This is a genomic window from Streptomyces cyslabdanicus (assembly GCF_052663305.1).
In genome coordinates this window covers 113,565-167,521 of the sequence record NZ_JBQRUW010000003.1, presented here as the reverse complement: position 1 = coordinate 167,521, position 53,957 = coordinate 113,565, and the positions used below count along the sequence as shown (strand labels likewise).

Genomic DNA, 53,957 nt, shown 5'->3' with positions numbered 1-53,957 from the left:
ATCGGCCGGTACGGAATCTGGAGCATCGGACTCCGCTCGGAGGACGCGGCCCGTAAAGGCGAACTCGCCGAGGCAGCGGCCGAGTTGGAGGAACTCGGATACGGAGCCGTCTGGCTGGGCGGCAACAGCACCGCCCGCAACGCCGCCCCGCTGATCGAAGCGACCCGTCGGATCGTCGTCGCCACCAGCATCCAGAGCGTCTGGCAGCAGGACGCCGCCGACAGCGCGGCGGAGTTCACCGCGCTGGAGGCCGCCCACCCCGGCCGCTTCGTGCTCGGCCTCGGCGTGAGTCACGGCCCGCGCGTGCAGCAGTACCGAAGGCCGTACTCGACGATGGTCGACTACCTGGACCGGCTCGACGAGCTCGGCCGGTCGGGCAAGGGTGGCGTACCCGCCGGGCGCCGCGTGCTCGCCGCCCTGGGCCCGAAAATGCTGGAGCTGGCCCGCGACCGGGCGGCCGGCGCGATCCCGTACCTGGTCACGCCGGACCACACCGCGCGGGCCCGCGAGATCCTGGGCGGGGCGACGCTGCTGGCACCGGAGTTCAAGGTCGTCCTGGAGACCGACCCCGCCCGCGCCCGCGCGGTGGCCCGCGACTGTCTCGCCCCCTATCTGGAGCTGCCGAACTACACCGACAACTTCCTGCGCCTCGGCTTCACCGACTCCGACGTCACCGGCGGCGGCAGCGACCGCCTGATCGACGCGGTGGTCGCCTGGGGCGAGGACTCCCGGATCCGTGAGCGGATCGAGGCGTTCCACACGGCGGGCGCCGACCACGTGGCGCTCCAGGTGATCACCGACGGCCCGCGCGACGCCCTGCCGCGGGAGCAGTGGCGCAGACTGGCCTCCCTGCTGGCGTGAGCGGGCCGGGCCAAGCGGACGGGCCGCGCCAACTGGACGGGCCGGGCCAAGCAAACGGGCCCGGTCGGGGAGCGCAGGCCGGGCCGAGGAGCGCGGGCCCGACCGAAGGGCGCGGGGATCCACGCAGGCGACGAGTCACGCGGGCACCCGCGGTGCCCGCATCTCACGGCCCGCCGACCCCCACGGCCCAACCCGCGGAGCGCTACGCGTCCTCGAGTTCCTGCCTCTGCCGTCCCAGCCCCTCGATCTCCAGCTCGACCACGTCCCCCGCCCGCAGGTACGGCTTGGGCTCGGGCTGCCCCATCGCCACACCGGCCGGCGTCCCGGTGTTGATGACGTCACCGGGATACAGCGTCATGAACTGGCTGACGTAGCGCACGACTTCGGCGACGGGGAAGATCTGGTCGGCGGTCGTCCCGTCCTGCTTCAGCTCGCCGTTGACCCACAGGCGCAGCGGCAGCGCCTGCGGGTCGGGGACCTCGTCCGCGGTGACCAGCCAGGGCCCGAACGGGTTGAACGTCTCGCAGTTCTTCCCCTTGTCCCAGGTCCCGCAGCGCTCGATCTGGAACTCCCGCTCGGAGACGTCGTGCGCCACCGCGTACCCGGCGACGTGCGCGAGCGCCTCCTCGTGCGACTCCAGGTAGCGGGCCGTGCGCCCGATGACGACCGCCAGCTCCACCTCCCAGTCGGTCTTCACCGCGCCGCGCGGCACGAGCACGGTGTCGTTCGGCCCGACCACGGTGTCCGGCGCCTTGAAGAAGATCACCGGCTCGGCGGGCGGCTCGGCGCCGGTCTCGCGGGCGTGGTCGTGGTAGTTCAGCCCGATGCACACGATCTTGCCGATCCGGGCGAGCGGCGGCCCGATCCGGCACGCGGCCGCGTCCGGCCCGGCCTCGTGCAGCGCGGGCAGGTCCCCCGTCGCGGCGGCGGCACGGATCCGGCCGAGTGCCGCGTCGTCGGCGAGCAGGGCGCCGTCGATGTCCGGGACGACGCCCGACAGGTCCCGCAGGACGCCGGTCGCGTCCAGCAGCGCGGGCCGCTCCGCACCCGCCGTACCGACTCGCAGCAGCTTCATGTGTCCAACTCCCTCGCTCGCGGGCGCCCGGCCGACGAGGGCGATCTGGGTGCGGCAGACGCGGTCATCGGAGGGCTGGTCGATCGTCCAAGGTCGACCAGCCCTCCGCAAGAGCGCGTTCAGGTACTGGACCGTAGCCCCGGCCGGGAGTGCGGCCGTGCGCTCGCGCTCACCGGTACAGCAGGAACCGCTCGACCGTGCTCCACGCGGTACTGGTCACCACGTAGAGCGCGGCGGCCAGCGGCACCACCGCCACGGTGACCAGCGTGAAGAAGGACATGTACGGCACGACCTTGCCGACCGCGCCCGCGGCGCCGCCGCTCACGCCCGCCGTCGCGGTCGTGTCCAGGGAGTTCCTCGCCCGGAGGAAGTTGAACGCGGCGACGAAGGCCACCACCGCGAACAGCCCCAGGTACACCGCCCCGGCCGCCCCGAACACCCCGTCCCCGGCCAGCGCGTCGGCCCACCGCCCGCCGAGCGGCGCGGCCAGCAGCCGGTGGCCTAGCAGCCCGTCGCCGTCCGCGGCCGGGGTCGAGAACAGGTGGTAGAGCAGGAAGAAGGCGGGCAGTTGCAGCAGGCTGGGCAGGCAGCCCGACAGCGGGGACACCTTCTCCTCGGCGTGCAGGTCCAGGACGGCCTTCTGCAGCCTCGCGGGGTCCTTCCGGTACTTCCTGCGCAGCTCGTCGATCCGCGGCTGCAACGCGGCCTTCGCCTTCTGCCCGCGCGCGGCGGCCCGGGAGAGGGGGTGCAGGAGGAGTCGTACGAGCGCGGTGAACAGGACGATCGCGGCGGCGGCCGCGGAGGCGTGGAACAGCGGCTGGAGCAGGTCGGCGAGCCGCTCGACCAGGGTGGCGAAAACGGACATGGGTGAGCCCTCCGGGGGTCTCGTCGTGCCGGGCGTACGCGAGGGGCGCGTGGGATGGCGGCATGACGACCCGCGCAGGGTCACGAGGTGATGTGTGCGTGCCCTACACGGTGGTCGCCGGAAGGGCGCACCCGGGCGCCCGGGGCCGCGGCCGGCCCGCGGCGTCGGGGTCGCGCTGCGGCAGGAAGGCCGTACGGCGGTCCCGGTCCCGGATGGCGGTGCGCACCCGGGTGGGCGGCACGGCGGGCGCGCAGCGGGAGGCGAGCACCGCGCAGACGACGAGCGCGGAACCGGCGGCGGCGGTCGCGGCGAGCGCGACGGCCACGGTCCCGGACAGACCGCCGGCGTCGAACAGGACGACCGGCAGCAGCAGGAGGGGCAGGAGGAGGGACAGGAGCAGCGGCACGGCGGCGGGACGCGGGGCGAGGCGACTGCGGATCACGTCGACTCCCTCCCCGTGGGCGTGCGGTGCGGTGCTCCGGCGCCGACTGCCGGCGGGCGGCGGGCGGCTTCGGTTCACCGAATCGGTGTACAGCTCGTTATACAGGATCGGTCTCGAGCGGTTGCAGCAGCCGCCGCGGCTCGAGCAGCGCCCGGCTGACCGGATCCGCCGGGTCCGGGTCGAGTCCGGGTCCCGGTTCCATGATGACGTCCTCGACCGGTACGACGGTCGCGCAGGCGGGGCACTCGCCGTACGACCCGAGTTCGGTGCCGCACTCCGCGTGCCGGAAGCAGCGCAGCTGGGCGCCGGTGAAGTGCTCGCGCCCCCACAGGCCGAGCGCCCGCAGGGTGGGCCACAGCGCGATCCCGCGTTCGGTGACGACGTACTCGTCCCGGGGCGGCGCGTCCTGGTACCGCCGCTTCTCCAGGATCCCCTCCGCCGTCAGCGTCTGGAGGCGGGCGGCGAGGACCGCGCGAGGGATGCCGAGGTGGACCAGGAAGTCGTTGTACCTCCGGACGCCGTACAGCGCGTCGCGCACGACGAGCAGCGTCCAGCGCTCCCCGACGACCTCCAGCGCGCGGGCGATCGAGCACTCCTGCGTCGCGTAGTCCTTGCCCAGTGCCATGCCGTCCACTGTAGCCACTTTCCCCGTTGTTGGTTCAATGAACGAACTTAGGGTGTTACGGTTCCGGAAGAGGTCGGTTCAATGACCGAACTTGCATGACGCCTTTGCTCCGCCCAGCCCCGGAAGGACGGGTTCATGACCGGGCTGAACTCTCCCGCGGCCTCCACCCCGGCGGCCACCACCCCGGCAGTCACCACGCACACCGCCGCCCCACGGCTCAGGCGTCGGGACGGGCCCCCGCGCCCCCGGGCCACCCTGGCCGTGACCAGCGCGGCCACCGCCGTGGCCCTGATGACGTACACGGCGCCGATGGTCACCCTGCCCGGCACCGCGGCCGCCCTGCACACTCCCCTCTCCGCCCAGGCGTGGCTGCTCAACGGCACCCCGCTGGGCCTGGCCGCCCTCCTCCTGATCGCCGGCAGCCTGGCCGACGACCACGGGCGCCGCCGCGTCTTCCTCGCCGGCACCCTGGCCCTGGGCCTGACCACGGTGCTGGGCGCCCTGGCGACGTCGACCTGGCAGTTCACGCTGGCCCGCATCGCCCAGGGCGCGGCCAGCGCGGCCCTGCTGGCCAGCAGCCTGGGCCTGCTCGTGCACGCCTTCCCCACCCCGCGCGGCCGCCTCCGCGCGACCGGCGTCTGGGGCGCCTTCGTGAGCGGCGGCATAGCGGTCGGCCCACTGGTCACGGGCGCCCTGCCGAACTGGCGGGCGGCCTACGCCGTCCTGGGCGCCGCCACCCTGGTCACGGCCGCGCTCGGCACCCGCGCACTGTCGGAGTCCCGCGCGCCCAGGGGCGGCCGCCCGGACGTCCTCGGCGCACTGGCCTTCGGACTGGCCCTGGTGACCCTGGTGGCCGCCCTGACCCTGGGCCGGGACGGCTGGCTGCGGGCGCCGGTGGGTCTGCTGCTCGCGGCGGCCGTGGCGCTGCTCGGCGTGTTCGCACTGCTGGAACGCCGCACCGGCACGCCGATGATCGACCTGTCCCTGCTGCGCCGCCCCCGTTTCCTGGCCTCCTCGGCGGGCGGGCTGTTCACCGGCCTGGCGGTGATCGGCCTCTTCAGCTACCTGCCGGCCCTGGTGCAGCAGACGCTGGGCCTGTCGCCGATGACCACCGCGTGGCTGTTGCTGCTGTGGTCCGGCACGAGCTTCGCGGTCGCCCTCCAGGCCAGGCACCTGGCGGGACGGGTACCGCCGCGCGGGCAACTGGTCCTGGGCTTCGTCCTCCACGCGGCCGGCGTCCTGACGATGCTCGGCGCGATCGGCTCCGGCTCCTGGCTCCGCCTGCTGCCGGGCCTGCTGGTGGGCGGCGCGGGCAGCGGCCTGCTGAACGCCGCGCTGCCCCTGCTGTCGGTGGAGTCGGTCCCGCCGGACCGCGCGGCGATGGGCTCCGGCGCCCAGCAGACCCTCCGCTACATCGGTTCCTGCGCCGGAGTCGCCCTGACCATCGCCCTCGTCACCTCGACGGGCAGCCCGGCACGGGGTGCCGACGTGGCGATGGTGGTGTCGGCGGGGCTGGCGGTGGTGGGCGCGGTGAGCGTGGGGGTGTCGCGGGAGCGGGGGGTCTCGCGGGAGCGGGGGTGAAGACGCGGGGTGAAGACGCGGGGTGAGGGCGCAGGGTGAGGGCGCAGGGTGAGGGCGGACGGGGTCGGGGGGCTGGGATGAGGGCGCGCGGGGCGTGCACACGGGACGGGGCGGAGGCGTACGCGGAAGGGGGTGGGCGGCGCATGTACGGGGGGTGAAGCTCTGGTCTGTGGATACCTCACGTTTGTCGCTGTCCGGCAGTACGGTGTCCCCCATGCGCCCCGCCACGCCCGCTGAAGACGCCGACCACGCCACCGAAGCGGCCCGCCTCGAGCGGACCGCCGATCTGTACCCCGAGGACGCCGAGGCCCTCCTCCTCCAGGCCGCGGCCCACCGGGAACTGTCCGGCGACCGCCCCGCCGCGACGGCCCTCTACGACCGTCTGCTGTCCTCCCCCGCCGGCCTGGAGAACCCGCATCTGGTCCGGGCCCTCAAAGCCGCCAACCTCTGGGAGTACGGCCACGAGGCGGAGGCGAGAGCGATCATCGAGGGCGTCCGTGCCGCGGCGCCCCGCGACCCGGCCCCCTGGGTGATCGTCGCCGAGTCCCTGGAGGCACACGACGAACTCGAGGCAGCGCAGGAGACGTTCACGCAGGGCGCGGAGCTGCTCCTCGCGAACGCCCAGCAACCCCCGCACGCCACCCGTCCCCTCCTCTTCGGCCGCCACCGCGTCCGCCGCATGCTGGGCGCGGCCCACGACGACTGGGACATGCTGGCCGACACGCTGCACACCTCCCCGGTCTCCCTGGACGAACTCCACGACCCCAAACGCGTCTGGTCCCTCGGCTCGGAGAACCCGGCCGAGCTGAAGGCGGAGATCACCCGCCTGCGCGCCGAACTCGGCGCCTACCGCGCGGCCCTCTCCCGCCCCTTCCCGGTGGCGGTCCTGCACTGGCCGGCCGAGGAACTGTCCGAACTCCTCACGGCCTATGCCGGCCTCACGTCCGAATACCCCTCCCACGAGACCCACTTGGCGACGATAGAGGCGTCCCTGCGCGAGCTGGCCTCCTCGGGCACCCCCAACCTGGGCATCGTCACGGGCACGGTCCCCTCCTACGAGGCCTTCGCCGCCTCGGAGGCCGCCTCCCCGTCCGACCCCGCCCTGCTGCCGCAGTACGCGACGACCCTGGCGGCCCGGGGCCGGGCGGTCGCCTGGCCACCGCAACGGGGGGCGGGGTGCTGGTGCGGATCGGGGCAGGCGTACGGGGAGTGCCACGGGATGACCGAACCCGCCGAACCCGCCGGGACCGTGTGAGCGTGCCGGAGACGAGCGGATTCAGTCCCGTTCGTGGGCGTCCGTCTCGTCCGACTCAGCCGACCGGTGTGCGGCGCCGGCGGGACGACTCGCACCGAGGGCTGTCACGAGCCGGTCGAGCAGGGGCGCCGCGCAGGGGTGCGGGTCGCGGCGTGGAGTGATCGTGTAGATGCCGCGGGTCGGGGGATCCACGAGGGCCAGGGCGGTGACGTCGGTCCGCAGCGCACCCGCCAGCACCCCGGGTATCAGCGCGATGGCGTGGCCGGTCGCGACCAGGGCCAGCTTGCCGGGCAGATCGGCCGCGGCGAGGTCGATGCGGGCGGTCACTCCGGCGCGGGCGGCGTGCTGGCGCAGCATCGCCGCCGAACCCTCGTTGTCCTCCACCCAGGTCTGGTCGGCCAGAGCCCGCATACGCACCGGGCCGCACCCGGCCCGGGGGTGGCCGACCGGCAGCACGACGACCATCTCGTCCATCCCGAGGAACCGCCTTTCGAGACGTGGGTCGTTGGGCAGTCCCGGGGGCGCATCGGTGACGACGGCGACGTCCAGGTCGCCCGAGACCACACGGTCGTGCAGTTCCAGGCTCAGTCCGGACGACAGGCTCCACGGTACGGGTCCGGCCGTGTCCAGCAGGCGGCGTACGGCTGCGGGCACGATCCCTGCGGCCAGGGACGGCGTCGCACCGACCGCCAGTGGCCGGGCCGGCGCACCGTCACGCAGGTCCCGCACGGCACGGACCGCCCGGTCGGCCTCGGTGAGCGCGGCCGTCGCATGCGGGCGGAACACCTCTCCGGCAGGCGTCGGACGCACTCCACGCGCATGCCGTTCCACCAGCGGTACCCCGAGTTCGCGCTCCAGCCCGGCGATCTGCCGGGAGACGGCCGACTGCGTGTAGCCGAGCTCGACGGCCGCCGCCGACAGCGACCCGAGTCGGCACACCGTCACGAAGGTCCGCCATGAAGTGAGCGCCATGGCCCGCAAGTATGCCCCGCCAACATGCGGATCCCGCAGGGCAGCCCTTCCAGATCTGCGCTTGTCGCACCTCTTCCGATGCCCCACGCTCGGACGCATGACCACATCGCACACCGTCGCGGTCCTCGGCCTGGGCCGCATGGGCGCCGCAATCGCAACCCGACTCGCCGACCAGGGCCGGGACGTCATCGGCTGGACACGGTCCGGTCGTCACGTCGCAGGCGCCGTCGAGACGACCCGCGACCCGAACGACGCCGTGGCGAAGGCGGACGTCACGCTCCTGGCGCTGTTCGACGGACCGGCGTGCCGGCAGGTCGTCGATCGCATCCGCCCCTCACTGCGGCCGGACACGATCGTGCTGAACACCAGCACCATCGCGCCCACCGAGGCGTCGGCGCTCGCCCGGCGGCTCGGCCCGTCCTACGTCCACGCGCCCGTACTCGGCTCCGTGCCGGCCGTCGCCGCGGGCACCCTGCGGATTCTCGCCGCAGGCGGCCAGGACGCTCTCGACAGGGCCCGACCCGTGCTGCGGGCACTCGGCACCGTGCGGCCCGTCGACGACGCGGCCACCGCGGCGGCACTCAAGCTGGTCGCCAACAGCAGCCTCGCCGGCGCCGTCCTCGCGCTGCGCGACGCACTGCGGCAGGCCGACGCCCTGAACCTGCCCCGTGCCGAAGCACTGGACGTCCTCGAACTCGGCCAGCTCGGCAGGCTCGTCAGCCGCAAGCGGCCCCTCCTCGCCGACGGGTCGGTCACGACCACGACGACGGCCCCGGCCGAGTTCACGATCGGTGCGCTGGCCAAGGACATGGCGCTGCTGGCCGCGGCGTCGAACAGCCCCCTGCGCTGCGCGGCCGACCTGGCCGGCACGCCTGCCGATCCGGAGGCCGACATCGCCGTCGCCGCCACGGTCCCCGCCGTGGACGACGCCGTGCTCGAACCGCTGCGCCGCTACGTCCGCGGCCACGCCACCGGCGACCCCGCCCACTTCCGCGACGCGTTCCTGCCCACCGCCCACGTCGAGGGCGTCCGGGACGACGCCTTCGTGTCATGGCGCCTGGACGAGTACTGTGCGCTCTTCGACGGCCGCCCGGCCGTGGACGAACCGACCCGCACCCGCCGCATCGACGCCCTCGACGTCCACGGCACCGTCGCCACCGCGTCCATGACACTCCGGCACGGCCCGGACACCTTCACCGACGTCTTCCTGCTGGTCCAGGTCAGGGGTGAGTGGCGCATCGCCAACAAGGCGTACCACCGAAGGTGATCGTCCACGCGGGGCGTCCGCACCGAGTACGCCCCGCGGACACGCCGGCCCCGCCCCACCTCGACCCGCTCCCCCAAGGCCCTGACGACCGCCCTGATCACAGCCTCGGCAGCACGCTTTAGGGTGCTGCTTGTTGGTCGACTCGTCGGATCAGAGGACCAACGAGTCCGGGGATTTGGGTATGTGGGGATCAGGGGGATGAGGGCCGATGAGCAACGCCCGTGCGACTGAGGTGTTCCAGCCTCTCCAGCCGGACGATCCACCCCTGGTGGCCGGTTACCGCCTCGCCGCCCGGCTCGGCGCCGGGGGCATGGGCCGGGTCTACCTGTCGCACACGCAGGGCGGCAGGCCGGTGGCGCTCAAGGTGATCCGGCCGGAACTGGCCGACGACCCGGCCTTCCGGCGCCGTTTCCGCCGGGAGATCACCGCGGCCCGGCGGGTCCGGGGCGCGTACACCGCCGAGTTGATCGACGCCGACGCGGACGGCGTACCGCCCTGGCTGGCCACGCTGTACGTGCCGGGGCCCTCCCTGACCGAGGCCGTCGCCCGGCGCGGACCGCTCCCGGTTCCGGCGGTGCTGTGGCTGATGGCGGGCGTGGCCGAGGCGTTGCAGGCCATCCACGACGCGGGCATCGTGCACCGGGACCTGAAGCCGTCGAACGTGCTGCTGGCCGCCGACGGACCGCGCGTGATCGACTTCGGCATCGCGCTGGCCTCCGACGCCACCTCGCACACCACCACGGGCGCCGCCATCGGCACGCCGTCGTTCATGGCCCCCGAGCAGGCGTCCGCGGGCGAGGTCACGGCGGCGACCGATGTCTTCGCGCTCGGCCAGACGGCGGCGTTCGCGGCCCTGGGCGAGCCGTTGTACGGGGACGGCCCCGCGGTCAGCGTGCTGTACCGGATCGTGAACGACGAACCCGACCTCTCCCTTCTGCCCGAGCAGCTCCGTCCGCTGATCGCCCGGTGCCTGGCCGCGGATCCGGAGGATCGTCCCGCCCCGGCGGAGATCGTCGAGTGGTGCCGGCAACGGCTGGGCGGGGACGCCGACGCGGGCGGCGGACCGGCCGTCTGGCAGGAGATCGCGGGACCGGAGGTGACGGTCCCGCCCCCGGTCCCCAACCCCACCCAGGGCTACACCCTGCCTTCGGCCGGCTGGCCGTACCCGGCGGGCACGGTCCCACAGGCCGCGTACCCGGCGAGCCCGGTCCCACAGGCCGCGTGGACGCGACCGCCGATGCCTCCCGACCCAAACGAGCGACGCGCCCGCAGACTCCGCAACGCGCTGATCGCGACCGCCTCCGTGACGGCGGGAGCGCTGCTGGTGACAGGCTTGGCGTGGACGGTCATGGACGCGGCGAACCGGCTCCGCCACTCAGGCGCGGGCCGGGGTACGACCGCCTCCTCGACGCCCCTCCCGGGGGCATCCGCAGGGTCCTCGGCGTCCTCGTCCTCGTCATCGGCGGCCACACCGGCCTCGGAGGCCGACGAGCGGGCGCCAGGGCCGTCGCAGCCCTCTTCCTCCGCGCCCAGGCCGCCGAAGGCCTTCCCGTACGTCGGCGTATGGCTGGACCGGAAGAACTCACTGGACATCAAGAGTGGGGTCGCGCGCAAGGATCGCAAGGGGGACATCCGTTTCGACTGCAAGCAAGCCGGCTGCGAGCTGGAAAGCGACACCAGCTTGATGGTCATGTGGTACGGCGATCCCGGGGCCACCTTCGAGGGCTGCCGTATCCTCCTCGCCGGCGCCAATGGCCCCCGCGGCACCTATGGCCACATCCCGCTGACTGCGGCGGCGGCCGGCAGCGAGATCTGCGTCAAACACCGCTCCGGAGACATCGCGCTGTTCTTGATCGATGTGAAGTCGACCGCGATGCCGGAGAGCGGCTTCGTGATGGCGGACCTGACGGTCTGGCGGGCGGCCTAGGCGAACGGATTGCCATGCCCGGGAAGCCGCCCGTCCGGCGGCACATACCGCAGCCGTCCGCTCGGGTCGGTCACCGTGGTGTACCCGGCAGCCTCCAGGCGCGCGGCGTACTTGGCCCGGTAGCGCCGGTTGACGGCGAGCCCAAGGGGCACGAGCGCCATCACCGCTGCCCAGACGGCGCCGGCAAGGACAACGGCATTGACGCCCGCGCCGATCTCGAAGCCGACGAGCAGGGCCAACGGAACGGCGCCGGCAGCCGCGATCAGCGCTCGTTGCCTGTCGGTGAACTTGGCGGTGATGTCGAACGTGATGCGGGCCTTGAGAAGCTCGACCTCGTCGGGCACGAGGGGCGGCAACGCGCCCCCGTCGGCCGCGTCCGGGTACTGCGCCCAGTTCCGCGCGGCCCGCGCACGGGCCTGTGGGCTGGGGTCGGACACGATCAGCATCACGAACGCGTTGCCACCCGGCCCGCCGCCCTGCCATACGTCCGCGTACTCGTACCCGAACTGCTGGGCGATGAAGGCGAGTCGGGTGAGCCTCTTCATCGTCGTCATCGTGGGAGCGACCTGAACGGGCTCCCCGCCCGCCATCTGCCGCAACATCTTCCGCACATGCCGATCACTCACCGGTACCCCCGTCCCCCGCGCGGCCTTGCCAGTGGCCGACCGCCCGTCATGCCCTCACCAACATCGACAAGCTTGTCGATCAGCGACTGCCACCGCAACCGGTGGGCGCCGGATCGAACAGGATCCGGGGCCAAGCCGCCCCTCCGACATCCAGGTTCCTTGCTTGTCAGTGGTCCCTGTTACAACAGAGCCACTGATGAGTGACCGAGGGGGGCTTGGTGACGAAAGAACAGAATGCGGGACATCCGGTCGCCGGGGTGTACGAAAAGCTGATCACCCAGGACGTGCGCGATGAGCTGGGACAGCTCGAGGCCGTGGGGTGGAAGGCCATCGACGTCGAGGTCAGCAAGGAGTCCTCACCTCACGTTCTGGCCCGGCATGTCGGTGAGGTGGTCGCCCGCACGCTCAACCAGCTCCCCTCCGATCAGCGGGTCCCCTTCGTCAACAAGGTCCTGGAGTCTCTGGCCACTGGAGCCTCCGGCCAAACCGACACCGAGCCCATCAGCACGGTCGTCGAGGGCCCCCGACAGTTGCTCGCGCTCGCCGAGCAGGAGGCGCCGGGGGCCTACGCGATCCGCCCCCTCACTCCTCTGTCCGAGACCTCGCTGCTCACGAACTCGCCGGAGGACCTCAGCCTGGGCGCCGAGTTGCGGGCCGAACTCGCGACGGCGGACCGTATCGACCTGCTCTGCGCGTTCGTGAAGTGGTACGGCATCCGGGTCCTGGAGGACGCTCTACGCGCCGCCAAGGAGCGCGGCGTACCGATTCGGGTCATCACGACCACGTACATGGGCGCCACCGACCGCCACGCGCTCGACCGGCTGGTGCGGGACTTCGGCGCGACCGTCAAGGTCAACTACGAGATCCGCTCCACGCGCCTGCACGCCAAAGCCTGGCTGTTCCGGCGCAACACGGGCTTCGACACCGCCTACGTTGGCAGCTCGAACCTGTCCAAGGCCGCGCTGCTCGACGGCTTGGAGTGGAACGTACGGCTGTCGTCCGTCGCCACACCCGCCGTACTGGACAAGTTCGAGGCGACCTTCGACGCGTACTGGAACGACACCGCCTTCGAGACCTACGACCCGGACCTGCACGGTGAGCGCCTCGACGGAGCGCTGGCCCAGGCGAGTGGCACCAGCTCCCCTTCCGACCTGAAGATCAACCTCTCCGGCCTGGAGGTCCGCGCCTTCCCGCACCAGCGGGACATGCTGGAGCGGCTCACCGTCGAGCGGGAGCTCCGTGGACGGCGCCGGAACCTACTGGTCGCGGCCACCGGTACCGGGAAGACGGTGATGGCCGCCCTGGATTACCGCGCCTTGTGCAGGAAGTCGAACGGCAGTCGGCCGAAGCTGCTGTTTGTGGCCCACCGCAAGGAAATCCTCAAACAGTCCCTACGCACCTACCGGGAGGTGCTGAACGACGCGTCGTTCGGGGAGCTGCTGCACGCGGGGCAAGATCCGCGCGAGTGGAGCCACGTCTTCGCCAGCGTCCAATCGCTCAATGTCCAACGCCTCGAGCAACTGGCTCCCGATCACTTCGACGTCATCGTCATCGACGAGTTCCACCACGCCACCGCGCCCACGTATCGGCGGGTCATCGACCACTTCACGCCGAAGGAACTCCTCGGCCTGACGGCAACACCCGAGCGGATGGACGGACTCAACGTCCAGGACGAGTTCTTCGAGGGCCGGATCGCCGCCGAGATGCGGCTATGGGAAGCCCTGGAAAACGACCTTCTGTGCCCCTTTCATTACTTCGGCATCCCCGACGGCACCGATCTGACGAACCTGGGCTGGCAGAAGGGTTCGTACGCCGACCAGGAGCTCGGCAACCTCTACACGGGCAACCACGCCCGCGCCCGGATCGTGGTGAAGCAGATCCAGGACAAGGTTTCTAACCCGGGAGCCATGCGCGCGCTCGGCTTCTGCGTGACCAAGGCACACGCCCACTTCATGGCCGACTTCTTCCGCAAGGCCGGCTTCCAGGCCGTGGCGCTCGACAGTGACTCACCGGCTGACGTGCGCACCCAGGCCCTGTCTGACCTGCGCGACGGAAACCTGCAGGTGATCTTCTCCATCGATCTATTCAACGAGGGACTCGACATCCCCGACGTCGACACGCTGCTCCTTCTCCGCCCCACCAACAGCGCCACCGTCTTCCTCCAGCAACTGGGCCGGGGGCTGCGGCGCACCGAGACGAAACCCGTGCTCACCGTCCTTGACTTCATCGGGCAGCACAGGGCGGAGTTCCGCTTCGAGGAGCAGTTCCGGGCACTGACCAACCTCTCGCGGAACCGGCTCGTCGAGCACATCGAGCACGACTTCCCGCAGCTGCCGTCCGGCTGCCAGATCATCCTGGAGGGCAAGTCCAAGGACCTCATCCTCGACAACATCCGGGCCCAAGTGAACGCCACGGTGAAGACATTGGTGAAGGAGGTCCAGGCCTACAGCACGCCGCGCCTTGCCGACTACCTCCGGGAGAGCCGTCGGGAGATCAAGGAGCTCTACAAGAACGGAAACTCCTGGACGACCATCCTTCGCCGGGCCGGTCTGATCGAGGAACCCGCGCCATCAGAGGAAGCGGCGCTGCTCAAGCGGGCCCACGCCTTCCTCCACGTGGACGACCCGGAGCGCGCGGACGCCTACCTCCGCCTCCTCCAGGATGACGCTGCCAGATACGAGGACCTGACCCCCGCCGATCAGTCGTACGCCCGCATGCTCTTCTTCAACATCTGGGACAACGCGGGAGGCTTCACCGGCTTCCAGGAGGGTCTTGAATCCCTTCGCTCTCAGCGGGCGTTCCGTGACGAGCTCAGTCAACTGCTGTCCTACGTCATCGAGCGGGCCGACCACTTCCCCGTCCCGCTGTCCGGTGGTCTCAGCCACGTCCCTCTGAAGGTCCACAGCGCGTACAACCGCTCCGAAATCCTCGCCGCGCTCGGCGTGGCACGCTTCGGCGGCCAGATGCCCCTCTTCTGGAGCCAGGGCGTGCAGTGGGTCGAGGAGCTTCAGACGGACGCCCTGTTCATCACGTCGGAAAAGGACGAAAAGGACTTCTCCCCGACCGTCCGCTACAAGGACTACGCGCTGAGCCCAACGCTCTTCCACTGGGAGTCCCAGAACAACACCGCGCCCAACTCCCGCACAGGCATGCGCTACCAGCAACATGAACAGCGCGGAAGTCAAGTCCTTCTGTTCATACGACGCTACAAGAACACCGACATAGGGAAATCCCAGCCGTGGATGCTCCTCGGCCCTGCGACCTACCAGTCCCATACGGGAAGCAAGCCGATGGCGATCACCTGGCGCTTGACCCACGACCTCCCGGCCGACGTGTGGACGTACTCGGCCATCACGGCGAGCTGATCCACAGCATCGGTTGACAATCAGCGGGGCGGCCTCTGCCTGGAAGTGGGCCTGGGCTCGCTCCAGCACCTCGTCCGGGTCCCGGCCATGGGCGCGGAGCCAGTAAGCCACTGCCGCCGCTGCATCACGCCTGGTCTGGGCGACGGGGCGGCGCCGGTCGATTGCTGGTACGACGTTCGCCTGCCCGCCGATCGGCGAACCTGCGGGTGGCTGGAGGCTCTGGTAAATGTTCAGGCCACGCGGTGCTCCCACCGCAGTGACGGCTGGCCTGCCACCCAGTAGGTGTGCGCGCGGTCGGTAATGCTGAGGCGTACGGCGGAGATGTCCGGTCGTCCGGCGTCCTGCCAGGCGGTGAGGGCCTGTTCCACGTCGTCCCAGAGGGCCACTGGGCCGCCCTGGCGGACCGTCCAGCCGGTGGTCTCCTCCGTGAAGGCGGCGAAGGATTCCCGCGCGGGGTCGAAGAGGTACAGCAGCCGTGCGCCCTCGTTGTCCGTGGCGCGGACGATCTGAGCGCCTGGCGCGGTGAGTTGGGTGAGGAAGGCAGGCATCCACTCGTCCAGCAGGGTGGGCGGGACCCTGGTGAGGCGCTCCGTGTCCGCGTAGGCAGTACGGGCCGACAGATCGCCCGCCAGAGGCGGCGGGGCCTGGGAGCGGGCCTGCATGAAGGAGGAGCGGCCGGTGATGCGGCCCTCGGCGGTTCCGTCCTCGTTTACCGTCACCTTGGCGAGCCCGGTTCCGTACGGCCAGGAGCCAACTGTCGCCAGAACAATGCCACCGGGCTTCGTCTGGCGAATCCACGTATAGGGAATTCGGCGTACGGCGCAGGTGGCGATCACTCGGTCGTAGGGGGCGCGGGCCGGGTGGCCCAGGAGGCCGTCGCCTGTCACCGTCCAGGTGGAGAAACCGGCCTCCTCCAAGGCCGCATCCGCGCGAGCGGCGACCTGGGGGTCCACTTCGACCGTGGTGACCTTGTCCTCGCCGAGGCGATGGCACAGGAGCGCGGTGGAGTAGCCCGTGCCGGTGCCGATCTCCAGCACCGTGTGCCCGGCGGTCACCTCCAAGTCCTCGATCATCGAGACGACGGTTGTGGGAGTGGTGGAGGACGAGGTGGGCACGCCGCTGACGAGGCCCACGGCCTCGTCAGCGGTCAGGTGGCCGTCGAGTTGGGTTGCGAGCGACCCGTCGCTGTAGGCGATCTCCCGCCATTCCTCCGGATCCGTACCGAGCGCGGTGACCGGGCGCCAGCGGGCGGTCTCGGCGGGCAGGAAGACGCCCGGGTTCAGGAACAGTTCACGCGGCACGGTCTCGACCGCCGCCCTCCACTCCCGGGTCCTGAGGACACCGTCCGCCTCAAGCCGGTCGGCGAGCGCTCGTCGCTGGGGGGCGCTGTCAGACATCAGCATCGGCTTCTCCTCGGGCGAGCAGGTCGGCGAACGCGGCGGCCATCTTCAGGCCGGTCTTCTCCTCCAGCCACCCCCACTGGCCGTTGGGGTTCAGCTCCAGCCAGTGCGGCTCGCCGTCGCGGTCCACGGCGAGGTCGAAGGAGCCGGTGACGAGGCCAAAGTGGTCCAGGTAGGCGAGCAGGGTCCTCTCCAGGCCAGTCGGCAGGTCTACCACGCTGTACTTGAGCACGCTGTAGTCCTTGCGCCAATCCAAGAGGCCGGAGTCGATTCGCACGGCGAACGCCTGACGCCCGACGATCAGTACCCGCAGGTCGGCGACCTTGTCGACGCGGGCCTGAAACAGGTGGGGAGTGACACGAACGGTGTCGGTCAGTTCGTCGGCGTGGACCGGCTCCGCCCATGAGGTGAGGCCGACGCCGCCTCGCTCGTACGGGGTCCAGCGCAGGGTCTTGTGGATAACGCGCCTGTGAGCGCGGATGAAGCGGCGGGCCTCGTCGGGGTCGTTCGTCACGAGCGTCGGTGGCACGGTCAGGCCCAGGCGGTGGGCGACCGCGAGCTGTGCGGGCTTGTAGTCGGCCGCTGCGTTCCTGAGCGGGTTGTTGACCCACAGGCAGTTCTGTACTGCGTACAGGCTGCCCCCGAGCCCGTACCGCACCTGGGCGGCGGCAAAGCGGGCGTCGGCGTCCTCGAGATGTTCGAACGCGGGCCAGACGGGTCGGCGCCAGTACACCGCTCGTACGTGCTCCAGATTGACGGTCCTTGACGGGGTACGGAGCTGCCCGGCCACCGGAGCCGGGCAGCTGCCGAACCGGGCCGAGACCGTCAGGGCCACGCCCACGTCCGTGGGGTTGAAGCGGGCCACCGGCACTCCGAGCCGGTTGAGGTGTGTGATCACCATGTCGGCGGTGACGTCGTTCGGCTCGGTGACCACCAGGACGGGCTTCTCCTCGGTCACGGCGATCAGTCCTGCTGGCTGTCCTGGTCATGGCCCTGGTCGGGCTGCGAGTCGAGGTTCGTGGAGGTGGACGTCTCGGTGCCGGAGCTGGTGCCGTGCTTGCCCATCTCGACGGTCTCACCCGCCTGGTCGCGGAAGACGCCGGTCTGGGTTGCCGGATCGATGGTGACGCTGGTGAACGGCAACCGCACCGTCGTGGGGTAGGCGGACAGTCGGCCAACACCCCACGGGAGCGCGGAACGGACTGCGGTGGTGCCTACGGTCATCGTTTTCTCCTTCCATCGTGGGTCCTGCGGCTCAACGAGCCGAGTCCGGACCTGTTTGGGATGCGCCGCCCCCTCGTGAAGCGCGACGCGTGTGAGCAGGTCGCCGAGGTCTCCACGTCCGGTGCGGAGCATCTCTGCGCGTTCTTGACGAAACTCCATGCAGTCAGGGCAGTCGCGCCTCACCGGACCTGCCCGGAGACATCGATCAGGGCCTCTGTCACCCGGGCGAGGTTGAGCACGTACTGCCAGACGGTGAACGCGCTGTCCGAATCATCGGGAGGTTCAGCGAGAAGTTGGGTGGCCAAGCGCCGGAGGACTCGTACCGCCTCGCGATCCGCGTCGGCCGTCTCGTCTACGAGCGTCCTCGTTCCGCAGATCAGACGCGCCATGCGCTCCGCTGTCTCAGCGAGTGGAGGAACATCGAGACGGAGCAGCCTGGCCTGCCGCGCCTCAGCACGCAAGGCAACCGGGTCCAGCTCGCTCGCTCTGCTGTCCACGCCCATCGACGTGCCTCTCTCATCATTCGTGGTGACGGTCCCGGAAGCGCATTCGGAACACTGCGCGGGTCCTGTCCGGCGCCTTCGGGTCATTACGCGATCCAGTCAACTCCGTGCCGCCGCCTCTACGTGACTCCGCGAGGTGACTCCACGATGGAGTCACTGGGGATAGCCTCGAATCCGACTCGGAGGAGACGCAGTTGTCCCAGGACCCACGCGAGGTCGTTGCCGGCTTGCTCGCCCATGAGAGGTTCCTGTCCGCCTGCTCTGAGCGGGACATGGGGACCGTGTTCCGGATGCTCAACCACCGTGGAGTGAGCACTCGGAAGATCGCCGCGTCTGTCGGGATCGCACAGGGCCGCCTGTACGACTACATGAACGGCAAGAGTCGCGTGGAGAGGCTGGTGCTCTTCGAGCAGATCGCGGACGCCTTCCACATTCCCGGACACCTTCTCGGCCTGGCTCGTCGCCGCTGGGAACCACGGGGCCTGTCCTCGACCACAGCCGCGGTTTCCCTTGCCGCACCGGCCGGCGGCACCGAAGAAAACGCCGATCTGGCAGCCGTCCGCGCCTTCCGGAACGCGGACCGGGCAACAGGTGGAGGTCGGCTCTACTCCGCCGTGCTGACGCATCTCCGCGAGCGCGTCGCGCCGAGGCTCGTGGACCTCGGTGACGGCCAGGTGTTTGCTTCTGCTGCCGCTATGACGGAGATGGCCGGCTGGATGGCGCACGACTCGGGGCGCGACCAGGTGGCCCAGGCCCACTTCGCCCGCGCGCTGTCCCTGGCTCACGCTTCGGGTGACACCGCACTGACCGCCAATATCGCCGCGTCCAGTTCGCACTTGGCACTTCAAAGCGGCGACCCGGCAGCAGCCGTGCACTGGGCCCGAACAGGGCTCCACACCGCCGATAAAGGTCCCTGTGTGCCGAGTCTCATCGCCCGGCTCCACGCCATGCAAGCTCGGGCCCTGGCCGTCACGAGACAACCAGCAGAGGCCGAACAGGAACTTGAGCTGGCACGTGCCCTCCTTCAAGACGCGCCCGTCGGAGTCACTCACCCATGGGTGAGCCCGTTCGATGCCGCCGCACTTGCAAGCGAAACCGCCGAGGCGTTACGCGACACGGGCCGCTTACGGCAGGCAGTCGAGTACGCCCAGGAAGCCGTGGGTCTTCGTGGTGCCGAACGTGCTCGCTCGCTCGCCCTTTCCAGGATCACTCTCATCGGCCTCCAAGTGCAGTGCGGAGACCTGGACGCGGCTCTCGCCGTCGGGGAGGAGTTACTCGCAACGACGGCGCCTACCCTGAGTTCCATCAGGGTCGTGCAACAACTCAACTCCTTGAGTCAGCAGTTGGGGCATCGCGAGTCGTATCCCCCTGTGCGCAAGTTCTTGAGACGGCTCACATCGGAGCGCAAGTCCCGGATGGTGCTGCTATCGGACATCCTTACCACCCCTCAGGGAGGTCACGTCGTATGAGGCCCGTTCCTGCCGATCCGGATGCCTACAGGGCATGGCTGGCCGAGGGCAACGCGAGCCAGGCACGTAAGCGAGTCTCCGCGGACGTTCTGATTCGAGACCCGGCCGGACGGATCCTGCTGGTGAACCCGAATTACAAGCCCGGCTGGGACCTTCCCGGCGGAATGGCCGAGTCGAACGAGCCCCCACATGAGGCTGCGTCGCGAGAACTGCGTGAGGAACTGGGCTTGGACATCGTGCCGCGTGAGCTCCTGGTGGTCGACTGGGTTCCGCCACATGGGCCATGGGACGACCAGATCGCATTCGTTTTTGATGGCGGCCAGATCAACAGCGCCCTCGCTTCCTCCGTCAAACCCCGGGACGATGAGCTCTCAGCTGTGGACTTCGCGCCTGCGGATGAGGCGGCGGTCATGCTCCGGGAGCGTATGGCGCGGCGTTTTCGAGCCGCGCTAAAGGCCCTGTCCACCGGGCAGGCCCTGTATCTGCACGACGGATATCAGGTCTCTTGACGGGTCATTCGTCGCCCAGCCGTACCAAATCGCTCGCTGCATCCGTGGTCCTACAGGCGGCAATCCTTGCTCAGATGTCCTTCGTGGACGGCGCGTCCGCGAAGCCTTCGGGCGCCCGTGATCCCGACGAGTGCGGCGCAGCGCCCACTCCGGGCACGTTGAGACGGACCTGACGTCACAGCGGACGTGACATAGATACGCCTGCCGGGCCCGTACCGGCAAGCATTCCCCGCGCGCTCGCGACCTTCCCCGCTGCCCGGCTACAAGGCAGAGAGCTTCCTCCGAGTCGGACCTCCGGTGCACGCGCGGCGTACAAGGCGCGGACCCACTGCCGAGTTTGGTATCAATCGGGTGACTTTCACCGTTTCAAGGCAACTGCACACGTCCTTCACCAGTCACACGAGGGCAACACGTAACAACCTGCCCCAGGGGAACCAATGAGCCAGCACTACCCGCAACAGCCCCAGCAGCCCGGTTGGGGTGGCCCGCAGCAGCCAGGGGTGCCCATGCCCCAGCCGCCGAAGAGACGCAGCGCGGGCAAGATCGTCGGGTTTGGCTGTCTCGGCGTCTTCGCTCTGTTCGTCGTGATCGGCATCATCGGCTCGGTCGTCGGCGACGGAGACAGCAAGAACGGCGACCACACCAGCTCCGCCAAGGGCAGCGCCCCGACCGACACCGCGTCACCGAAGTCGGCTGCCCGGAAGGGCGATGCCCCGAGCAAAGACGTCAAGGGCAGCGATCTCGACGAGACCAGTACCTCTGCTCTCGGCGGAGACATCGCCCCCTGGGTCGCCAAGATGACCAGCCACGGCGTCACCTGGGAGAAGCAGGGTGCCAAGGAGAGCATCGCCGGCCTGCCGCCCACCCGCGACTGGTTCGGCGAAGCCAAGGGCACCCCCTCCTTCGTCGCACACGCCATCACCGACACCGACCGGGGGATCCTCAGCCTGTCCTGCAACAGCGTCGGATTCCCCAAGGGCAGTTCCTCCGAGCAGGTCGCCATCTTCACCGACTGCGTCACGGCCGCCGACCTCGACGGCATCGACAACGCCAGGGTCCGCACCTGGATCCAGACCAAGCTGCCCGCCATGCTCGACAAGGGCGGCATGCAGGTCGAAAACCTCGCATTCGGCAAGGTCGCGCTCAGCATGGACACCGCCGGGAACACCGCCGCCATCAGCATCGAGCAGCAGTAAAGACTCGGCGCCTGGGGGATCTTGCCGCGAGCCGTCCGGTCGATCATGTGCGGAGCCGCAGGGCCGGCGCGGCGGCGGCCCGCCGTACCGAGGTGGACGTAACGCGCTCCGGGGTGCCCTGGTGCCGCTGCTGGGCTGGACCGGCCGGTTCAGGCTACGAGCAGGCGCAGGCCGAGTTCTGCCGTGTCGAGAGCGACGAGGTCGCGGTTGCGCTCGGCCCACCGGCCTGAGGAGAGGTCGTCGCGGAGCCTGTTGACCGCCCGCTGCTCGGCCTCCGGCCCGACTCTGGTCCATACGGACACCGCGCGGCGCACATGGTCGTCCAGGTATGCCTCGGGCCGGCGCCAGTAGGCCTCGAAGAAGCCGTCAGCGCAGTCCCACGGGATGAGCAACGGCTCCGCGCGGCCCCCGATCGCGCGGGTCAGGTCGGCCAGTGAAGGCCAGTCGGCGAGCAGGTCGGCGAATTCGGGCAGGTAGTCGCGAGTCAGCCAGAACCGCTCACCCCAGCCGGTGGCACTCGCGTCGTACGTGAACACCACCACCCGGCGGGCCACGCGCCGCATCTCGCACAGCCCCGCGACAGGGTCCGCCCAGTGATGAACGGTGCTGACCGCCATCGCGGCGTCGAAGGACTGGTCCTCGAACGGAAGGCTTTCCGCGCTGGCGGCCACGCACGGCGCCGCGCCCGCGGGACGCTGCGCCCGCATGACCGCCGACGGTTCCACCGCGATCACGTCACGGTCGGGGGGCTCGTAGGAGCCGGTGCCGGCCCCGACGTTCAGTACCGTCCGCGCGTCCCCGAGCGCGTCCCAGATCCTCGCGGCGATCCGCGGCTCGGTACGCCGCGTCGCCGGGTACGCGGACCCGATGACTTCGTACAACTGCGCGCCGAACACTTTCAGTTGTTCCTCCGGTGGCGTCCTGATCCCCATGGCCCGTGCCTCCAGTTCCGTGTCGATGGCCGCCACCATGGCGGCAGCGTGGTCGCGCTGTTCCAGCAGCAGGCCGCGCAGCCGGTGCAGGTGCGCGACCGCGTCGGTGGCCGGGTCGTCGACCAGATCCGCGATCTCGCGCAGTCCGAAGCCCAGCCGCCGGTAGGCGAGCACCCCCCGCAGTCGCTCCACGTCGCCCGCCGAGTAGGCCCGGTACCCGGCCGAGGTCCGCGCGGACGGCTGCACGAGGCCGATCTCGTCGTAGTGATGCAGCGTGCGGACGGTCACGTCGGCCAACTCGGCCACACGTCCCACGGTCAGGTGCTCTTCCACGCCACCGACCATGCGGCCTGACGCCACGTGAGGGTCAAGCGCTTCGCTGCCGGTACCGCGCGCTGCGCATGGCGGTGCTCCCTACGGGACACTCTCGCGGCTGCGCCACCAGCGGCTTGGTAGCGTATGACTGCCGTGGTGTACGGGAAACCGGTCGGAAGCCGGTGCGGCCCTCGCCACTGTAGCCGCGGAGTTCCGCGGCCCTCGCTGACGGCTCCCGGAGCGGTCAGGGCCACTGGGTGGATCGGGAACGAGCCACCTGGGAAGGTCGGCCTCGGAGCGTTGACGCGGAAGCCAGGAGACCGGTCACGGCGCGACATGTTCCACGAGGGTTTTGGAGAGCATCGTGCCCAGCGGTCCCCTGCGTCCGTTTCGATCCGTACGTTCCCTACGCGCCGTACGTTCCCTACGCGCCGTACGTTCCCTGCGCGCCGCGCGTTTCACACGCCCCGCGCCTTCCCTACGCCCCGGCCTCGCCGCTGCCGCGCTCCTGCTCGTCGGTGCGCTCGGCGCCTGTACGGGTGCGCCCGCGGCCGACAAGCCCGCCGCGGCGGCCGGGAGCAGCCGCCCGGCGCCGGTGAGCGTGAGCAGGTGTGGCGTCACCACGACCGTCGCGGCACCGCCGAGCCGGCTGGTCACCCTCAACCAGGGTGCCACCGAAGTGGCGTTGGCCCTCGGCCTGCAGTCGCAGATGGCCGGAACGGCGTTCCTCGACGACGCGGTCCCGGCGAAGTGGAAGGCGGCCTACGACGCCGTCCCGGTGCTGTCCAAGGAGTACCCGACCAAGGAGAAGCTCCTCGCGGCGCGTCCGGACTTCCTCTACGCCTCCTACGCCAGCGCGTTCAGCGACAAGGTGGCGGGCACGCGGGCGGATCTGGGCTCCAAGGGCATCGAGTCCTACCTGTCGCCGTTCGGCTGCGCCGACAGCAAGCAGGTGCCGCCAGTGTCCTTCCAGGCGGTGTGGGACGAAGTGGGCGACATCGCCGAGGTGTTCGGTGTCGCACCGCGCGCCGCCGCTCTCCGGAAGGAGCAGAAGCAGCAGCTTGCCGACCTCAGGGCCAAGGCGGCGGGCAAGGGCCTGAACGTGCTCTGGTACGACTCGAACACCAAGGCCCCGTTCGTCGGCGCCGGCCACGGCGGACCCCAGCTCGTGCTCGACGCCGTCGGCGCCCACAACGTCTTCGGCACGCTGCCCGGTGGCTGGAAGACCGTGAGCTGGGAGAAGGTGGCCGCGGCGGACCCGGACGTCATCGTGTTCGCGGACGCCGGTTGGGACAGCGCACAGTCCAGGATCGACTACCTGGAGAACGACCCGGTGCTCAGCAAGCTCACCGCCGTCCGGCACCGGGCCTTCGTGGTCGTGCCGTTCTCCGAGACGACGCCCGGCGTGCGCCTCGCCGACGGTGCCGCCCTGGTCTCGGCCGGCCTGAGCAAGCTGCACCCGCGTTCATGACGGTGGAGGATCGTCCCGCCGCACGGCCCGCGGGAGCGGGTCGCGCGGCGGCGGGCCTGACCGTTGCCGTGGTCCTGCTGCTGGTCACCGTCCTGCTCGGCCTCGCCGTGGGTTCGGTCCACGAGCCGCCGCACGTCGTGGCCGGCGTCGTGCTGCGCCGGCTCGGCCTCGGCGGCTCCCCCGTCACGCTGCTGGACGACCAGATCGTCTGGCAGCTGCGACTGCCCCGGGTTCTGGGAGCCGCCGCGGCAGGCGCCGGGCTCGCGGTCTGCGGCGCGGTGCTGCAGACCCTGACGGGGAACGACCTGGCCGACCCCTACCTGCTCGGGATCTCCAACGGCGCCGCCGTCGGCGCGGTCACCGTGATCGTCCTCGGCGTCGGAGCCTCCGGCGCCACGGCGGTCGGCGCGCTCCCGGCGGCCGCCTTCGCCGGCGCCCTGCTCGCCGTCGTCGTCGTGCTGGCGCTGGCCGCCGCGCGCACCCGGTCCCTGCCGGCCGCGCGGACCGTGCTGGCCGGCATCGCGGTGGGGCAGATGTGCGGCGCGTACACCTCGTTCGTCGTGCTCGTTCTCGGCGACCGCAACGCCGCCCGCGGTGTCATGGAGTGGACGCTGGGCTCGGTGGCCGGGGTGCGGTGGGGCACGGCCGTCTTCCTGACCGCGGTGGCGGTCGTCGGCACGCTGGTCATGGTCGCGGCCGCCCGGGACCTGGACGCGTTCGCGTTCGGCGAGACCGCGGCCCGCTCCTTCGGCGTCCACGTCGAACGCACCCGCTGGGCCCTGGTCGCCACGGCCGCGCTGGTGACCGCGTGCCTGGTCGCCCACACCGGTGTCATCGGGTTCGTCGGCCTGGTCGTGCCGCACGTCGTCCGCCTGGTCTGCGGCCCGCGCCACGCCCTGCTGCTGCCCCTGTCCGCACTCGTCGGGGCGTCCCTGCTGGTGGGCAGTGACATCGTGGCGCGCTCGGTGCTCCCGGACCAGGAGATCCCCGTCGGCGTCGTCACCGCCGGGCTGGGCGCGCCGTTCTTCGCGTGGCTGCTGTGGCGCCGGGCAGGCGGCAGGTCCGCCTCGGGAGGTCAGCCGTGATCGCTGCGAACCCGTTGGGGCTGCGCGCCGAGGGCGTCGGCGTGCGCGTCGACGGCGCCACGCTGCTGACGGACGTGACGCTCGCCTTCGCCCCCGGCAGGACGACCGGCCTGCTCGGGCCGAACGGGGCCGGCAAGACGACGTTGCTGCGGGCGCTGGCCGGGCTGCGCCGGCCGCGGACGGGCCGGGTCCTCCTCGACGGCGGCGACCTGTACGCCCTGCCGGCCCGCCGGCGCGCGCGGCGGGTGGCCTTCATGGAACAGCAGGCCGATACCGCACTGCCGCTGACGGCCCGTCAGGTCGTCGACCTGGGGCGCACGCCGCACCGCGGGCGGTGGCCCGTCGTGGCGGGCGCGGCGGCCGACCACGAGCGGTCGGTGCTCGCCGAGGCCGTCGCCGCCACCGACGTCGGCGATCTGCTCGACAGGACCTGGTCGTCCCTGTCCGGCGGCGAGCGCCAGCGGGTCCAGCTCGCGCGGGCCCTGGCCCAGGAACCCGGGGTGCTCCTGCTGGACGAGCCCACCAACCACCTGGACCTGCGCTACCAGCTCGGTTTCCTCGAAACCGTGCGTGGGCTCGGTATCACCACCGTCGCGGCCCTGCACGACCTCGAACTCGCCGCCGCCTACTGCGACGACGTCGCCGTGCTGCTCGACGGCCGCCTGGTGGCCCACGGACCCGCCTCCGAGGTGCTCACCTCGGCCACGATCGCGCGCGCCTACGGAGTCGACGCGACCGTGGAGCGGCACCCGCGGCACGACAGGCCGCACATCCGGTGGAACGGACTGCTTCCCGAGGGGCCCGCGTCATGAGCCAGAACCGTACGAGCGCCCCCTCAACGGCCCCCGACGCGGGCCGTGCCACGGTCCTGGTCGGCATGTCCCTCGCAGAGGCCAACCGCCGGGCCGAACTGGACGGAGCCGCCGTGCCGTTGGGTGCCACGACGGCGTTCCTGCAGCAGGGCGAGCCGTCCCTGTCAGCCGAGTTGACCAGGCTGGCCGACGCGGGCGCCGAGACCGTCGTCCTGATCGGGGTCCGCCTCGGGGCCTCGGGTCCGGGCCACTCCTGGCTGCGGCGGATCGCGGCGTACTGGTGGCGGGAGCGCGCCGGCCACCGCCCCGGGCTGCTCGTCGCCACCCGGCTCGCCGACTCCGCGGACGCCGTGGCCGCGGCCGCGGCGTCCGTCAGGCCGATCACCGGCGGGGAGCCCGGTCTCACCTCTCCCGCGTGGGAGGAGGTCACCGGCCATCGGCACCAGGTCATGGTGTGCCGCGGGCCGCGCTGCACGGCCAAGGGCGCGGACGACAGCGTGCGCGCGCTGGTGGGGCGGTTGGCGGAACACGGGCTCGGCGACGACGACGTCCTCGTGGTGCAGACGGGGTGCCAGTTCCCCTGCAACCAGGCGCCGGTGGTCAGCGTGCAGCCCGACGACGTCTGGTACGGGCACGTGGACCCGGCGGCGGCCGCCACGATCGTGGCCGACCACCTCGTCGACGGCCGGCCGGTAGCGGCGCACCGGCTTCCGCGGCGCCGGAGGGACCGGACAGGCCGCGAGGAAGACTGATCACGGCCACCGCGGCGCCAACGCAGTCCGCCCGGGCCGGTCCGTGACGGACCGGCCCGGGCGGCGTTCCCTCCCCGGCCGTCCCCTGACGGGGAGGGAGAGTCCCCTCTCCTGCGCATCCGCGAGCGGAGAGGGGAGGCGAGGGGCCGTCAGCTGCCGGCCGCGGCCTTCTCGGTGGCCTCCTGGTCGCCTTGGGCCGCTCCGGGCTCTCCGGAGGTGTCGGCGGGGGCCGGTGCCTCGAAGCCGCGCAGCGGCACCTGGCGGATGAGCACGGCGATCAGCAGGCCCGCGGCGGCCACCACCGCGCCCCAGGTGAAGACGGAGCTGACGCCGTCGGTGACGGCCTGCTGGAACACCTGGCGGGCCGCCGCGGGCAGGCTCTTGAGGATCTCCGGCGTCATCTGCGACACCGAGGCCGAGCCGCCGGAGCCGGCCGCCATGCCTCCGTGGGAGGCGACGGAGTCGGTGAGGGTGGAGGCGTAGATCGAGCCCAGCAGGGAGACGCCCAGGGAGCCGCCCATGTTGCGCAGGAAGGTGGCGGCGCCGGTGGCGGCGCCCATGTCCTTGAGCGGGGCGTTGTTCTGGGCGATCAGCATGGTGGTCTGCATCAGGCAGCCCATGCCGGCGCCGAGGACGACCATGTACAGCGAGGTGACGGTGCGGGAGGTGCCGGTGTCCATCGAGGCGAACAGGCCCAGTCCGACGGCCATCAGGACCGTGCCGACGATGGGCCAGACGCGGTAGCGGCCGGTGCGGCTGATCATCTGGCCGCCGGCCAGCGAGGTCACCATCGAGGCGAGCATCATCGGCATCAGCAGCAGGCCGCTGTTGGTGGCGGAGGAGCCCTGGACGAACTGCTGGAACTGCGGCAGGAAGGTCACTCCGCCGAAGAGGGCGAAGCCGACGATGAAGCTCAGCGCCCCGGCCAGGGAGAAGTCACGGTTGCCGAAGACCGACAGCGGCATGATCGGCTCGGCGGCGCGGCGTTCGACGAACACGAAGGCGACGAAGGCCAGCACGGTCAGCACCGCCAGGCCGATGATCACCGCCGAGGACCAGTCGTACTCGTTGCCGCCCCAGCTGGTGATCAGGACCAGCGCAGTGATCCAGACGGAGAGCAGGGCCGTTCCGGTCCAGTCGATGCGCACCCGGCCGGTGCCGCGCGGCAGCTTGGCCAGGGTGAACCAGCACACCAGCAGGGCGACGACGCCCAGCGGCAGGTTGACGTAGAAGGCCCAGCGCCAGCTGAGGTGGTCGGTGATGAAACCGCCGGCCAGCGGTCCGCCGATCATGGCGACCGGCATCACGGTCATCATCACGCCCTGGTACTTGCCGCGCTCACGCGGCGGCACGACCTCGGCCACCACCGCCATGACGCCCACCATCAGGCCGCCGGCGCCGAGGCCCTGGAGGGCACGGAAGCCGACCAGCTCGCCCATGTTCTGCGACATGCCGCACAGCGCCGAGCCGACCAGGAAGATCACGATGGAGGCCAGGAAGGTGATCCGGCGGCCGAGCAGGTCGCCGAGCTTGCCCCAGATCGGGGTGGCGACGGTGGAGGCCAGGATGTAGCCGGTGGTCACCCAGGCCAGGTGGTTGAGCCCGCCCAGGTCGCCCACGATCGTGGGGAGGGCGGGGGCCACGATCATGTTGTCGAGCATGGCTAGCAGCAGCGCGATGACCAGGCCGCTCATCGTCACCATGATCTCGCGGTGGGTGAAGCGGGGCGGTGACCCCTGGTCGGGGTTGGCTGCGGTCGACGCCATTGGTGGTGCCTTTCGTGGGAACGGATTTCTGGCGGGTGGCGGACCAGCACGTGGCACACCCGCCCGGCAGCGCCTACTTGGAGGGGCGGTGCGGGGGGAGCCTGCTTCGACATCACGGCGTCACAGCTTCACCTACCGGCCGTCAAGTAAATTACTTGCCGGACGGTAAGCTTGCAAGCGAGACCCCCCGGCGGCGAAGATCGGCCGGACGCGGCACGGACGGAAGAAGGCGGATGGCGATGGCGGGCGCGGGACACCGGCGAGGCAGCGACACCAAGGCCGAGATCCGCAAGGTGGCCCTGGAACTGTTCGCCGCGCAGGGCTACGAGGCCACCTCCCTCCGAGAGATCGCCGAGCGCCTTGGCATCACCAAGGCGGCCCTGTACTACCACTTCAAGGGCAAGGAAGACATCGTCCGCTCACTGTTCGCCGAGCACCTGGCGGACCTGGACGAACTCGTCGAATGGGCCCGTACGCAGCCTCCCGGCCCACGACTGCGCGCGCAGACCATCGACCGGATGATCGACCTGGTCTCCCAGCAGGGCCTGCAGGCGGTGCGGTTCGCCTTCGCCAACCAGCACGTCGTCAAGGAACTGCATCCCGGCAAGGAGAACGTCTTCGAGCGGCTGACCGCTCTCTTCGACGCCCTCACCGGCCCCGACGCCTCCGTGGAGGAGGCACTGCGCATCCGTATGGCCCTGTTCAGCGTCAACCTCGCCTTCTTCGCGGGCCAGGACCTGGAGGCGAGCAATGAGCAGATCGTCGCCGCCGCCCGTGACATCGCCCACCTGCTGAACCCGCCGGCCGAGTGCGACACGGAGCCCGCTCCGGACGGCTCCGCAGGCCGTTCCGAGGGCAGGTAGGCTTCCCGGACCCAGTTGTCATGACCACCCAGATGGAGTCCACCATGGCCACGCCCCGGCTGTCCGCAGCGGCTTCGATCCTCTCGGCCGTAGCCGCCGGCGTGCTGCTCGTCGGCTGCTCGGCCTCCGTCAGCATCGGAAGTTCCACGCCGAAGCTGTCCAAGGACAAGCTGGCCGACACCGTCGCCGAGAAGCTCGCCGCCACGACGGGCCGGCCAAAACCGGACGTCACCTGCCCCGAGAACCTCGTCGGCAAGGCCGGCACCACCACCCGGTGCACGCTCACGGCGGAGGACGGCAGCACCTTGGGCATATCGGTCACGGTGACCTCGGTCGAGGGCAAGCAAATCAACTTCGACATCAAGGCCGACGAAACGGCTTCCCCGGCCGCGAACTGACCATCGTGCGCGCGGACGCGGCCGGGGCCGCAGGGCGGAACGGAACCGGCCGGACCACCGCCTGGCCGACAGGGGCCCGGGTCAGCCGAACATGCCCGGCTCGTAGTCGCCCGCGGGCTGCTGGACGATGACGTTCAGTCGGTTGTAGGCGTTGATCACGGCGATGAGGGCGACCAGGGCCGCCAGCTGATCCTCGTCGTAGTGCTTGGCGGCGTTGGCCCAGGCCTCGTCGGTGACACCGCCCGCGGCGTCGGCGAGACGGGTGCCCTGCTCCGCCAGTTCCAGGGCGGCGCGCTCGGCCTCGGTGAACACCTTGGCCTCGCGCCAGGCGGCGACCATGGCGAGGCGCACGGCGGTCTCGCCGGCGTGGGCGGCCTCCTTGGTGTGCATGTCGAGGCAGAAGGCGCAGCCGTTGATCTGGCTGGCGCGGATCTTCACCAGTTCCTGGGTCGAGGCCGGGAGTGCCGAGTCCGACACGGTCTTGCCCGCTGCGTTGACCTGCCGGAGGAACTTGGCCGCGAAGGCGTTGCCGAAGAGGTTGAGACGGGCTTCCATCCTGGACTCCTTATGGTGGTTCGCTCTGCTTCTCTTGGGTTTTGCTGGTTTCGCCGGGTTTCACTTCGCTTACATACCTACGACGGCGCCCGTCCGCGATGTGTGACAGACCCGCCGGGGCGATGCGTGTGACCCGCGTCTCATCGCCCCGCTGGGGTCGGCGGGGCCCGTCGATCCGCCGTATGACGCGCGGGTTAGCCTGGTTTGTCCTACGAGTGCGGGAGGCAGTGATGGCCAGGGTTCCTGCGGCAGTGGTCGCCGCGAGTGGGCTCGTCGGTGGGTACGGCGTGGCCCGGTGGTCCGGGAAGCGGCAGGTGGGCGGGGCCGTGCTGGCGGCCGCCGGAGCCGCCTCCGCGTGGCAGTGGCACCGGCAGGCCGGCGGGAAGGCCGCGGGGGCGCTCACCGCCGCCTACGTCGCCGCCTTCGCCGGATCGCATCCGCTGGCCAAGAAGATGGGCGCCTGGCCGTCCGTGTTCACCGTCGCGGGCGCGGTCGCCCTCGCCTCCTGGGCCGTCGCCGACCGGCGGGACGCCCGGTAGGCCCCGCACCCCGGTAGGCCCGGGGAGGCCCGCGGCGCATCAGCGGCCGGGGTGGCCGGAATCCGTTGATCCCTGTCACTCTCGCCACTTCTTCAAGATCGGCGCGGTGCCTAGCGTCGAGGCGTGACCAAGTTCCTTCTCGCCGTGCACGTCCTGGCCGCGATCGTCGCCATCGGGCCCGTCACCGTCGCCGCCAGCATGTTTCCGCCCGCCGCGCGCCGGGCGCTGGCCGCGCCCGAGGATCCGCGGGCGGCCGAGACCGTACAACTGCTGCTGCGCATCTGCCGGGTGTACGCCGTCGTCGGTGTCGCCGTCCCGGTGTTCGGGTTCGCCACGGCCAAGAACATGGGGGTGCTCGGCGACACCTGGCTGATCGTGTCGATCACGCTCACCGCTCTCGCCGCCGTCGTCCTCGTCGCGCTGGTGCTGCCCCGGCAGACCGCCCTCGCCGAGGCCCTGGAGGAAGGGCGGGGCGCGGAGGCCGCCCCCGCCGTCACCCACCGGGCCACCGTGCGGCTCGCCATGTTCACCGGCCAGTTCAACCTGTTGTGGGCCGCCGTGACGGTGCTGATGATCGTCCGGCCGGGCTCCACGACCGGAGCCTGACGGACGGTGTCGCTGATCCCGGTCGGCTCATCCCGGTCAGCTCATCCGGGTCAGCTCATCCGGGTCAACAGCCGCCGGGCAGGTCCCCGTCGGCGAGCCGCACCGCATCGGCCCGGCACACCTCGACGGTTCGCGCGGTGCCGCCCGGTGGGGCCCATCGCACGGACACCACCCCGGGCCCGTGCCGCCGGTCGAAGAAGCAGCAGGCGTCCGCGGACGAGTCGGTGTCGAGCCCCAGCCGCCTGTCCAGCTGTTCCAAAGCCGCCCGGCCGTCGGCCAGGATCCCGGGAACGTCTGCCGCGGGAGCGCTCTTGGCGCGTTCGTACGCGTCCAGCGCGAGCGAGTAGTCAGCCAGTTCCCCGTAGGTGACGCCCGCGGCGCCGGGTGAGAACGGATGCGCCGACAGCAGCGCGCCGAACTCAGTGACCGCCCGCTCCGCGTCCCGGGCCTGCCGCTCGGGATCCGGAGCACGCTCCCCGCCGGCCTCTGCCCCCTTCTTCCTGGCCCAGCGCTGCTTCCCGCCTTCAGGGCCGACGCCTTCGGCCGCCCGCGCCTGCTCCGGTGCGACCGGACGCTCCTTCTCCGTCTCCGGGGCGTCCACCGCCGTGCCGGGTGCGGGTGTCGCCACCGAGCGGGCCCGGCGGTACACCGTCCGGGCCGCCACGGCGCCGCAGAGCAGGTACCAGAAGGCGATCTCCAGCCCGAACGGGGCCCACTCGATCGTCGTGAACGCGACCAGGGCCCACAGCAGGAACAGCACCGCTCCACAGCCCGCGGCGTATCCCAGGGATCCGGTCAGGCGACGGCCCCCCGCCGAACCGGAGGGCGCGGCGGCGAACCGCGGCCCCGACGCCCAGTAGTGCGTCATCCCCGCCCCCACCGCGAACTGCACGTACAGCAGCACCGCCACCATGGTCAGGCCCGGGGTCTGCGCGGCGGCCAGGACGGTGACCAGTGTGGCCGCCACCTGAAGGAGACCGACCCACGCCCCGGTCCGCACCGCGACCGCCACCGACACGGCCCGCGGTGCCTTCGGCGCGCTCACGCCCGGCCGGTCGCCGGAAGCCGGGCGCGCGTCCGCCGGCACCTGACCGGCCGGGCGTGCGTCCGCCGGTACTCGACCGACAGGTGCCGTGTCCCGTCCCACCGGACCCCACCAACGCTCACGCATCTCCCCGCCCCCTGCCCCCTCTTCGTCGCGCTCCGACGCCGTACGCCCGACACCCCACGCCTGATTCCCAACGCCCGACGGCGACCGGCCACGGCCACGGCCACGGCCACGGCCACGGCCACGGCCAACAATCTCCTGGGTGTCCAGGGCGCGTCCAGAGCGGAAACACCTCACGCGCACCGGTCCCTCATTGCCTGCCACCGGCAATGAGGGCCGAGCCGACCCGCGTCCCCGCTACGGCGACCGGTCCTCCGGGGCGCTTCCGCGGCGTTCGTCGGCCCCCACCGTCCCCGTCGTCGGCCGCGCGGCCGTCAGCGGCCGGGCGACGTCCTCCAGGGACCGTCGTTCCGCCGGTACCGCGATCACCGCCGCGACCAGCCCCGCCGCGCACATCAGGGCCGCGCCGATCCCGAAGGCGAGGACCGTGTCGCGGACATGGCCGGTGTTGGTGAGGTCCGCGAACAGGAGGGGGCCGCTGATGCCGCCGGCCGCGGTGCCCAGGGCGTAGAAGAAGGCGATGGCCATGGCCCGGGTCTCCATCGGGAACACCTCGGAGACCGTCAGATACGCGCTGGACGCGCCCGCCGAGGCCACGAACAGCACCGCGCACCAGCACGCCGTGAGCGTGACCGCGGTCAGCGAGCCCCGGCCGAACAGCCAGGCCGTGCCGAACAGCAGCAGGCCCGACACCAGGTAGGTCGACGAGATCATCACCCGGCGGCCGACCGTGTCGAAGAGCTTGCCCAGCAGCAGCGGGCCGCAGAAGTTGCCGACCGCGATGACCCCGAAGTAGTAGCCCGTGTTGCCGGTGGGGACATGGAAGAAGCGGGTGAGGATCGCGCCGAAGCCGAAGGTGATCGCGTTGTAGAGGAAGGCCTGGCCGACGAAGAGGGAGAAGCCCAGTACGGCGCGTCTGCGGTAGGCGGTGAAGACGGTACGGGCGATCTCGCCGAAGCCGATGCTCGACCGCTGGTGGATGACGAGCTCGCCCGCGGGCCGCGGCAGCGGCGCCCCCTTCTCGGCCACGATCCGGTGTTCGATGTCGGACACCACTCGTTCCGCCTCCTGGTGTCTGCCGTGGATCAGCAGCCAGCGGGGACTCTCGGGAACGGTGCGCCGTACGACGAGGATGACCAGGCCGAGGACGACGCCCAGGGCGAAGGTCAGCCGCCAGCCCACGTCCATCGGCAGGACGGCCGTGTTCAGCGCGAGGATCGACAGCAGCGAGCCGCCGACCGCGCCCAGCCAGAAGCTGCCGTTGATGATCAGGTCGACGCGGCCCCGGTAGTAGGCGGGGATCAGCTCGTCGATCGCGGAGTTGATGGCCGCGTACTCGCCTCCGATGCCGAAGCCCGTGCAGAAGCGGAACAGGAAGAACCACCAGGTCTGGAAGGAGACCGCGGTCAGCGCGGTCGCCCCGAGATACACCGCGAGGGTGATCATGAAGAGTCTTTTGCGGCCGTAGCGGTCGGTCAGCCGGCCCCAGAAGAGCGCGCCGGAACACGCGCCCGCCACATACAGCGCGGCCGCGACCCCGGTGACCTCACCCGAGGTGATCGGCAGGCCGCTGCCGGGCTCCGAGAGCCGGCTCGCGATATTGCCGACGACCGTGACCTCGAGTCCGTCCAGGATCCACACCGTGCCGAGCCCGATGACGATCCTCCAGTGCCAGCGCGACCAGGGCAGCCGGTCCAGACGGGCGGGGATCGCGGTGGTGATCGTTCCGGACCGGGGCTCGGTGTGCGCCATGGCTGACTCCTGGGGTCTTCGTTCGGATCAGGCCGGACCCCGCGAGCCCGGCATGATCCAAACGAGAGGCCCTGGGGGACGCCCGGTGACGCCGCACCGGCCCCGAGTGCCCGCCCGACCGTCCGTTATGCTCCCAGCGCCCGCGTTACCGCGTAGATCGCCACGCCGGCCAGGGAGCCCACCACCGTGCCGTTGATGCGGATGAACTGGAGGTCGCGGCCGATGTGGGCCTCGATCTTGCGGGTGGTGTGTTCGGCGTCCCAGCCGGCGACGGTGTCGGTGATCAGGGAGGTGATCTCCTTGCGGTAGGTCGTCACGACGTAGACCGCCGCGCCCTCGACCCAGGAGTCGACCTTGCCCTGCGCCCTGGAGTCCTCGGCCATCCGGGCGCCCAGGGACAGCAGCGAGGCGCGGACCCGCAGCCGCAGCTCGCTGCGCTCGTCCTCGGCCGCCGCGACGATCATCGACCGTACGGCCGTCCAGGCGGAGGCGATCAGGTCCTGGACCTCGCCGCGGCGCAGCACCTCGCCCTTGAGCCGCTCGACACGCCCGCGCGTGTCGGTGTCGGACTGGAGGTCGGAGGCGAAGTCGGTGAGGAAGCGGTCGAGCGCGCCGCGCGCCGGGTGCGAGGGCATGTCCCGCATCTCGGTGGTGAAGCGCAGCAGTTCCTTGTAGACCCGCTCGCCGACCTTCTTGTCGACGAACCTAGGGGTCCAGCCGGGCGCGCCGCCCTCCACGGCGTCCATCACGGAGTCGCTGTGCAACACCAGCCAGTCGTGCGCGCGGGAGACGACGAGGTCGACGACCCGTTTGTGGCCGCCGTCGGCGACGACCCGCTCCAGCAGCTTGCCGATGCCGGGCGCGATCTCCTGCGTGTTGGCTCTGCGGGTGATCGCCTCGCCGACGACGGCCTGGATGTCGGAGTCGCGCAGGACGGTCAGGGCGCCGCGCAGCGCGGTGGCCAGTTCCGCGGTCACCCGGTCGGCGTGCTCCGGCTGGGCGAGCCAGGCGCCGAGGCGGCTGCCGATGCCGACGGCGCGCAGCCGCTGCCGTACGACGTCCTCGGAGAGGAAGTTCTCGCCGACGAACTCGCCCAGCGAGACGCCGAGCTGGTCCTTCTTGGTCGGGATGATCGCGGTGTGCGGGATGGGCAGGCCGAGGGGATGGCGGAAGAGGGCGGTGACCGCGAACCAGTCGGCGAGCGCGCCGACCATGCCGGCCTCGGCGGCCGCGGCGACGTACGCCGCCCAGGCGCCGGCGCCCGCGTGCTCGCCCCACTTGGCGAGCACGTACACCACGGCGACGAACAGCAGCAGCCCGGTGGCGGTCAGCTTCATGCGGCGCACCCCGCGGCGCCGCTCCTCGTCGGCGGCGCTGAACACGGTCATCGCGCGGTGGGAGACGGCGTCCGCCGTCTCCGGACCGGCCTGGGTCGTCTGTTCCATCCACTCCACCCGTTCGGTGATCCCCGCGCACAATTGTCCCCTCCCGTCCGACTCCCGGAACGGAACAGGAGTTCCCGACGTCTGCCCGGAGGGGGTTTCGGCCGGACCTCGTCGATTCTCCCTCGGCTCATGGCCCATCATGTGCCCATCAGACCGGAGCCCCTTGGCTCCGCCCGGCCCCGCCCGAGGAGAGCATCGACCGCATGACCGGACGTCACGGTTACGCCCTGCTGACCGCGATCGTCGCACTGATCGTCGTCATTTCCGCCGCCCTCTACGCCGGGGTCTCCTACGGCACCGGCCGCCGGGCCGCCGCCCCGGCCGACAACCGTGGGCCGGTCCATCACGCGGCCCCGGCCTCCTCCGGTACCTGGGTCGCCACCTGGGCCGCCTCCCCGGCCGCCGCCGAGCCCGGCACGGAGACCACGGGCATGGCGGGCCGCTCGGTGCGCAACGTCGTGCACACCAGCGTCGCCGGGACGAGTGCCCGTATCACGCTGTCCAACCTCTACGGCCGGTCGCCGCTGAGCCTCACCCACGCCACGATCGCCCTCGCCGCCGGGGGCACCACCGCGGCCGCCGCCCCGCACACCATGCGGCGGCTCACCTTCGCCGGCGCCCCCTCGGTCGTCGTACCGTCCGGCGGGCAGGTGATGAGCGACGCCGTGTCCCTCGCCGTGCCGCGGGGCGCCGACATACTGGTCACCACCTACTCCCCCACCCCGTCGGGCCCGGTCACCTACCATCCGTACGCCCGCCAGATCTCCTACGTCGCGCAGGGCGACCTCGCCGAGGACGTGACCGGTACGCCGTACACCGAGCAGACGTCGGTCTGGCGCTATCTGAGCGCGGTGGACGTGCTCAGCGACGAGGCCGACGGGGCCGTCGTCGTCCTCGGCGACTCGCTCACCGACGGCGTCACCTCCACCCTCGGCGCCGACCGCCGCTGGACCGACGTCCTGTCCACCCGGCTGTGGACGGCGGTCGAGAAGGGCCAGGACGTGCCGAACTACAGCGTCGTCAACGAGGGCATCAGCGGCAACCAGGTGCTGACCGGCGGGCCCGGGCGGCCCGCGGACAACCCCAGCGGGCTGAGCCGGTTCGGGCGGGACGTGCTGGAGCGGACCGGGGTCAAGGTCGTCGTCATCGACCTCGGCATCAACGACATCCTGCGCAATCCGCAGCTCGCCGACCCGGAGCAGATCACCGGCGGGCTGCGCACGCTGGTGGATCAGGCGCACGCGCGCGGGCTGAAGGTCGTCGGGGCGACGCTGATGCCGTTCGAGGGACACCGCGGGTACACGCCCGCCCAGGAGGCGACACGGCAGCGGGTGAACGCGCAGATCCGGAGCGGGCGGGTGTTCGACGCCGTGGTCGACTTCGACAAGGCGCTGCGGGACCCCTACAACCCGCGGCGGCTGCGGGGCGAGTACGACTCCGGTGACCATCTGCACCCCAGTGACCTGGGGTACCGGGAGATGGCGAACGTCTTCGAGCCGAGCCTGCTGAAGGGGGCGGCGCGGGTGCGCCTCTAGTGCCGCGGCGGGCAACGTTTGCCCGTCAAGGAGCGGCGTCCGGTGCGTGCTCTGGGGGTCCCCCCTGCTCGAAGAGCTTGGGGGAGTGCCGGCCGGAAGTCCTCGTACTGGATGTACTCGGGCTTTCGGCCGGTGCGGCGAGTGGGGGTCCCCCCTGCTCGAAGAGCTTGGGGGAGTGCCGGGCGTCGCGACGGGGCCAACGTTGCCTGTCGCGGCACTAGGGTCGAGAGGTCCCTTTCCCGCCCCGGCCGCCCTCGGCCGCGGCGCTGCCCGGAGGTGGCTACCGGAGCCGGCGGCGCTCCGCCCTGCGCTCCAGTTTCTCCTGGCGGCGCTGCTCCTTCAGACGGCGGCGTTCCGCGTCGGTGATCTTGTGTCTGATTCCCACGCCGCCCCAGAAGGCCACACCGGTCACGATCACCCGGGGGGCACCCGGTTCGACCGGGGTGTCGTCCTCACGGTGGTCGAAGGCGCCCATGATGCCGATGCCACGCACCACGACCTCGACGCCGGGCGGCACGATCACGTCCACGCCGCCCATGATCGCCACGCAGTTGATCTGGATCTCCTGGTCGGCGAAGTTCGCGTCGCGCAGGTCGACGGCGCCACCGCCCCAGAAGGTGAAACAGCTGAACCGCTTGGGCACGGTCCAGCCGCCCTTGCGCTCGAACCCGCCCATGATGGCGACGGCCCACGACGACGAACCCTCGCCCCCGACCACCCGCGAGGCCCAACCGCCGCCCTGCACTGGCTGCTTGACCATGTTCACCACCGGGGCTGCCACCCCGGGCACGGGCAGGTCCCGGGTGATCGGCGTGAGTTCGCCGTACGTGCGCGCCCGGTACGCCGCCTCCAGCCGCTCCTCGAACTCGGCCATGTCGAGCCGCCCCTCGGCGAGGGCGTCCCGCAGTTGCTCGGCGACTCGTTCACGATCGGCGTCGGAAGCGCGAAGCTCCGGCAGGTCCTCCGTCATGACAGCAGCCTACGAGACCGCTTTCTCGGCGTACATCCTCGCGATGACCGCCTCGATGTCGGGCTCCCGCACCGACAGGTCCACCAGCGGGTACTCCGCCGCGATCCGCGCCACCAGGGGCGCCGCCGACTCGGCCGCCGGGAAGGCGAGCCACTGCCGGGGTCCCTCGACCCGCACCACGCGCGCGGTCGGCAGCTCGATCGGCGGCAGCTCGCGCTCCAGGTCGACCACCAGGGTGCGTTCGCTCTCGCCCGCCTCGTGCAGGCCGGTGAGCGGGCCGTCGTACATCAGGCGACCATGGTCGATGACCATCACCCGCGAGCACAACTGCTCGATGTCCTGGAGGTCGTGCGTGGTCAGCAGCACCGTCGTGCCGCGTTCGGCGTTCACGTCGCGCAGGAACGTACGGACCTTGGCCTTGCTGATGACGTCCAGGCCGATGGTCGGCTCGTCCAGGTAGAGGATCTCCGGGTCGTGCAGCAGGGCGGCGGCGATGTCGCCGCGCATCCGCTGGCCCAGCGAGAGCTGCCGTACCGGTACGTCCAACAGGCCGCCGAGTTCGAGGAGTTCGACGCAGCGGTCGAGGTTGTCGCGGTAACGGCCGTCGGGGATCCGGTACATGCGGTGCATCAGCCGGTAGGAGTCGATCAGCGGCAGGTCCCACCACAGGGTCGTACGCTGCCCGAACACCACCCCGATCCGCCGGGCGAGCCGGGTCCGCTCGCGGGAGGGGTCGATGCCGGCGACCCGCAGCCGGCCCCCGCTGGGCGTCAGGATGCCGGTGAGCATCTTGATCGTCGTCGACTTGCCCGCGCCGTTCGGGCCGATGTAGCCGACCATCTCACCGCGCGCCACGCTGAAGGAGATCGAGTCGACCGCCCGGACCTGCCGCCGCTCACGCCGGAGGAACCCGGTCTTCTTCCGTACCTCGAAGACCTTCTCGACCCGGTCGAGGGCGATGAAACCACCGCCCGCTTCGTCCGCCCCGGCCGCACCGTCCCTGCCCTCCACACCGTCCACCACCGTCGCCATACGCCCTGTACGCCCCTTCTCCTCTTCGTCCCGCCGGATCCCTCCGGAACCCGTCAATACCCGCAGGCGCCCGCCCCGGATGCCGCCGCATCCCGTCAATACTCGTCAGTTCCCGTCAGTTCCCGTCAGTTCCCGGTACTCCGGTACGACCGCAGGCCCACCCGCCAGGCCGCCCCCGCCAGCGCGCAGCACGCCACCGCGACCAGCGGCGACGCGAACGCGGTCCACCGGGGCAGGCCGAGCGGATACGGCCGCCCCAGCACGTACAGGGCGGGCAGCCAGTTGACGAAGGCCAGTGGCAGGACGAACGTCACCCCGCGCACCAGTTCCTTCGCGAACACCGTCGGCGGGTACTGGAGCAGCGTGGTGCCGCCGTAGGTGAACGCGTTCTGCGCCTCCGAGGCGTCCTGCGCCACGAACTGGAAGGCCGCCCCGGCCACGAACACCGCGCAGAAGATCCCGCAGCCGCTGACCACCATCACCGGCATCAGCAGCAGCTTCGCCGCCGTCCAGTCGATGTCGAGCCGCGTCAGCGACCAGGCCAGCACCAGCGCCCCCTGCGTCACCCGGCCCAGCCGGCGCAGCGCGAACCGGTCGGCGGCCACCTGCGCGAGCACCGGCGCCGGCCGGACCAGCAGCGTGTCGAGGGTGCCGTCGCGCACCCGCCGCCCCAGCCGGTCCATGGAGCCGATCGCCAGGTCCGCCAGCCCGAAAGCGGTACCGGACAGCCCGTACAGGAAGGCGATCTCGGGCAGCGTGTAGCCGCCGAGCGCGTCCACCCGGGAGAACATCAGCAGGATGGCCGCGAAGTCCAGCGCGGTCGCGGCGAAGTTCCCGACCGTGGTCATGACGAAGGAGGCGCGGTAGGCCATCGTGGAGCGAATCCACATCGCGGCGATCAGACGGTAGGCGCGCGCCCCCTCCACCAGCCGGTTGCCGGTCCGGTCCGTGGTGAGCTCAGCCACCCTGCACCACCACCCGCCGCGTCGCCGCCGACTGCACCAGCCGCCCCGCCCCCAGCAGCGCCACCGCCCACGCCCCCTGGAAGACGTACGTGTCCAGCGGGTCCGCGTGCCCCAGCAGGATGTCGGCGGGGGCCTGGAGCAGCGAGGACCACGGCAGCGCCCGGACCACCTCGCCCAGCGCGCCCGGGAAGACGTTCAGCGGCAGCAGCATCCCCGAGCAGAAGTACCCGACCAGCCAGGCCATCTGCACCACACCCGCGCCGTCCAGCAGCCAGAACGCGCTCAGCGCCACCAGGAAGCGGATCCCGAAGCCCACCAGCAGCGCCAGCGGCACCGCCCCGAGGAACGCCAGCCAGGTCACCGGGTCCGACGGCAGGTGCACCGGAAAGAACAGCGCCCCGAACGTGAAGGGCAGCACCCCGCGGCCCACCAGCTGGAACATCGCCCGGCCCGCGTCGGCCGAAAGCCACCACAGCTGGAGGTCGGCTGGCCGGTACAGGTCGACCGCGATGTCACCCGTTCGGATGCGTTCCATCAACTCGTCCTCGACGCCGCCCCCGCCGATCGCCAGCGCCGCCAGGAACGCCTGCCCCAGCCACACGTACGTCACGGCCTGCGCCTGGTCGTATCCGCCCAGGTGCGGCCGGACATCCCAGAGTGCAAGGTACGTGTACACCAGAATCAGCCCGAATGCCGTATTGGTGAACACCCCGGCCGCCGTCGCCGCCCGATACGTCGCGTACCGTCTGAATCCCCCCACCGCGACGGCCGCGTACAACCGTCCAGCGCCCACGTGCACCGCCTCCCAGGCCACGACACCAAAGCGCGGGAGCTTAATGCGTCCGGGGCGTGACATGCCACGCATTTTCTGGTCCGGACAGGTGACCGGGAACGGGAACGGAACAGATGCTGCGAGAGTCTTCATCTGGGGGCGCCGAAGGCGCATGAGGGCGTACGGGGACGTACGACGTGAAACGTACGGCGACGTACGACGTGAAAACAGGAGTCCGAGCACGACATGAGCGACGAGCCGCAGCCGCAGCAGCGGAACCAGGGCCGGCCCGACCACCGGCCACCGGCGGCACCCGGGACCGGGGGCGAGACGGAGACCGAGACGGAGGGCTGGGCGGAGGAGCACGGGGCGGACGGCGAGCCGGCGGACGGGGAAGCCGGACGGCCCCGGCGCACCGGCTGGCGCCGCGCCGTACCGACCTGGCGGATGGTGCTCGGCGGCTTCCTCACCGTCATGCTGCTGGTCATCGGCGCGTTCTTCCTCGGCTACTCCCTGGTGGAGATCCCGCCCGCCAACGCCCTGGCCGTCAAACAGGCCAACGTCTACCTGTACGCCGACGGCACCGAGATCGCCCGGGACGGCGAGATCAACCGGGAGAACGTCACCCTCGCCCAGGTCTCCAAGGCCGCCCAGCACGCCGTGCTCGCCGCCGAGGACCGCGACTTCTACACCGAGTCCGCCGTCGACCCCAAGGCCATGCTGCGCGCCGGCTGGAACACCGCCCTCGGCAAGGGCAAGCAGTCCGGTTCGACGATCACCCAGCAATACGTGAAGAACTACTACCTGGGCCAGGAGCAGACCGTCACCCGCAAGGTGAAGGAGTTCTTCATCTCGGTCAAGCTGGACCGCACCGTGTCCAAGAACGACATCCTCGAGGGCTACCTCAACACCAGCTACTTCGGCCGCAACGCCTACGGCATCCAGGCCGCCGCCCAGGCCTACTACGGCGTCAACGCCCAGGACCTCGACCCGGCCCGCGCCGCCTATCTGGCCGCGCTGGTCAACGCGCCCAGCGAGTACGACGTCGCCGCGCACCCGGAGAACAAGGCCGCCGCCCTGTCCCGCTGGAACTACGTCCTGGACGGCATGGTCAAGAAGGGCTGGCTGAGCGCCTCACAGCGGGCCGGGATGAAGTTCCCGATGCCGAAGGAGGCCACCGTCCCCACGGGCATGTCCGGGCAGCGCGGCTACATCGTCCGCGCGGTGAAGGACTACCTGGCCGCGCACAAGATCCTGACCGAGGACCAGCTCTCCTCGGGCGGCTACCGGATCACCACGACCCTGGAGAAGAACAAGCAGGACGCCCTGGTCAAGGCCGTGAACGACCAGGTGATGAGCAAGCTCGACAAGAAGGACCGCAAGGTCGACACCTACGTCCGGGCCGGCGCCGCCTCCGTCGACCCGAAGACCGGCGAGCTCGTCGCCATGTACGGCGGCATCGACTACGTCCAGCAGTACACGAACAACGCCACCCGCCGGGACTTCCAGGTGGGCTCCACCTTCAAGCCGTTCGTGTTCACCTCCGCCGTCCAGAACGGCTCCGAGACCCAGGACGGCCGCGCGATCACCCCGAACACCTACTACGACGGCACCAACAAGCGCCCCGTCGAGGGCTGGAGCGGTTCCTACGCCCCCGCGAACGAGGACGACGTCGACTACGGGGACATCACCGTGAGCGAGGCCACGGACAAGTCCGTCAACGCGGTGTACGCGCAGATGGCCGCCGACGTCGGCTCCGACAAGGTCAAGAACACCGCCATCGCCCTCGGCCTGCCGGCCGACACCCCGGAACTGACCCCCACCCCGTCCATCGCGCTCGGAGTGGCCACGGCCAGCGTCGTCGACATGGCCGACGCCTACGCCACGCTCGCCAACCACGGCCAGCACGCCCCCTACACGATGATCAAGAAGATCACCAAGGACGGCACCGCCACGATCGAGCTGCCCCGGCGCACCGAGGTCCAGGCGGTCAGCCGCGAGGCCGCCGACACCACCACCGCGATACTGCGCAGCGTCGTCCAGAACGGCACCGCCACCGCCGCCCAGGGCGCCGGCCGGCCCGCCGCGGGCAAGACCGGCACCGCCGAGGAGGACCAGGCGGCCTGGTTCGCCGGCTACACGCCCGACCTCGCCACCGTCGTCTCGGTCATGGGCCAGGACCCGGACACCGCCCACCACGAGTCGCTCTACGGCGCCATGGGTCTTGCCCGCGTCAACGGCGGCGGGCCGCCCGCCCAGATCTGGGCGCAGTACACCGGAGCCGCCCTGAAGAACACCCTGGCCACGGACTTCGACCTCCAGCTCCAGCCGGGTGCCGACGAGGTCCAGCCGCCGCCCTCGGAGTCCGCCGAGGACCCGGGCGACGAGGGCCAGGACGACAACGGCGCGACCGACTCCGACACCGGCGGCCAGGACCAGGGCCAGGACGAGGGCCAGGACCAGGGGCAGAGCCAGGGCGACGGCGACCCGGGCGACACCGGCGGCGACCCCTCCACCGGCGCGACCGACGGCACCCAGCCGGGCGGACCCGCCGGCGGGGAGCCCGGGGACACCGGAGTCACCCCGCCGGGCGGCCCGGGAGGCACGCCCGGCCAAGGCGGCACCGGCACCCCGCCGGGCGGGGGCGCGGCGGCCGGCGCCTCCGGCGACGGCGGCCTGAACACCGGCCTGCAGGGCATGTTCAGTGGCCGGACGTGACCTTGAGCCCCACCACGGACACCAGCAGCAGACTCACGAAGAAGATCCGGGCGGCGGTCGCCGGCTCCCCCAGCACCACCATGCCGACCACCGCCGCACCGGCCGCCCCGATGCCCACCCACACGCCGTAGGCGGTGCCGATGGGCAGGGAACGGGCGGCATAGGACAGCAGGACCATGCTGGTCACGATCCCCGCGCCGGTGAGCACGCTGGGCAGGGGGCGGGTGAAGCCGTCGGTGAACTTCATTCCGATCGACCAGCCCACCTCGAGCAGACCGGCGAGGACAAGCACGACCCAGGCCATGACGGGCACCTCCGGGACGACGTAAGGACATGAACGGGGGTGCGTCGTCTTTGCGTTCATCCCGGTACGGCGCGTCTCGTCGGGTTGGCCCCGAGGCTAGCAAAGTCCGGGGGCCGGCGAAGAAAGGACAAAGGGGCTGGTGACCATGGTCACCAGCCCCTCGCTTCGTCTTCCTACAGATACAGGCCGGTGGAGTCCTCCGAACCCTCGAACCGGTCCGCGGCCACCGCGTGCAGATCACGTTCGCGCATGAGCACGTACGCGACCCCGCGCACCTCGACCTCGGCGCGGTCCTCCGGATCGAACAACACCCGGTCCCCCGGCTCGACGGTCCGCACGTTCTGCCCCACCGCGACGACCTCGGCCCAGGCCAGCCGGCGTCCCACCGCCGCCGTCGCGGGGATCAGGATGCCACCGCCCGAACGCCGCTCGCCCTCGCTCGTGTCCTGCCGGACGAGCACCCGGTCGTGCAGCATCCGGATGGGCAGCTTGTCGTGCTGGCTGCTGTGCTCATTTCTCTTGGCGCTCACGCCTCGAACCTACCTGCCTTCGGCACGTCGTCACGCGGTGGGGCGTCGTGCCGCTCAGCGGCGGCGCCGGCGGGCGCCCAGAGCGAGCAGCCCGACCAAACCGACAGCGACCAGGGCGACCGGCACCACCCGCTCCATGCGCGGGGCGCCCTCCTCGTCCACGAACTGCGCCCGCACATCGCTCACCACCCGGTTGACCTGCACGTAGGCCCGTCCGAGCGTGTGATCGACATGGGAGGCGACCTTGGCCTTGGCGTCCCCGACGATGGTCTTCGGGTGCACGCGTACCCCGATCTCGTCGAGCGTCTCGGCCAGCACCTCGCGGCGGCGCCTGATGTCCGCCTCGATCTCAGCCGGGGTTCTGGTGTCCGCGGTGTCCGCCACCGTGCCGCCTCCGAAGTCAACTGATGCCTGTTCGGGACAGTCTGTCAGCTCTCGCTCCGACCGCACCGTCGGCACCCCCGGTTACCCTCGGAGCGACACGGTATCCGCACGCACGAGGAGACGAGCTTCGATGACCGAGCGACTCCAGCCCGGGGACGTGGCCCCCGCCTTCGCCCTCCCCGACGCCGACGGCAAGGAGGTGTCGCTGGCCGACCACAAGGGCCGGAAGGTCATCGTCTACTTCTACCCGGCCGCCCTCACCCCCGGCTGCACCAAGCAGGCCTGCGACTTCACCGACAACCTGGACCTGCTGGCGGGCGCGGGGTACGACGTGATCGGCATCTCCCCCGACAAGCCGGAGAAGCTGGCGAAGTTCCGCGACAAGGAGTCCCTCGAGGTCACGCTGCTCGCCGACCCGGACAAGAAGGTCCTGGAGTCCTACGGCGCCTTCGGCGAGAAGAAGCTCTACGGCAAGACCGTCGTCGGCGTCATCCGCTCCACGATCGTCGTGGACGAGGAGGGCAAGGTCGAACGCGCCCTGTACAACGTCAAGGCGACCGGCCACGTAGCCAAGATCATCAAGGACTTGGGCATCTGAGGGCGACTCCCGCCACGTACGCGGCCCGCACCTGCATGCCCGGCGCGGGCCGCCTTTGCGTTCCCCACCGCATGCCGTGCGTGACTGTCCGATAACCGGTTCGTTACTCCGTATGGGCCATGAACGCGTGGCCGAGAACGGAGGGGACCCATGGGGGCCAGCACGTACACCAAGGAGCGCCTGGAGAAGGCGGCTCACGGGGCGCGAACCTTGTCGGAGGCGTTGGAGAGACTGGGGGTGGATCCGAGAAGTTCGACGCGGGACTACATTCGGGCGCGGATGAAGAAGTTGGGCGTGGACGTGTCCCACTTCGAACGGGAGGGAGCGAAATGGACGAGGACAGTCCTGGAACGGGCGGTGGCAGCCTCCACGAGCGTGAATGAGGTACTGCGCCATCTCGGCATTGAGGTCGTCGGTGGACACCACACCCACATCAGCCGCCGGATCAAGGCGTACAACATCGACACGTCTCACTTCATGCCGACGGCCAGAACCGAGCGTATGCGGCAAAACCGGCGCCGCCGGACCGCCCACGAGATCCTCATCGAGGACACGTCAGCGAATCCCAGACGCGCGCCAAGCAATCGACTCAAGAGGGCGCTGCGTGAATCGGGCGTGGAGGAGCGCTGTGCGCTGTGTGGGATCAAGGCCGTCTGGCAGAACGAGCCACTACCGCTCGAGGTCGACCACATCGATGGCAACTGGCGCAACAACCGCATCGGAAACCTACGGTTCCTCTGCCCCAACTGCCATTCGACGACGGACAACTATCGAGGACGCGGCAAGGGACGCGGCAAGGTCGGTGCTGCATGAGCAGCGGTGTGCAGTACACCCGCGAGCGGTTGGCGGAGGCCGCCGCGCAGTGTTCCGATATCGACGAAGTCATCGTGTTCTTCGGCACTCAGCCGTACGGCAGCCTTCGCCGCCACCTTTTCCGACGTTTCGAGCACTTCGGAATCGATGTCTCGCACTTCCGCCATTGCGGCAGGCGGACCAGGCTCACGACCCGGCCCACGCCCGAGACGCTACGTGCGGCGGTAGCCCAATCAGTGTCCATCGCCGAAGTGCTGCGCCGTCTCGACCGCCCCGACAACGAAGCCCAGCGTGCGATGCTTCGCGACTGGATCACCGAAGCGCAGCTCTCGACCGCACACTTCTTGGGGCAGGCACATCAGCGCGGGAAGCCAGGACCAGTCCCTGTCAAGCGTGCCGAGGACATCTTGGTCCAGCACAACGGCAGAGTCCGGAGGGGAACCCGCCTGCTGCGTCGCGCTCTCCGCGAAGTCGGCGTACCCGAGGAGTGTGCCAGGTGCGGTGTTGGACCGGAATGGCTCGGGCGGCCCATGACATTGGAGGTCGACCACATCAACGGTGACTGGAGCAACGATCGCCGGGAGAACCTGCGCCTTTTGTGCCCCAACTGCCATGCGGTCACCAGCACCTGGTGCCGGGGCAGGAAGGTATGTCGCGATCAGGCGGGTGATTCCCGGTAGCATGAGCGGGCACGCGGCCGTTGCTGAACGGTATAAGCAGAGGTTTTAGGTGCCTCGGGGCGTTTGCCCATGTGGGTTCGACTCCCACCGGCCGCACGCCGAAAGAGGGGGCCGCCCAGCCGGGCGGCCCCCTCTTCTTATCCCAGCAGTTCCCGCACCACCGGCACCAGCGCCCGGAATGCCTTGCCGCGGTGGCTGATCGCGTTCTTCTCCTCGGGGGACAGTTCCGCGCAGGTGCGCACCTCGCCGTCCGGCTGGAGGATCGGGTCGTAGCCGAAGCCGTTCGTGCCCGCGGGCTTGTGGCGCAGGGTGCCGCGCAGTTGGCCCTCCACCACCCGCTCCGTGCCGTCCGGCAGGGCGAGGGCCGCCGCGCAGGCGAAGTGGGCGGCGCGGTGGTCGTCGGCGATGTCGGAGAGCTGGGCCAGGAGCAGGTCCAGGTTGGCCTTGTCGTCGCCGTGGCGGCCGGCCCAGCGGGCCGAGAAGATGCCGGGGGCGCCGCCGAGGACGTCGACGCAGAGGCCGGAGTCGTCCGCGACCGCGGGCAGGCCGGTGGCCTGGGCCAGGGCGTGGGCCTTCAGCAGGGCGTTCTCCGCGAAGGTGGCGCCGGTCTCCTTGACGTCGGGGACGTCCGGGTAGGCGTCGGTGCCCACGAGTTCGTGGGGCAGTCCGGCGTCGGCCAGGATCGCCCTGAGTTCGACGATCTTGCCGCTGTTGCGGGTGGCGAGGATCAAGCGGGTCATGCGGGGGTGCTCCTCTACTTCGCCAGGGCCGTCTCGAGGGCCGTGCGCTGGATCGCCGTGAGTTCGGCGCAGCCGGCCACGGCGAGGTCGAGGAGGCTGTTCAGTTCCTCGCGGGCGAAGGGTTCGGCCTCCGCGGTGCCCTGGACCTCGACGAAGCGCCCGTCGCCGGTGCAGACGACGTTCATGTCGGTCTCGGCGCGGACGTCCTCCTCGTAGCAGAGGTCGAGCAGCGGCACACCGCCGACGATGCCGACCGAGACGGCGCTGACCGTGCCGGTGAGCGGCTGCCGGCCGGCCTTGATCAGCTTCTTGCCACGGGCCCAGGCGACGGCGTCGGCCAGCGCCACGTAGGCACCCGTGATGGCCGCGGTCCGGGTGCCGCCGTCGGCCTGGAGGACGTCGCAGTCCAGGACGATGGTGTTCTCGCCCAGTGCCTTGTAGTCGACGACCGAGCGCAGGGAGCGGCCGATGAGGCGGGAGATCTCATGGGTGCGGCCGCCGATCCTGCCCTTGACCGACTCGCGGTCGCCGCGGGTGTTGGTGGCGCGGGGCAGCATGGAGTACTCGGCGGTGACCCAGCCCTCGCCGCTGCCCTTGCGCCAGCGCGGGACGCCTTCGGTGACGGAGGCGGTGCAGAAGACCTTGGTGTCGCCGAAGGAGACGAGGACGGAGCCCTCGGCGTGCTTGCTCCACCCGCGTTCGATGGTGACCGGGCGGAGTTGTTCGGGGGTGCGGCCGTCGATACGAGACATGGCGTCGAGCGTAGTCCCCCATGGACAAGGGGCTCCTCCCGCATCGGAAAGAGCCCCTTGGGGGTGAACCGCGGCGGGTCGCGGGGTTCACATCATGTCTTCGATCTCCGCGGCGACGGGGTCGGCGTCGGTGCCGATGACGACCTGGATGGCGGTGCCCATCTTGACGACGCCGTGGGCGCCGGCGGCCTTGAGGGCGGCCTCGTCGACCAGGGAGGCGTCGTGCACTTCGGTGCGGAGCCGGGTGATGCAGCCCTCGATCTCATCGATGTTGTCGATGCCGCCGAGCCCGGCGACGATCTTCTCAGCCTTGGTGGCCATGTTCCCTCTCCCTGATCCGAACCGCTTTGTCGCAGTAACCCATAGTTGGACCGTTTTTGCGAGCGATCGCGCCATGGGTGCACAATGGGGCGCTCATGGCAGCGGAACCGTCCACCGACTGGTCTACACCAGCGTAGGGGCGGCAGCCAAAACGCGGCTCGACGCCCGGCACCCTGCCCCACATCACCGACTCCGAGCTCGAATTCACACGGTGCGTAGTGGTTCGGTCGCGGGAATCACGGGTTCCTTACGCCCCCTTCATCGTGTTACAACAGGTCTACACCACTGAGTGGTGTAGACCACCACCCGATGGAGGATGTATGAGCACCGCCACCGAGACGGCGGCCCCGGCGAAGAAATGGGGATCCGGCCTGTTCCAGGGCCTGCAGAAGGTCGGCCGCAGCCTGCAGCTCCCGATCGCCGTACTGCCGGCGGCCGGTATCCTGCTGCGTCTGGGACAGCCGGACGTGTTCGGCGCGGACGGACTCGGCTGGGACCAGGTCGCCAAGGTGTTCGCCGGCGCCGGTGGCGCGCTGCTGGATGCCTCGCTCGGTCTGCCGCTGCTGTTCTGCATCGGCGTCGCCATCGGCTTCGCCAAGAAGGCCGACGGCTCGACCGCGCTCGCCGCGGTGGTCGGGTTCCTCACCTATTACACGGTGATCCACCAGTTCCCGATCGAGGACGGTGTGCCGAAGGGCGCCGAGTTCGTCTCAACCGGTCTCGGTGGCGTGTGGAAGCACGGCTCCGAGATCACCGCGGCGTCCTACCAGAACCCGGGCGTGCTGGGCGGCATCATCCTCGGTCTGCTCTCCGCCGTGATCTGGCAGCGGTTCCACCGCACCAGGCTCGTCGACTGGCTGGGCTTCTTCAACGGCCGCCGCCTGGTCCCGATCATCATGGCTTTCGTCGGTACCGCGCTGGGCGTTCTGGTCGTGGTGGGCTGGCAGCCCATCGGTGACGTGATCACCGACCTCGGCAAGTGGATAACCGGGCTGGGCGCCGCGGGCGCGGGCCTGTTCGGTCTGGTCAACCGCGCGCTGATCCCGGTCGGCATGCACCAGTTCGTCAACACCGTCTCGTGGTTCCAGATCGGCGACTTCACCAACTCCGCCGGCCAGGTCGTCCACGGCGACCTGAACCGCTTCTTCGCGGGTGACCCGCACGCCGGCCAGTTCATGTCGGGCTTCTTCCCGATCATGATGTTCGGTCTGCCGGCCGCCGCCCTGGCCATCGCGCACTCGGCCCGGCCGGAGCGCCGCAAGGCCGTCCTGGGCATGATGGTGTCGCTGGCGCTGACCTCCTTCGTGACCGGTGTGACCGAGCCGATCGAGTTCACGTTCATGTTCATCGCCCCCGTGCTGTACGCGATCCACGCGGTGCTGACCGCCCTGTCCATGGCGATCACCTGGGCGCTCGGCGTGCACGCCGGCTTCACCTTCTCCGCCGGCTTCATCGACTACGCCCTCAACTGGAACCTGGCGACCAAGCCATGGCTGATCATCCCGATCGGCCTGGTGTTCGCGGCGATCTACTACACCGTGTTCCGCTTCGCCATCACCAAGTTCAACCTCCCCACCCCGGGCCGCGAGCCCGAGGAGGAGACCGAGGACCTCACCAAGGCGTGAGGCCGGTCACGGCGTGAGAGGGCCCCCGGAGTTCCATGACTCCGGGGGCCTTTTCGCGTCCTGCGCCTGCCGCCCTGGGGCTGCTGACCTGGGCCTAGATGTCGTACGACGCTCCGGGCGCCGCGAGCTCCACCGGACCGGCGTAGGCCGCGCGGGCGTGGGCGAGGTTGATCTGCGGGTCGGTCCACGGGGGGATGTGGGTGAGGACCAGGCGGCGGACTCCGGCACGCGCGGCGGCCTCGCCCGCCTCGCGGCCGTTGAGGTGCAGATCGGGGACGGTCTCCTTGCCGTCCGTGAAGGCGGCCTCGCACAGGAAGAGGTCGCTGCCTCGGGCGAGTTCCTCCAGCGCCGCGCTCACCCCGGTGTCCCCGGAGTACGTCAGCGCGCGCCCGCCGTGCTCGACGCGGATGGCGTAGGCCTCCACGGGGTGGGCCACCCGCTCGGTGTGCACGGTGAACGGGCCGACCTCGAAGGTGCCGGGCTTGACCGTGTGGAAGTCGAAGACCTCGCTCATCGAGGAGGCCGTGGGGGTGTCGGCGTAGGCGGTGGTCAGCCGGTGCTCGGTGCCCTCGGGCCCGTACACCGGGATGGGGTCGCACCGGCCTCCGTCGTAGCGGTAGTAGCGTGCGACGAAGTAGCCGAGCATGTCGATGCAGTGGTCGGCGTGCAGATGACTCAGGAAGATGGCGTCGAGGTCGTAGAGACCGCAGTGGCGCTGCAGCTCGCCCAGGGCGCCGTTGCCCAGGTCGAGGAGCAGCCGGAAGCCGTCGGCCTCGACGAGGTAGCTCGAGCAGGCCGATTCCGCGGACGGGAACGACCCCGAGCAGCCGACGACGGTGAGCTTCATGAAGCAGAAACCTCCGCTGGCGGGAAAACTTCAGAAGAGAGGAAGGTGACGGGGGTCGTGCGGTCCGTCGAGCCTAAGGCGGGATACGGCCGGTCGCTCCTCCGGCAAAGCCCGTTGTGGGCGAACTCACCTGTGGTGTCACCGGTTCGGCTGGACCTGGGGCGCATGGGGGGCGTTGAAGGGCGCGCACCGAGGATCGCACGCCGGTAACGTCATGGTTGTGGACACGTCCTGGTGGCTGGCGCTCGCGGCGGTGGTGTTGCTCGCGCTCGTCGCCACGCTCGTCGACGGCTGGGGACGGGGCCGCAGGCCGCCGAAGAGGTTGCGTCCCGGCCGCCCGGCCGGGCGGCGTGCCGCGGCGCGGCCGCAGCCCGCGGAGATCTGGTGGGCCAGTCTGCCCCACGGCGACGGGCCGGGGGCGAAGGACCGGCCCTGTCTGGTGCTGGCGGTGCACGGCAAGCGCGCCAAGGTCGCGGAGATCACCAGCAGATACCACGACGAGCGGTCCGGTGTGATCCCGCTGCCGCCGGGCTCGGTGGGGGACACGCAGGGGCGGACCAGCTTCCTGGAGACCGACGAGGTCCGGGAGGTGCCGGTGTGGGACTTCCGCCGCCGGGTGGGGGTCGTGGACCCGGCGCTCTGGGACCAGGTCCGGTACCTCGCGGGCTGAGCGGGACGGGCGCGGGCGGGCTGAGCGGGACGGGCGCGGCGTTGTCGTGTCCGTGTGCCGCGGCCCGTCGGGTTCATGACCCCGTCACCCGCACGGTGACCGTCCACCGCCGGATGCCCCGACAGGCGATCCGGCCCGGGCCGGCGGGGGTGCCGTCCTCGCCGTAGTCCGTGCCGTCGTGCGGCGCGGCGCGGCCGACGAGGAGCAGGGCCGCCGCCTCGGCGGTGGCGTGGAGCGTCGAACGGCGCATGGGGGCGGCCGCCTTTCTGCTGTGCCCGGGATGCCGTGCCCGGGATGCCGTGCCCTGTCCTTCTGCCGGTGTGGCGTTCCTCCAGCACATCAGGATCCCGTCCCCCACGCACGCGGGGCCCCGGCCGGATACGACGGCCGGGGCCCCGCGGTCGGGACTTTCGCACCGGGCCTACGCCCAGAGCTGGCCCTGGAGGGTCTCGATGGCCTCCTCGGTGGTGGCCGCGGTGTAGACGCCGGTGGAGAGGTACTTCCAGCCGCCGTCGGCGACGACGAACACGATGTCGGCGCTCTCGCCCGCCTTCAGCGCCTTCTTCCCGACGCCGATCGCCGCGTGCAGGGCGGCGCCGGTGGAGACGCCCGCGAAGATGCCCTCCTGCTGGAGGAGTTCGCGGGTGCGGGTGACCGCGTCGGCGGAGCCGACCGAGTAGCGGGTGGTGAGGACGGAGGCGTCGTAGAGCTCGGGGACGAAGCCCTCGTCGAGGTTGCGCAGCCCGTACACCAGGTCGTCGTAGCGCGGCTCGGCGGCGACGATCCTCACGTCCGGCTTGTGCTCGCGCAGGTAGCGGCCGACGCCCATGAGGGTGCCCGTGGTGCCGAGGCCCGCGACGAAGTGGGTGATCGAGGGCAGGTCGGCGAGGATCTCGGGGCCGGTGGTGGCGTAGTGGGCGCCGGCGTTGTCCGGGTTGCCGTACTGGTAGAGCATCACCCAGTCCGGGTGCTCGGCGGCCAGTTCCTTGGCCACCCGCACGGCGGTGTTGGAGCCGCCCGCGGCCGGGGAGGGGATGATCTCCGCTCCCCACATGCCGAGCAGGTCGCGGCGCTCCTGGGAGGTGTTCTCGGGCATCACGCACACCATGCGGTAGCCCTTGAGCTTGGCCGCCATGGCCAGCGAGATGCCGGTGTTGCCCGAGGTGGGTTCGAGGATCGTGCAGCCCGGGGTGAGCCGGCCGTCCTTCTCCGCCTGCTCGATCATGTGCAGGGCGGGACGGTCCTTGATCGAGCCGGTCGGGTTGCGGTCCTCCAGCTTCGCCCAGAGGCGGACGTCGGCCGACGGCGACAGCCGCGGCAGGCACACCAGCGGGGTGTTGCCCACCGCGGCCAGCGGGGAGTCGTAACGCATCGCTGGTCAGCGACCGATCAGCGCATCCCGCCGGCGACGGCCGGCAGGATCGTCACGTTGTCGCCGTCGGTGAGCTTGGTGGAGATGCCGTCCAGGAAGCGCACGTCCTCGTCGTTCAGGTAGACGTTGACGAAGCGGCGCAACTGCTCGCCCTCCACGATGCGGGCCTGGATGCCCGGGTGCCGGGCCTCGAGGTCGGCGAAGAGGTCGGCGAGGGTCTCCCCGTTGCCGTCCACGGCCTTCTGGCCGTCGGTGTACTGGCGGAGGATGGTGGGGATGCGGACCTCGATGGCCATGGTTGCGGGCTCCTGTCGGTAAGGATGTCGTCGGGGGTGGGTCCCCGGCTCGGACGCGGCCGGGCGCACGTTCGGGATGCCCCGGGCTTTCGGCACGGGGAAGGGAGCGCCGCGGCCCTCACGGCCGTGCGGCGGCGCGGAACGTCAACAGATGGCGCTCTTCAGCCTGCACAGGTCGACGTGCAGCCGCGCCACGAGCAGCATGCCCGGCGTCTTGTCGCTCACGTCGTGGAAAACCATGCGGTCATCGTATCGATTCCCGGTCCGGGACCCGGAGTGTGATCTCGGGACTCGGACACTTCGCATCCGCGTCACGAGACGTTCGGCGCTCAGTACGCCTCCACCACCTTGACTTCCTCCTCCGTGACCTCGCCCTCCACGATGCGGAACGAGCGGAACTGGAACTCGCCGA

56 protein-coding genes, 1 tRNA gene and 2 riboswitches (2 of these 59 cut by a window edge) are annotated in these 53,957 nt (G+C 70.8%); of the genes, 25 read left to right on the top strand and 32 right to left on the bottom strand.

What is annotated here, in order from left to right:
* Window positions 1–861 carry the 3' portion of an LLM class F420-dependent oxidoreductase gene (locus ACTYVM_RS02970; RefSeq protein ID WP_445524382.1) on the top strand. It extends 42 nt beyond the left edge of the window, so the window shows 861 of its 903 coding nt (coding positions 43–903); its start codon lies off the left edge, out of view; it ends in the stop codon at window positions 859–861.
* 202 nt (window positions 862–1,063) lie between these two features.
* Here the strand turns inward: ACTYVM_RS02970 and ACTYVM_RS02965 are convergent, their stop codons facing one another.
* The 4 genes from ACTYVM_RS02965 to ACTYVM_RS02950 form a co-directional block, all read right to left on the bottom strand.
* Window positions 1,064–1,936: a fumarylacetoacetate hydrolase family protein gene (locus tag ACTYVM_RS02965; RefSeq protein ID WP_445524381.1), complete on the bottom strand. Its 873-nt coding sequence runs from the start codon at window positions 1,934–1,936 to the stop codon at window positions 1,064–1,066.
* Window positions 1,937–2,105: 169 nt separating this feature from the next.
* Window positions 2,106–2,801: a YidC/Oxa1 family membrane protein insertase gene (locus ACTYVM_RS02960; RefSeq protein WP_445524380.1), complete on the bottom strand. Its 696-nt coding sequence runs from the start codon at window positions 2,799–2,801 to the stop codon at window positions 2,106–2,108.
* Window positions 2,802–2,904: 103 nt separating this feature from the next.
* Entirely contained in the window at window positions 2,905–3,243 is a 339-nt protein-coding gene (locus ACTYVM_RS02955; protein WP_445524379.1) for a DUF6412 domain-containing protein, read from the bottom strand.
* A 97-nt stretch (window positions 3,244–3,340) separates the two neighbouring features.
* Window positions 3,341–3,868 (bottom strand): winged helix-turn-helix transcriptional regulator, encoded by a 528-nt coding sequence (locus tag ACTYVM_RS02950; RefSeq protein ID WP_445524378.1) that lies wholly within the window; start codon window positions 3,866–3,868, stop codon window positions 3,341–3,343.
* Between the two features lie 135 nt (window positions 3,869–4,003).
* Between ACTYVM_RS02950 and ACTYVM_RS02945 the strand changes: the two genes are divergently transcribed.
* Both ACTYVM_RS02945 and ACTYVM_RS02940 read left to right on the top strand, forming a co-directional pair.
* Window positions 4,004–5,449, top strand: coding sequence for an MFS transporter (locus ACTYVM_RS02945; protein WP_445524377.1), 1,446 nt, complete (start codon window positions 4,004–4,006; stop codon window positions 5,447–5,449).
* Between the two features lie 214 nt (window positions 5,450–5,663).
* Entirely contained in the window at window positions 5,664–6,704 is a 1,041-nt protein-coding gene (locus ACTYVM_RS02940; RefSeq protein WP_445524376.1) for an SEC-C metal-binding domain-containing protein, read from the top strand.
* Window positions 6,705–6,725: 21 nt separating this feature from the next.
* On the opposite strand, the gene ACTYVM_RS02935 is transcribed toward ACTYVM_RS02940, so the two are convergent.
* Entirely contained in the window at window positions 6,726–7,676 is a 951-nt protein-coding gene (locus ACTYVM_RS02935) for a LysR family transcriptional regulator (RefSeq protein ID WP_445524375.1), read from the bottom strand.
* Window positions 7,677–7,773: 97 nt separating this feature from the next.
* Here ACTYVM_RS02935 and ACTYVM_RS02930 point away from each other — a divergent pair, with 97 nt between their 5' ends.
* The gene (locus ACTYVM_RS02930) at window positions 7,774–8,943 is read left to right on the top strand and encodes a nuclear transport factor 2 family protein (protein WP_445524374.1); all 1,170 of its coding nucleotides are present in this window, start codon (window positions 7,774–7,776) and stop codon (window positions 8,941–8,943) included.
* A 208-nt stretch (window positions 8,944–9,151) separates the two neighbouring features.
* A complete protein-coding gene (locus tag ACTYVM_RS02925; RefSeq protein WP_445524373.1) occupies window positions 9,152–10,870 on the top strand; it encodes a serine/threonine-protein kinase in 1,719 nt (572 codons plus the stop codon).
* Here the strand turns inward: ACTYVM_RS02925 and ACTYVM_RS02920 are convergent.
* Window positions 10,867–11,415 (bottom strand): hypothetical protein, encoded by a 549-nt coding sequence (locus ACTYVM_RS02920; RefSeq protein WP_445524372.1) that lies wholly within the window; start codon window positions 11,413–11,415, stop codon window positions 10,867–10,869. The two genes, ACTYVM_RS02925 and ACTYVM_RS02920, sit on opposite strands and share 4 nt — an antisense overlap.
* Window positions 11,416–11,711: 296 nt before the next feature.
* On the opposite strand from ACTYVM_RS02920, the gene ACTYVM_RS02915 reads away from it, so the two are divergent.
* Window positions 11,712–14,861, top strand: coding sequence for a DEAD/DEAH box helicase (locus tag ACTYVM_RS02915; protein WP_445524371.1), 3,150 nt, complete (start codon window positions 11,712–11,714; stop codon window positions 14,859–14,861).
* A gap of 230 nt (window positions 14,862–15,091) precedes the next feature.
* On the opposite strand, the gene tgmC is transcribed toward ACTYVM_RS02915, so the two are convergent.
* From tgmC to ACTYVM_RS02895, 4 genes are all read right to left on the bottom strand, one after another.
* Complete coding sequence (gene tgmC / locus ACTYVM_RS02910) at window positions 15,092–16,258, bottom strand: ATP-grasp peptide maturase system methyltransferase (protein WP_445524481.1); 1,167 nt, start codon at window positions 16,256–16,258, stop codon at window positions 15,092–15,094.
* A complete protein-coding gene (tgmB, locus tag ACTYVM_RS02905) occupies window positions 16,251–17,219 on the bottom strand; it encodes an ATP-grasp ribosomal peptide maturase (RefSeq protein WP_445524370.1) in 969 nt (322 codons plus the stop codon). Before tgmB ends, tgmC begins: the two co-directional genes overlap by 8 nt.
* A gap of 5 nt (window positions 17,220–17,224) precedes the next feature.
* The gene (tgmA, locus tag ACTYVM_RS02900; RefSeq protein ID WP_445524369.1) at window positions 17,225–17,485 is read right to left on the bottom strand and encodes a putative ATP-grasp-modified RiPP; all 261 of its coding nucleotides are present in this window, start codon (window positions 17,483–17,485) and stop codon (window positions 17,225–17,227) included.
* A 179-nt stretch (window positions 17,486–17,664) separates the two neighbouring features.
* Complete coding sequence (locus tag ACTYVM_RS02895) at window positions 17,665–17,988, bottom strand: hypothetical protein (protein WP_445524368.1); 324 nt, start codon at window positions 17,986–17,988, stop codon at window positions 17,665–17,667.
* 194 nt (window positions 17,989–18,182) lie between these two features.
* On the opposite strand from ACTYVM_RS02895, the gene ACTYVM_RS02890 reads away from it, so the two are divergent.
* The 3 genes from ACTYVM_RS02890 to ACTYVM_RS02880 all read left to right on the top strand — a co-directional run bounded on the left by ACTYVM_RS02890 (window position 18,183) and on the right by ACTYVM_RS02880 (window position 21,162).
* Window positions 18,183–19,457: an NsdA family TPR-like regulatory protein gene (locus ACTYVM_RS02890; protein WP_445524367.1), complete on the top strand. Its 1,275-nt coding sequence runs from the start codon at window positions 18,183–18,185 to the stop codon at window positions 19,455–19,457.
* Window positions 19,454–19,966 (top strand): NUDIX domain-containing protein, encoded by a 513-nt coding sequence (locus tag ACTYVM_RS02885; RefSeq protein WP_445524366.1) that lies wholly within the window; start codon window positions 19,454–19,456, stop codon window positions 19,964–19,966. The genes ACTYVM_RS02890 and ACTYVM_RS02885 overlap by 4 nt, the downstream gene beginning before the upstream one ends.
* 506 nt (window positions 19,967–20,472) lie before the next feature.
* Complete coding sequence (locus ACTYVM_RS02880) at window positions 20,473–21,162, top strand: hypothetical protein (RefSeq protein WP_445524365.1); 690 nt, start codon at window positions 20,473–20,475, stop codon at window positions 21,160–21,162.
* A 149-nt stretch (window positions 21,163–21,311) separates the two neighbouring features.
* Here ACTYVM_RS02880 and ACTYVM_RS02875 read toward each other — a convergent pair whose 3' ends face one another.
* Entirely contained in the window at window positions 21,312–22,439 is a 1,128-nt protein-coding gene (locus ACTYVM_RS02875; RefSeq protein WP_445524364.1) for a MerR family transcriptional regulator, read from the bottom strand.
* 107 nt (window positions 22,440–22,546) lie between these two features.
* Window positions 22,547–22,752: riboswitch (cobalamin riboswitch) on the top strand.
* 258 nt (window positions 22,753–23,010) lie between these two features.
* On the opposite strand from ACTYVM_RS02875, the gene ACTYVM_RS02870 reads away from it, so the two are divergent.
* Genes ACTYVM_RS02870 through ACTYVM_RS02855 form a run of 4 tightly spaced genes read left to right on the top strand, consistent with a single transcriptional unit; the run spans window position 23,011 to window position 26,529 of the window.
* A complete protein-coding gene (locus tag ACTYVM_RS02870; protein WP_445524363.1) occupies window positions 23,011–23,880 on the top strand; it encodes an ABC transporter substrate-binding protein in 870 nt (289 codons plus the stop codon).
* On the top strand, window positions 23,877–24,965 hold the full coding sequence (locus ACTYVM_RS02865) for a FecCD family ABC transporter permease (protein ID WP_445524362.1): 1,089 nt from the start codon (window positions 23,877–23,879) through the stop codon (window positions 24,963–24,965). The genes ACTYVM_RS02870 and ACTYVM_RS02865 overlap by 4 nt, the downstream gene beginning before the upstream one ends.
* On the top strand, window positions 24,962–25,777 hold the full coding sequence (locus tag ACTYVM_RS02860; protein ID WP_445524361.1) for an ABC transporter ATP-binding protein: 816 nt from the start codon (window positions 24,962–24,964) through the stop codon (window positions 25,775–25,777). The genes ACTYVM_RS02865 and ACTYVM_RS02860 overlap by 4 nt, the downstream gene beginning before the upstream one ends.
* Entirely contained in the window at window positions 25,774–26,529 is a 756-nt protein-coding gene (locus ACTYVM_RS02855) for a (2Fe-2S) ferredoxin domain-containing protein (RefSeq protein WP_445524360.1), read from the top strand. The genes ACTYVM_RS02860 and ACTYVM_RS02855 overlap by 4 nt, the downstream gene beginning before the upstream one ends.
* Window positions 26,530–26,678: 149 nt before the next feature.
* Here the strand turns inward: ACTYVM_RS02855 and ACTYVM_RS02850 are convergent, their stop codons facing one another.
* The gene (locus ACTYVM_RS02850) at window positions 26,679–28,295 is read right to left on the bottom strand and encodes an MDR family MFS transporter (RefSeq protein WP_445524359.1); all 1,617 of its coding nucleotides are present in this window, start codon (window positions 28,293–28,295) and stop codon (window positions 26,679–26,681) included.
* A 239-nt stretch (window positions 28,296–28,534) separates the two neighbouring features.
* Here ACTYVM_RS02850 and ACTYVM_RS02845 point away from each other — a divergent pair, with 239 nt between their 5' ends.
* Window positions 28,535–29,158: a TetR/AcrR family transcriptional regulator gene (locus ACTYVM_RS02845; protein ID WP_445524358.1), complete on the top strand. Its 624-nt coding sequence runs from the start codon at window positions 28,535–28,537 to the stop codon at window positions 29,156–29,158.
* Window positions 29,159–29,202: 44 nt separating this feature from the next.
* The gene (locus ACTYVM_RS02840) at window positions 29,203–29,556 is read left to right on the top strand and encodes a DUF4333 domain-containing protein (protein ID WP_445524357.1); all 354 of its coding nucleotides are present in this window, start codon (window positions 29,203–29,205) and stop codon (window positions 29,554–29,556) included.
* An 81-nt stretch (window positions 29,557–29,637) separates the two neighbouring features.
* On the opposite strand, the gene ACTYVM_RS02835 is transcribed toward ACTYVM_RS02840, so the two are convergent.
* Window positions 29,638–30,111: a carboxymuconolactone decarboxylase family protein gene (locus ACTYVM_RS02835; protein ID WP_445524356.1), complete on the bottom strand. Its 474-nt coding sequence runs from the start codon at window positions 30,109–30,111 to the stop codon at window positions 29,638–29,640.
* Window positions 30,112–30,341: 230 nt separating this feature from the next.
* Between ACTYVM_RS02835 and ACTYVM_RS02830 the strand changes: the two genes are divergently transcribed.
* Both ACTYVM_RS02830 and ACTYVM_RS02825 read left to right on the top strand, forming a co-directional pair.
* Window positions 30,342–30,650, top strand: a complete 309-nt coding sequence (locus tag ACTYVM_RS02830) for a hypothetical protein (protein WP_445524355.1) — start codon at window positions 30,342–30,344, stop codon at window positions 30,648–30,650.
* Between the two features lie 123 nt (window positions 30,651–30,773).
* Entirely contained in the window at window positions 30,774–31,256 is a 483-nt protein-coding gene (locus tag ACTYVM_RS02825) for a DUF2269 family protein (RefSeq protein ID WP_445524354.1), read from the top strand.
* 64 nt (window positions 31,257–31,320) lie between these two features.
* Here ACTYVM_RS02825 and ACTYVM_RS02820 read toward each other — a convergent pair whose 3' ends face one another.
* The 3 genes from ACTYVM_RS02820 to ACTYVM_RS02810 form a co-directional block, all read right to left on the bottom strand.
* On the bottom strand, window positions 31,321–32,301 hold the full coding sequence (locus ACTYVM_RS02820) for a hypothetical protein (protein WP_445524353.1): 981 nt from the start codon (window positions 32,299–32,301) through the stop codon (window positions 31,321–31,323).
* Window positions 32,302–32,661: 360 nt separating this feature from the next.
* A complete protein-coding gene (locus tag ACTYVM_RS02815; protein WP_445524352.1) occupies window positions 32,662–34,176 on the bottom strand; it encodes an MFS transporter in 1,515 nt (504 codons plus the stop codon).
* Between the two features lie 125 nt (window positions 34,177–34,301).
* The gene (locus ACTYVM_RS02810) at window positions 34,302–35,621 is read right to left on the bottom strand and encodes a DUF445 domain-containing protein (protein WP_445524351.1); all 1,320 of its coding nucleotides are present in this window, start codon (window positions 35,619–35,621) and stop codon (window positions 34,302–34,304) included.
* Between the two features lie 203 nt (window positions 35,622–35,824).
* Between ACTYVM_RS02810 and ACTYVM_RS02805 the strand changes: the two genes are divergently transcribed.
* Window positions 35,825–37,156, top strand: a complete 1,332-nt coding sequence (locus ACTYVM_RS02805; RefSeq protein WP_445524350.1) for an SGNH/GDSL hydrolase family protein — start codon at window positions 35,825–35,827, stop codon at window positions 37,154–37,156.
* A 280-nt stretch (window positions 37,157–37,436) separates the two neighbouring features.
* On the opposite strand, the gene ACTYVM_RS02800 is transcribed toward ACTYVM_RS02805, so the two are convergent.
* From ACTYVM_RS02800 to ACTYVM_RS02785, 4 genes are all read right to left on the bottom strand, one after another.
* A complete protein-coding gene (locus tag ACTYVM_RS02800; RefSeq protein WP_445524349.1) occupies window positions 37,437–38,126 on the bottom strand; it encodes a DUF1707 SHOCT-like domain-containing protein in 690 nt (229 codons plus the stop codon).
* 9 nt (window positions 38,127–38,135) lie between these two features.
* Window positions 38,136–39,158, bottom strand: a complete 1,023-nt coding sequence (locus ACTYVM_RS02795) for an ABC transporter ATP-binding protein (RefSeq protein WP_445524348.1) — start codon at window positions 39,156–39,158, stop codon at window positions 38,136–38,138.
* Window positions 39,159–39,283: 125 nt separating this feature from the next.
* On the bottom strand, window positions 39,284–40,048 hold the full coding sequence (locus tag ACTYVM_RS02790) for an ABC transporter permease (protein ID WP_445524480.1): 765 nt from the start codon (window positions 40,046–40,048) through the stop codon (window positions 39,284–39,286).
* A 67-nt stretch (window positions 40,049–40,115) separates the two neighbouring features.
* Window positions 40,116–40,916 (bottom strand): ABC transporter permease, encoded by an 801-nt coding sequence (locus ACTYVM_RS02785; protein ID WP_445524347.1) that lies wholly within the window; start codon window positions 40,914–40,916, stop codon window positions 40,116–40,118.
* A gap of 225 nt (window positions 40,917–41,141) precedes the next feature.
* Between ACTYVM_RS02785 and ACTYVM_RS02780 the strand changes: the two genes are divergently transcribed.
* Window positions 41,142–43,613, top strand: a complete 2,472-nt coding sequence (locus ACTYVM_RS02780) for a transglycosylase domain-containing protein (RefSeq protein ID WP_445524346.1) — start codon at window positions 41,142–41,144, stop codon at window positions 43,611–43,613.
* On the opposite strand, the gene ACTYVM_RS02775 is transcribed toward ACTYVM_RS02780, so the two are convergent.
* From ACTYVM_RS02775 to ACTYVM_RS02765, 3 genes are all read right to left on the bottom strand, one after another.
* Complete coding sequence (locus ACTYVM_RS02775; protein WP_445524345.1) at window positions 43,597–43,917, bottom strand: DMT family transporter; 321 nt, start codon at window positions 43,915–43,917, stop codon at window positions 43,597–43,599. The genes ACTYVM_RS02780 and ACTYVM_RS02775 overlap by 17 nt on opposite strands.
* A 38-nt stretch (window positions 43,918–43,955) precedes the next feature.
* Window positions 43,956–44,019, bottom strand: a riboswitch (guanidine-III (ykkC-III) riboswitch).
* A 71-nt stretch (window positions 44,020–44,090) separates the two neighbouring features.
* Window positions 44,091–44,447 (bottom strand): GroES family chaperonin, encoded by a 357-nt coding sequence (locus tag ACTYVM_RS02770; protein ID WP_141360564.1) that lies wholly within the window; start codon window positions 44,445–44,447, stop codon window positions 44,091–44,093.
* 54 nt (window positions 44,448–44,501) lie between these two features.
* Window positions 44,502–44,831: a DUF3618 domain-containing protein gene (locus ACTYVM_RS02765; RefSeq protein WP_400034149.1), complete on the bottom strand. Its 330-nt coding sequence runs from the start codon at window positions 44,829–44,831 to the stop codon at window positions 44,502–44,504.
* A gap of 130 nt (window positions 44,832–44,961) precedes the next feature.
* Here ACTYVM_RS02765 and bcp point away from each other — a divergent pair, with 130 nt between their 5' ends.
* From bcp to ACTYVM_RS02745, 4 genes are all read left to right on the top strand, one after another.
* Window positions 44,962–45,429 (top strand): thioredoxin-dependent thiol peroxidase, encoded by a 468-nt coding sequence (bcp, locus tag ACTYVM_RS02760; protein ID WP_445524344.1) that lies wholly within the window; start codon window positions 44,962–44,964, stop codon window positions 45,427–45,429.
* A 150-nt stretch (window positions 45,430–45,579) separates the two neighbouring features.
* A complete protein-coding gene (locus ACTYVM_RS02755; protein ID WP_445524343.1) occupies window positions 45,580–46,242 on the top strand; it encodes an HNH endonuclease signature motif containing protein in 663 nt (220 codons plus the stop codon).
* Complete coding sequence (locus tag ACTYVM_RS02750) at window positions 46,239–46,922, top strand: HNH endonuclease signature motif containing protein (RefSeq protein ID WP_445524342.1); 684 nt, start codon at window positions 46,239–46,241, stop codon at window positions 46,920–46,922. The genes ACTYVM_RS02755 and ACTYVM_RS02750 overlap by 4 nt, the downstream gene beginning before the upstream one ends.
* A gap of 13 nt (window positions 46,923–46,935) precedes the next feature.
* Window positions 46,936–47,018, top strand: a tRNA-Leu gene (locus tag ACTYVM_RS02745).
* 41 nt (window positions 47,019–47,059) lie between these two features.
* On the opposite strand, the gene rdgB is transcribed toward ACTYVM_RS02745, so the two are convergent.
* The 3 genes from rdgB to ACTYVM_RS02730 form a co-directional block, all read right to left on the bottom strand.
* Complete coding sequence (gene rdgB, locus ACTYVM_RS02740; protein ID WP_445524341.1) at window positions 47,060–47,662, bottom strand: RdgB/HAM1 family non-canonical purine NTP pyrophosphatase; 603 nt, start codon at window positions 47,660–47,662, stop codon at window positions 47,060–47,062.
* Between the two features lie 14 nt (window positions 47,663–47,676).
* Entirely contained in the window at window positions 47,677–48,414 is a 738-nt protein-coding gene (gene rph, locus ACTYVM_RS02735; protein WP_400034139.1) for a ribonuclease PH, read from the bottom strand.
* A gap of 87 nt (window positions 48,415–48,501) precedes the next feature.
* The gene (locus ACTYVM_RS02730) at window positions 48,502–48,735 is read right to left on the bottom strand and encodes a PTS sugar transporter subunit IIB (RefSeq protein ID WP_445524340.1); all 234 of its coding nucleotides are present in this window, start codon (window positions 48,733–48,735) and stop codon (window positions 48,502–48,504) included.
* Between the two features lie 320 nt (window positions 48,736–49,055).
* Between ACTYVM_RS02730 and ACTYVM_RS02725 the strand changes: the two genes are divergently transcribed.
* Window positions 49,056–50,360, top strand: a complete 1,305-nt coding sequence (locus ACTYVM_RS02725) for a PTS transporter subunit EIIC (protein ID WP_445524339.1) — start codon at window positions 49,056–49,058, stop codon at window positions 50,358–50,360.
* Between the two features lie 94 nt (window positions 50,361–50,454).
* Here ACTYVM_RS02725 and ACTYVM_RS02720 read toward each other — a convergent pair whose 3' ends face one another.
* Window positions 50,455–51,207, bottom strand: a complete 753-nt coding sequence (locus ACTYVM_RS02720; protein ID WP_445524338.1) for an MBL fold metallo-hydrolase — start codon at window positions 51,205–51,207, stop codon at window positions 50,455–50,457.
* 220 nt (window positions 51,208–51,427) lie between these two features.
* Between ACTYVM_RS02720 and ACTYVM_RS02715 the strand changes: the two genes are divergently transcribed.
* Window positions 51,428–51,877 carry a type II toxin-antitoxin system PemK/MazF family toxin gene (locus tag ACTYVM_RS02715; RefSeq protein WP_445524337.1) on the top strand — a complete coding sequence of 150 codons (450 nt, stop codon included), beginning with the start codon at window positions 51,428–51,430 and terminating at the stop codon, window positions 51,875–51,877.
* Between the two features lie 73 nt (window positions 51,878–51,950).
* On the opposite strand, the gene ACTYVM_RS02710 is transcribed toward ACTYVM_RS02715, so the two are convergent.
* The 5 genes from ACTYVM_RS02710 to ACTYVM_RS02690 all read right to left on the bottom strand — a co-directional run.
* Window positions 51,951–52,127, bottom strand: coding sequence for a hypothetical protein (locus ACTYVM_RS02710; protein ID WP_445524336.1), 177 nt, complete (start codon window positions 52,125–52,127; stop codon window positions 51,951–51,953).
* Between the two features lie 171 nt (window positions 52,128–52,298).
* Window positions 52,299–53,249, bottom strand: coding sequence for a PLP-dependent cysteine synthase family protein (locus ACTYVM_RS02705; protein ID WP_400034127.1), 951 nt, complete (start codon window positions 53,247–53,249; stop codon window positions 52,299–52,301).
* 17 nt (window positions 53,250–53,266) lie between these two features.
* On the bottom strand, window positions 53,267–53,545 hold the full coding sequence (locus ACTYVM_RS02700) for a MoaD/ThiS family protein (RefSeq protein WP_445524335.1): 279 nt from the start codon (window positions 53,543–53,545) through the stop codon (window positions 53,267–53,269).
* 144 nt (window positions 53,546–53,689) lie between these two features.
* Window positions 53,690–53,785: a putative leader peptide gene (locus ACTYVM_RS02695; RefSeq protein WP_400034123.1), complete on the bottom strand. Its 96-nt coding sequence runs from the start codon at window positions 53,783–53,785 to the stop codon at window positions 53,690–53,692.
* Between the two features lie 89 nt (window positions 53,786–53,874).
* A protein-coding gene (locus ACTYVM_RS02690) for a M67 family metallopeptidase (protein WP_445524334.1) crosses the window boundary here: on the bottom strand, window positions 53,875–53,957 show its 3' end. 340 nt of this gene lie beyond the right edge of the window; the window shows 83 of its 423 coding nt (coding positions 341–423); its start codon lies off the right edge, out of view; the stop codon is at window positions 53,875–53,877.

Excerpts from the sequence above, each read along its gene's own strand:
- ACTYVM_RS02960 (WP_445524380.1), bottom strand. The coding sequence starts at position 2,801 with ATGTCCGTTTTCGCCACCCTGGTCGAGCGGCTCGCCGACCTGCTCCAG.
- ACTYVM_RS02815 (WP_445524352.1), bottom strand. The coding sequence starts at position 34,176 with ATGGCGCACACCGAGCCCCGGTCCGGAACGATCACCACCGCGATCCCC.
- ACTYVM_RS02725 (WP_445524339.1), top strand. The coding sequence starts at position 49,056 with ATGAGCACCGCCACCGAGACGGCGGCCCCGGCGAAGAAATGGGGATCC.
- ACTYVM_RS02810 (WP_445524351.1), bottom strand. The coding sequence starts at position 35,621 with ATGGAACAGACGACCCAGGCCGGTCCGGAGACGGCGGACGCCGTCTCC.
- ACTYVM_RS02775 (WP_445524345.1), bottom strand. The coding sequence starts at position 43,917 with ATGGCCTGGGTCGTGCTTGTCCTCGCCGGTCTGCTCGAGGTGGGCTGG.
- ACTYVM_RS02700 (WP_445524335.1), bottom strand. The coding sequence starts at position 53,545 with ATGGCCATCGAGGTCCGCATCCCCACCATCCTCCGCCAGTACACCGAC.
- ACTYVM_RS02795 (WP_445524348.1), bottom strand. The coding sequence starts at position 39,158 with ATGGCGACGGTGGTGGACGGTGTGGAGGGCAGGGACGGTGCGGCCGGG.
- ACTYVM_RS02880 (WP_445524365.1), top strand. The coding sequence starts at position 20,473 with ATGCCCCAGCCGCCGAAGAGACGCAGCGCGGGCAAGATCGTCGGGTTT.
- bcp (WP_445524344.1), top strand. The coding sequence starts at position 44,962 with ATGACCGAGCGACTCCAGCCCGGGGACGTGGCCCCCGCCTTCGCCCTC.
- ACTYVM_RS02730 (WP_445524340.1), bottom strand. The coding sequence starts at position 48,735 with ATGGCCACCAAGGCTGAGAAGATCGTCGCCGGGCTCGGCGGCATCGAC.
- ACTYVM_RS02865 (WP_445524362.1), top strand. The coding sequence starts at position 23,877 with ATGACGGTGGAGGATCGTCCCGCCGCACGGCCCGCGGGAGCGGGTCGC.
- ACTYVM_RS02925 (WP_445524373.1), top strand. The coding sequence starts at position 9,152 with ATGAGCAACGCCCGTGCGACTGAGGTGTTCCAGCCTCTCCAGCCGGAC.
- ACTYVM_RS02780 (WP_445524346.1), top strand. The coding sequence starts at position 41,142 with ATGAGCGACGAGCCGCAGCCGCAGCAGCGGAACCAGGGCCGGCCCGAC.
- ACTYVM_RS02710 (WP_445524336.1), bottom strand. The coding sequence starts at position 52,127 with ATGCGCCGTTCGACGCTCCACGCCACCGCCGAGGCGGCGGCCCTGCTC.
- tgmC (WP_445524481.1), bottom strand. The coding sequence starts at position 16,258 with ATGTCTGACAGCGCCCCCCAGCGACGAGCGCTCGCCGACCGGCTTGAG.
- ACTYVM_RS02885 (WP_445524366.1), top strand. The coding sequence starts at position 19,454 with ATGAGGCCCGTTCCTGCCGATCCGGATGCCTACAGGGCATGGCTGGCC.
- ACTYVM_RS02930 (WP_445524374.1), top strand. The coding sequence starts at position 7,774 with ATGACCACATCGCACACCGTCGCGGTCCTCGGCCTGGGCCGCATGGGC.
- tgmA (WP_445524369.1), bottom strand. The coding sequence starts at position 17,485 with ATGACCGTAGGCACCACCGCAGTCCGTTCCGCGCTCCCGTGGGGTGTT.
- rph (WP_400034139.1), bottom strand. The coding sequence starts at position 48,414 with ATGTCTCGTATCGACGGCCGCACCCCCGAACAACTCCGCCCGGTCACC.
- ACTYVM_RS02750 (WP_445524342.1), top strand. The coding sequence starts at position 46,239 with ATGAGCAGCGGTGTGCAGTACACCCGCGAGCGGTTGGCGGAGGCCGCC.
- ACTYVM_RS02790 (WP_445524480.1), bottom strand. The coding sequence starts at position 40,048 with ATGTGGATTCGCTCCACGATGGCCTACCGCGCCTCCTTCGTCATGACC.
- ACTYVM_RS02950 (WP_445524378.1), bottom strand. The coding sequence starts at position 3,868 with ATGGCACTGGGCAAGGACTACGCGACGCAGGAGTGCTCGATCGCCCGC.
- ACTYVM_RS02705 (WP_400034127.1), bottom strand. The coding sequence starts at position 53,249 with ATGCGTTACGACTCCCCGCTGGCCGCGGTGGGCAACACCCCGCTGGTG.
- ACTYVM_RS02935 (WP_445524375.1), bottom strand. The coding sequence starts at position 7,676 with ATGGCGCTCACTTCATGGCGGACCTTCGTGACGGTGTGCCGACTCGGG.
- ACTYVM_RS02805 (WP_445524350.1), top strand. The coding sequence starts at position 35,825 with ATGACCGGACGTCACGGTTACGCCCTGCTGACCGCGATCGTCGCACTG.
- ACTYVM_RS02965 (WP_445524381.1), bottom strand. The coding sequence starts at position 1,936 with ATGAAGCTGCTGCGAGTCGGTACGGCGGGTGCGGAGCGGCCCGCGCTG.
- rdgB (WP_445524341.1), bottom strand. The coding sequence starts at position 47,662 with ATGACCCGCTTGATCCTCGCCACCCGCAACAGCGGCAAGATCGTCGAA.
- ACTYVM_RS02850 (WP_445524359.1), bottom strand. The coding sequence starts at position 28,295 with ATGGCGTCGACCGCAGCCAACCCCGACCAGGGGTCACCGCCCCGCTTC.
- ACTYVM_RS02855 (WP_445524360.1), top strand. The coding sequence starts at position 25,774 with ATGAGCCAGAACCGTACGAGCGCCCCCTCAACGGCCCCCGACGCGGGC.
- ACTYVM_RS02830 (WP_445524355.1), top strand. The coding sequence starts at position 30,342 with ATGGCCAGGGTTCCTGCGGCAGTGGTCGCCGCGAGTGGGCTCGTCGGT.
- ACTYVM_RS02800 (WP_445524349.1), bottom strand. The coding sequence starts at position 38,126 with ATGACGGAGGACCTGCCGGAGCTTCGCGCTTCCGACGCCGATCGTGAA.
- ACTYVM_RS02835 (WP_445524356.1), bottom strand. The coding sequence starts at position 30,111 with ATGGAAGCCCGTCTCAACCTCTTCGGCAACGCCTTCGCGGCCAAGTTC.
- ACTYVM_RS02845 (WP_445524358.1), top strand. The coding sequence starts at position 28,535 with ATGGCGGGCGCGGGACACCGGCGAGGCAGCGACACCAAGGCCGAGATC.
- ACTYVM_RS02695 (WP_400034123.1), bottom strand. The coding sequence starts at position 53,785 with ATGGTTTTCCACGACGTGAGCGACAAGACGCCGGGCATGCTGCTCGTG.
- ACTYVM_RS02920 (WP_445524372.1), bottom strand. The coding sequence starts at position 11,415 with ATGAAGAGGCTCACCCGACTCGCCTTCATCGCCCAGCAGTTCGGGTAC.
- ACTYVM_RS02875 (WP_445524364.1), bottom strand. The coding sequence starts at position 22,439 with ATGGTCGGTGGCGTGGAAGAGCACCTGACCGTGGGACGTGTGGCCGAG.
- ACTYVM_RS02895 (WP_445524368.1), bottom strand. The coding sequence starts at position 17,988 with ATGGGCGTGGACAGCAGAGCGAGCGAGCTGGACCCGGTTGCCTTGCGT.
- ACTYVM_RS02840 (WP_445524357.1), top strand. The coding sequence starts at position 29,203 with ATGGCCACGCCCCGGCTGTCCGCAGCGGCTTCGATCCTCTCGGCCGTA.
- ACTYVM_RS02755 (WP_445524343.1), top strand. The coding sequence starts at position 45,580 with ATGGGGGCCAGCACGTACACCAAGGAGCGCCTGGAGAAGGCGGCTCAC.
- ACTYVM_RS02720 (WP_445524338.1), bottom strand. The coding sequence starts at position 51,207 with ATGAAGCTCACCGTCGTCGGCTGCTCGGGGTCGTTCCCGTCCGCGGAA.
- ACTYVM_RS02945 (WP_445524377.1), top strand. The coding sequence starts at position 4,004 with ATGACCGGGCTGAACTCTCCCGCGGCCTCCACCCCGGCGGCCACCACC.
- ACTYVM_RS02940 (WP_445524376.1), top strand. The coding sequence starts at position 5,664 with ATGCGCCCCGCCACGCCCGCTGAAGACGCCGACCACGCCACCGAAGCG.